Source organism: Seramator thermalis, assembly GCF_004138125.1.
GTDB classification, from domain to species: domain Bacteria; phylum Bacteroidota; class Bacteroidia; order Bacteroidales; family Dysgonomonadaceae; genus Seramator; species Seramator thermalis.
Genome location: NZ_RXHS01000011.1, coordinates 1 through 57,671, shown reverse-complemented (window position 1 = coordinate 57,671; position 57,671 = coordinate 1). Strand labels below are relative to the sequence as shown.

40 protein-coding genes, 2 tRNA genes and 1 pseudogene (1 of these 43 running past the window's edge) are annotated in these 57,671 nt (G+C 42.2%); 14 read left to right on the top strand and 29 right to left on the bottom strand.

Annotated features, from left to right (window positions below; genetic code table 11):
- The 12 genes from EJN84_RS09150 to EJN84_RS09095 form a co-directional block, all read right to left on the bottom strand.
- A protein-coding gene (locus EJN84_RS09150; RefSeq protein WP_129595138.1) for a sulfatase-like hydrolase/transferase crosses the window boundary here: on the bottom strand, nucleotides 1-1,147 show its 5' portion. The gene continues 377 nt to the left of window position 1, outside the view; 1,147 of the gene's 1,524 nt are visible here — the first part of the coding sequence; its start codon is at nucleotides 1,145-1,147; its stop codon lies beyond the left edge, outside the window.
- Nucleotides 1,148-1,301: 154 nt separating this feature from the next.
- Nucleotides 1,302-1,637, bottom strand: coding sequence for a hypothetical protein (locus EJN84_RS12385; protein WP_143484813.1), 336 nt, complete (start codon nucleotides 1,635-1,637; stop codon nucleotides 1,302-1,304).
- A 151-nt stretch (nucleotides 1,638-1,788) separates the two neighbouring features.
- Entirely contained in the window at nucleotides 1,789-2,952 is a 1,164-nt protein-coding gene (locus EJN84_RS09140; RefSeq protein ID WP_129595137.1) for a glycoside hydrolase family 5 protein, read from the bottom strand.
- Nucleotides 2,953-2,995: 43 nt separating this feature from the next.
- Nucleotides 2,996-4,855 carry a hypothetical protein gene (locus EJN84_RS09135; RefSeq protein ID WP_129595136.1) on the bottom strand — a complete coding sequence of 620 codons (1,860 nt, stop codon included), beginning with the start codon at nucleotides 4,853-4,855 and terminating at the stop codon, nucleotides 2,996-2,998.
- A 131-nt stretch (nucleotides 4,856-4,986) separates the two neighbouring features.
- Nucleotides 4,987-6,213 carry an AGE family epimerase/isomerase gene (locus EJN84_RS09130; protein WP_165004223.1) on the bottom strand — a complete coding sequence of 409 codons (1,227 nt, stop codon included), beginning with the start codon at nucleotides 6,211-6,213 and terminating at the stop codon, nucleotides 4,987-4,989.
- A gap of 43 nt (nucleotides 6,214-6,256) precedes the next feature.
- Nucleotides 6,257-8,776 (bottom strand): glycoside hydrolase family 9 protein, encoded by a 2,520-nt coding sequence (locus tag EJN84_RS09125; protein ID WP_129595134.1) that lies wholly within the window; start codon nucleotides 8,774-8,776, stop codon nucleotides 6,257-6,259.
- A gap of 29 nt (nucleotides 8,777-8,805) precedes the next feature.
- Nucleotides 8,806-10,503 carry a transposase gene (locus tag EJN84_RS09120; protein ID WP_238943989.1) on the bottom strand — a complete coding sequence of 566 codons (1,698 nt, stop codon included), beginning with the start codon at nucleotides 10,501-10,503 and terminating at the stop codon, nucleotides 8,806-8,808.
- 943 nt (nucleotides 10,504-11,446) lie between these two features.
- Nucleotides 11,447-12,274, bottom strand: coding sequence for a glycoside hydrolase family 16 protein (locus EJN84_RS09115; protein ID WP_129595133.1), 828 nt, complete (start codon nucleotides 12,272-12,274; stop codon nucleotides 11,447-11,449).
- 59 nt (nucleotides 12,275-12,333) lie between these two features.
- Nucleotides 12,334-13,869 (bottom strand): SusD/RagB family nutrient-binding outer membrane lipoprotein, encoded by a 1,536-nt coding sequence (locus EJN84_RS09110; RefSeq protein ID WP_129595132.1) that lies wholly within the window; start codon nucleotides 13,867-13,869, stop codon nucleotides 12,334-12,336.
- Nucleotides 13,870-13,903: 34 nt separating this feature from the next.
- Nucleotides 13,904-17,302, bottom strand: coding sequence for a SusC/RagA family TonB-linked outer membrane protein (locus EJN84_RS09105; protein WP_238943988.1), 3,399 nt, complete (start codon nucleotides 17,300-17,302; stop codon nucleotides 13,904-13,906).
- Between the two features lie 216 nt (nucleotides 17,303-17,518).
- Nucleotides 17,519-18,487 (bottom strand): FecR family protein, encoded by a 969-nt coding sequence (locus EJN84_RS09100; protein WP_129595131.1) that lies wholly within the window; start codon nucleotides 18,485-18,487, stop codon nucleotides 17,519-17,521.
- A 68-nt stretch (nucleotides 18,488-18,555) separates the two neighbouring features.
- A complete protein-coding gene (locus EJN84_RS09095; RefSeq protein ID WP_129595130.1) occupies nucleotides 18,556-19,119 on the bottom strand; it encodes an RNA polymerase sigma-70 factor in 564 nt (187 codons plus the stop codon).
- A 163-nt stretch (nucleotides 19,120-19,282) separates the two neighbouring features.
- On the opposite strand from EJN84_RS09095, the pseudogene EJN84_RS09090 reads away from it, so the two are divergent.
- Nucleotides 19,283-20,388 (top strand): annotated as a pseudogene (locus EJN84_RS09090) (IS4 family transposase).
- A gap of 377 nt (nucleotides 20,389-20,765) precedes the next feature.
- On the opposite strand, the gene EJN84_RS09085 reads toward EJN84_RS09090, so the two are convergent.
- The 4 genes from EJN84_RS09085 to EJN84_RS09070 all read right to left on the bottom strand — a co-directional run bounded on the left by EJN84_RS09085 (nucleotide 20,766) and on the right by EJN84_RS09070 (nucleotide 25,039).
- Nucleotides 20,766-22,343, bottom strand: coding sequence for a peptide chain release factor 3 (locus EJN84_RS09085; protein ID WP_129595129.1), 1,578 nt, complete (start codon nucleotides 22,341-22,343; stop codon nucleotides 20,766-20,768).
- 66 nt (nucleotides 22,344-22,409) lie between these two features.
- Nucleotides 22,410-23,375 carry a dTDP-4-dehydrorhamnose reductase gene (gene rfbD / locus EJN84_RS09080; protein WP_129595128.1) on the bottom strand — a complete coding sequence of 322 codons (966 nt, stop codon included), beginning with the start codon at nucleotides 23,373-23,375 and terminating at the stop codon, nucleotides 22,410-22,412.
- A gap of 626 nt (nucleotides 23,376-24,001) precedes the next feature.
- Nucleotides 24,002-24,184: a hypothetical protein gene (locus EJN84_RS09075; RefSeq protein WP_129595127.1), complete on the bottom strand. Its 183-nt coding sequence runs from the start codon at nucleotides 24,182-24,184 to the stop codon at nucleotides 24,002-24,004.
- 321 nt (nucleotides 24,185-24,505) lie between these two features.
- A complete protein-coding gene (locus EJN84_RS09070) occupies nucleotides 24,506-25,039 on the bottom strand; it encodes a DUF4924 family protein (RefSeq protein ID WP_101487989.1) in 534 nt (177 codons plus the stop codon).
- A 130-nt stretch (nucleotides 25,040-25,169) separates the two neighbouring features.
- Between EJN84_RS09070 and EJN84_RS09065 the strand changes: the two genes are divergently transcribed.
- Nucleotides 25,170-25,952, top strand: coding sequence for an MBL fold metallo-hydrolase (locus EJN84_RS09065; protein ID WP_129595126.1), 783 nt, complete (start codon nucleotides 25,170-25,172; stop codon nucleotides 25,950-25,952).
- A gap of 633 nt (nucleotides 25,953-26,585) precedes the next feature.
- Entirely contained in the window at nucleotides 26,586-27,677 is a 1,092-nt protein-coding gene (locus EJN84_RS09060) for an alpha/beta hydrolase family protein (protein ID WP_238943987.1), read from the top strand.
- Nucleotides 27,678-27,952: 275 nt separating this feature from the next.
- Here EJN84_RS09060 and EJN84_RS09055 read toward each other — a convergent pair whose 3' ends face one another.
- From EJN84_RS09055 to EJN84_RS09040, 4 genes are all read right to left on the bottom strand, one after another.
- A complete protein-coding gene (locus EJN84_RS09055; protein ID WP_165004221.1) occupies nucleotides 27,953-29,584 on the bottom strand; it encodes a M56 family metallopeptidase in 1,632 nt (543 codons plus the stop codon).
- A gap of 34 nt (nucleotides 29,585-29,618) precedes the next feature.
- Complete coding sequence (locus tag EJN84_RS09050) at nucleotides 29,619-29,984, bottom strand: BlaI/MecI/CopY family transcriptional regulator (RefSeq protein ID WP_129595124.1); 366 nt, start codon at nucleotides 29,982-29,984, stop codon at nucleotides 29,619-29,621.
- 501 nt (nucleotides 29,985-30,485) lie between these two features.
- The gene (locus tag EJN84_RS09045) at nucleotides 30,486-30,650 is read right to left on the bottom strand and encodes an Arc family DNA-binding protein (protein ID WP_129595123.1); all 165 of its coding nucleotides are present in this window, start codon (nucleotides 30,648-30,650) and stop codon (nucleotides 30,486-30,488) included.
- 57 nt (nucleotides 30,651-30,707) lie between these two features.
- Nucleotides 30,708-31,652, bottom strand: a complete 945-nt coding sequence (locus tag EJN84_RS09040; protein WP_129595122.1) for an SPFH domain-containing protein — start codon at nucleotides 31,650-31,652, stop codon at nucleotides 30,708-30,710.
- 199 nt (nucleotides 31,653-31,851) lie between these two features.
- Between EJN84_RS09040 and EJN84_RS09035 the strand changes: the two genes are divergently transcribed.
- The 5 genes from EJN84_RS09035 to EJN84_RS09015 all read left to right on the top strand — a co-directional run bounded on the left by EJN84_RS09035 (nucleotide 31,852) and on the right by EJN84_RS09015 (nucleotide 40,083).
- Entirely contained in the window at nucleotides 31,852-32,454 is a 603-nt protein-coding gene (locus tag EJN84_RS09035) for an FMN-dependent NADH-azoreductase (protein ID WP_129595121.1), read from the top strand.
- Nucleotides 32,455-32,655: 201 nt separating this feature from the next.
- Entirely contained in the window at nucleotides 32,656-34,746 is a 2,091-nt protein-coding gene (locus EJN84_RS09030) for a M3 family metallopeptidase (protein WP_238943990.1), read from the top strand.
- Nucleotides 34,747-34,955: 209 nt separating this feature from the next.
- Nucleotides 34,956-37,907 carry a protein translocase subunit SecDF gene (gene secDF / locus EJN84_RS09025; protein WP_129595119.1) on the top strand — a complete coding sequence of 984 codons (2,952 nt, stop codon included), beginning with the start codon at nucleotides 34,956-34,958 and terminating at the stop codon, nucleotides 37,905-37,907.
- 481 nt (nucleotides 37,908-38,388) lie between these two features.
- Entirely contained in the window at nucleotides 38,389-39,936 is a 1,548-nt protein-coding gene (locus EJN84_RS09020; RefSeq protein WP_129595118.1) for an outer membrane protein assembly factor BamB family protein, read from the top strand.
- Nucleotides 39,937-40,010: 74 nt separating this feature from the next.
- Nucleotides 40,011-40,083 (top strand) — tRNA-Thr (locus EJN84_RS09015).
- 173 nt (nucleotides 40,084-40,256) lie between these two features.
- Here EJN84_RS09015 and EJN84_RS09010 read toward each other — a convergent pair.
- Both EJN84_RS09010 and EJN84_RS09005 read right to left on the bottom strand, forming a co-directional pair.
- Nucleotides 40,257-42,482: a TonB-dependent receptor gene (locus tag EJN84_RS09010; protein WP_129595117.1), complete on the bottom strand. Its 2,226-nt coding sequence runs from the start codon at nucleotides 42,480-42,482 to the stop codon at nucleotides 40,257-40,259.
- A 432-nt stretch (nucleotides 42,483-42,914) separates the two neighbouring features.
- The gene (locus tag EJN84_RS09005) at nucleotides 42,915-43,250 is read right to left on the bottom strand and encodes a winged helix-turn-helix transcriptional regulator (RefSeq protein WP_129595116.1); all 336 of its coding nucleotides are present in this window, start codon (nucleotides 43,248-43,250) and stop codon (nucleotides 42,915-42,917) included.
- Between the two features lie 226 nt (nucleotides 43,251-43,476).
- Here EJN84_RS09005 and EJN84_RS09000 point away from each other — a divergent pair, with 226 nt between their 5' ends.
- Entirely contained in the window at nucleotides 43,477-43,917 is a 441-nt protein-coding gene (locus EJN84_RS09000; protein WP_129595115.1) for a cupin domain-containing protein, read from the top strand.
- A gap of 67 nt (nucleotides 43,918-43,984) precedes the next feature.
- Here EJN84_RS09000 and EJN84_RS08995 read toward each other — a convergent pair whose 3' ends face one another.
- The 3 genes from EJN84_RS08995 to EJN84_RS08985 all read right to left on the bottom strand — a co-directional run bounded on the left by EJN84_RS08995 (nucleotide 43,985) and on the right by EJN84_RS08985 (nucleotide 47,320).
- Nucleotides 43,985-45,118 carry a glycosyltransferase family protein gene (locus tag EJN84_RS08995; RefSeq protein WP_165004218.1) on the bottom strand — a complete coding sequence of 378 codons (1,134 nt, stop codon included), beginning with the start codon at nucleotides 45,116-45,118 and terminating at the stop codon, nucleotides 43,985-43,987.
- 94 nt (nucleotides 45,119-45,212) lie between these two features.
- Nucleotides 45,213-46,553, bottom strand: coding sequence for a dihydroorotase (locus EJN84_RS08990; protein WP_129595113.1), 1,341 nt, complete (start codon nucleotides 46,551-46,553; stop codon nucleotides 45,213-45,215).
- Nucleotides 46,550-47,320, bottom strand: coding sequence for a polyprenol monophosphomannose synthase (locus EJN84_RS08985; RefSeq protein WP_129595166.1), 771 nt, complete (start codon nucleotides 47,318-47,320; stop codon nucleotides 46,550-46,552). The genes EJN84_RS08990 and EJN84_RS08985 overlap by 4 nt, the downstream gene beginning before the upstream one ends.
- Nucleotides 47,321-47,435: 115 nt before the next feature.
- Between EJN84_RS08985 and EJN84_RS08980 the strand changes: the two genes are divergently transcribed.
- Nucleotides 47,436-47,507, top strand: a tRNA-Met gene (locus tag EJN84_RS08980).
- A gap of 215 nt (nucleotides 47,508-47,722) precedes the next feature.
- Here the strand turns inward: EJN84_RS08980 and EJN84_RS08975 are convergent.
- Entirely contained in the window at nucleotides 47,723-50,788 is a 3,066-nt protein-coding gene (locus EJN84_RS08975) for an eIF2A-related protein (RefSeq protein ID WP_129595112.1), read from the bottom strand.
- A gap of 287 nt (nucleotides 50,789-51,075) precedes the next feature.
- Here EJN84_RS08975 and EJN84_RS08970 point away from each other — a divergent pair, with 287 nt between their 5' ends.
- On the top strand, nucleotides 51,076-51,558 hold the full coding sequence (locus tag EJN84_RS08970; protein ID WP_129595111.1) for a septal ring lytic transglycosylase RlpA family protein: 483 nt from the start codon (nucleotides 51,076-51,078) through the stop codon (nucleotides 51,556-51,558).
- 21 nt (nucleotides 51,559-51,579) lie between these two features.
- On the opposite strand, the gene galE is transcribed toward EJN84_RS08970, so the two are convergent.
- Nucleotides 51,580-52,614, bottom strand: a complete 1,035-nt coding sequence (gene galE, locus EJN84_RS08965) for a UDP-glucose 4-epimerase GalE (RefSeq protein ID WP_129595110.1) — start codon at nucleotides 52,612-52,614, stop codon at nucleotides 51,580-51,582.
- A gap of 60 nt (nucleotides 52,615-52,674) precedes the next feature.
- Here galE and EJN84_RS08960 point away from each other — a divergent pair, with 60 nt between their 5' ends.
- The gene (locus tag EJN84_RS08960) at nucleotides 52,675-53,769 is read left to right on the top strand and encodes a hypothetical protein (protein WP_129595109.1); all 1,095 of its coding nucleotides are present in this window, start codon (nucleotides 52,675-52,677) and stop codon (nucleotides 53,767-53,769) included.
- A 298-nt stretch (nucleotides 53,770-54,067) separates the two neighbouring features.
- On the opposite strand, the gene EJN84_RS08955 is transcribed toward EJN84_RS08960, so the two are convergent.
- Nucleotides 54,068-54,808 (bottom strand): lysophospholipid acyltransferase family protein, encoded by a 741-nt coding sequence (locus EJN84_RS08955; RefSeq protein WP_129595108.1) that lies wholly within the window; start codon nucleotides 54,806-54,808, stop codon nucleotides 54,068-54,070.
- Nucleotides 54,809-54,995: 187 nt separating this feature from the next.
- On the opposite strand from EJN84_RS08955, the gene EJN84_RS08950 reads away from it, so the two are divergent.
- The gene (locus tag EJN84_RS08950; protein ID WP_129595107.1) at nucleotides 54,996-55,280 is read left to right on the top strand and encodes a hypothetical protein; all 285 of its coding nucleotides are present in this window, start codon (nucleotides 54,996-54,998) and stop codon (nucleotides 55,278-55,280) included.
- Nucleotides 55,281-55,363: 83 nt separating this feature from the next.
- On the opposite strand, the gene EJN84_RS08945 is transcribed toward EJN84_RS08950, so the two are convergent.
- Nucleotides 55,364-56,743 carry an NfeD family protein gene (locus EJN84_RS08945; RefSeq protein WP_129595106.1) on the bottom strand — a complete coding sequence of 460 codons (1,380 nt, stop codon included), beginning with the start codon at nucleotides 56,741-56,743 and terminating at the stop codon, nucleotides 55,364-55,366.
- 196 nt (nucleotides 56,744-56,939) lie between these two features.
- Here EJN84_RS08945 and EJN84_RS08940 point away from each other — a divergent pair, with 196 nt between their 5' ends.
- Nucleotides 56,940-57,275 carry a BT4734/BF3469 family protein gene (locus tag EJN84_RS08940; RefSeq protein WP_129595105.1) on the top strand — a complete coding sequence of 112 codons (336 nt, stop codon included), beginning with the start codon at nucleotides 56,940-56,942 and terminating at the stop codon, nucleotides 57,273-57,275.
- The last annotated feature ends 396 nt before the right edge of the window (nucleotides 57,276-57,671 follow it).

Sequence of the window (57,671 nt, the reverse complement as noted above, 5' to 3'; positions counted from 1 at the left end):
CAAGAGCTTCCGACTTTTTGGAGGCGATTTTCCCTTGCCAATTTACTATAAATGGTACTCGTGTTCCTGCTTCAAATGTGCTGTATTTTCCTCCGCGAAACGGCCCCCACGGCTTATGGTTCATCAGTTTTTCCACTGCCTGATCGGCATATCCGTCATCTACCACAGGCCCATTATCGCTTGTGATGATGATGAGCGTGTTTTCGCGAATCCCGGCACTTTCCAAGGCTTTTACGATTTCGCCAACCGACCAGTCGAACTGTACAATGGCGTCGCCACGAAACCCCATATCGGTCTTCCCCCAAAATCGCGAATTCGGATAACGTGGCACGTGAACATCGTTTGTGGCAAAATAAAGGAAGAAAGGGTTATCTTTGTTTGCCTCAATAAACTTCACGGCATGGGCTGTTATGCTGTCGGCAATATTTTCATCCTTCCACAATGCCGATTTTCCTCCTTTCATATATCCGATACGCGAAATACCATTCACGATGCTCATGTCGTGACCATGACTGGGCCTTAATTTTGTCAGCAACTCCGGATTATTCTTACCCGTAGGTTCTCCCGGAAAATTCTTCGTATAGCTCACCTGTATCGGGTCTCGGGGATCGAGACCGACAACCCGTTGATTCTCTACAAAAACGCAAGGTACACGATCTGCCGTTGCTGCCATAATATAGGAATAGTCGAAACCGATTTCTTTAGGGCCCGGCGTTATCTTGTCGTTCCAGTCTTGTTTTCCCGTTTCACTGCCCAATCCCAAATGCCATTTGCCTACAGCTCCGGTGGCATATCCGGCTTCTTTCAATATTTTGGGAACGGTGCATCGTTCGGGGTTGATAATCAAAGCCGCATCGCCGGCCGCAATCCCCGTTCCGTTGCGTCGCCACGGATATTCACCGGTCAATAGTCCGTAACGCGAGGGTGTACTGGTAGCCGCAGCCGAATGAGCATTCACGAAACGGATGCCATCCCGTGCCAAGCCATCAACATTTGGGGTTTGAACTCTCGTTGCACCATAACAGGACAAATCGCCAAATCCCAAATCATCTGCGTAAATAAACACGATATTCGGTTTGGCGATTTGCTGCGCAAAGCCGGTCGACGTCATAAGCCCCAAAGAAAGAGCGGAAAATATTTTGTTCATAATATCTCGTAAATTTTAGAATCTTGATGTGAATTTACAATCCGTTGCGGAATATTTTTCAAAAATGTTTATAGGCATTATAAGTTGCCTGATTTCCGTTTTCATAGCCCAGCCATGGAAAAAACGAACCGCCGTATTCTAACTGGTCATTGGCTCATATACCGGCATAATACGCCTCCCGGTGAATGTACCAATCCCATTTAAGTTTCAAAGATACTTTCGGAAGCCCTGATCTTGGAAAAATAAAAAGTGGATGACTTAGCTTCCCGTTGATCTCCACACTATAATTACCTGGTTCAGTGATAGTAAAACAAATTTTATCCTCTTTGATCACCGGTTTAATCCCGGCACTCAAAGGACGAACATCTACCCATTTAACCGTTACTTTGCTCTCAATTTCAACAGAAACAGCCTGTTCCATCTCAAAAGCGGCAAATGAACAAGGAACAGGATTATCTATTACATGCACCGGAATACCGTCAACTGTCAACGTATAACTATCGGAAGCCTTTATTTCTTCCGGACAAGAGTAAGTCCTTATGGAAGCGAATATCGATTGAGAAAAAGGGATCAAAATAAAAAAACATATTTCCTCATAATTGAATGGGGAATTAATATAACTCTGATAAAAATCATAATTATCAATACTTCTGAAGCAAGTTCAACAGCTTACGATCCAGCTGATGTCCGTGCCACGCTTCATATGTCACATCTTTTCTTCCTGAATCCAGCACTCCGAAGTCGCCCCGGAAATTCCACAGTGCCCAGCCGATCTGATGGCTGGTGAGGATCTGCAACATATCTTCAAACCATGCGAGGAAAACATCATGAGGTGTCTCATTGTAACATCCGCATTCACCGCAATGTACCCCCACACCTTGCTTCACCAGATCGGTCCAGGGACGATAAAAATCTTCGAGCACCTTACGGTCAAATTTTTCACCGTTGATCACACCCGGCCATACAGGCACCGGTGCATCATCGGGGTTTTTCCATACCCAACCGGCTCGATAGTGGGATACATAATGTGGATAATAGCCCCTGCAACTTTGCCCTATGGGAAGATCAGTCAACTCGGGAATTACTAAAGCACCGCCGTTATTCCCGTCAGCAACTACCATTCTGTCGGCATTCTGCCGGTGGATAACGTCCAGGCATCCAACAGCGACTTTACGGTATATACTTCCCGGAATGGCTGTGGCCGGAGAGAACTGATCGTTCATATCTTCCTTGAAACAAGGCTCGTTGACTAGATCGAAACTTAATAATTCTGGGGAAACATTTTTAAACCGTTTCGCCCACATATCCCAGTGCCGGTAAAATGCCTGCTGTGCCTCTTCGTCCTTCCATAAGTTAAAGGGTTCGTGAAATCCGGCATTGATACAGAAACCGGGGGCCCGATGTAGATTGAGGCTTACATGCAAATGGTATTTATTGGCCGTATAGACTACTTGTTCGATAGCATCAATCGCTTCTTCCCTGAACCCAACTGTTTCTTCGGGAGTGATATCCCTTCCGGAAGCCGGATCATACTTCAAATAGCTGGGATATGCCATAGGAATACGGACAAAGTCGAATCCCCAGTCGGCCATCCATTTAAAATCCTGTTCCGTCGCCGCAAACCGAGCAGGATTTGCGACATATCGTTGAGGAGAAAAGAAGTCGAGGACATTAAACCCACGCCAGCGAGGCAGATTGTTTGTAGACTTTTTGTCATCAACCGTCTCAAAAGCATTCAGGGAAGGGTTAACCACCAACAAAGCGGTGCCGACAGCCGTTGTTTTCAAAAATTGACGTCGCTTCATATTTTTTTCTATCAAATATTAGTTGCTTATTCTTTTAATTATCTTAAAACCGGAATCCTCTGAATGAATGAGGTTTTATTTTTATTTCAAACAATTTTACATCGCTATCAATTTTGGGGTTACCAAATGAAGATTTTTGTGATTCACCAGAGATTTTTTCACCCGATACCGCATCGGTAATTTCATTCTCATTCTTATTCAAAAGAATTTTTACAGAAACTTCTTGATCGAGAAACGAATGTACAAGAAATGAATGATTATCATAAACAAACAAACTGATTTTGGCGGGTCCTTCCAACCTTACATTTAAATGGCCAGCAACGACCTGACGTAAACGATTTAAAACAGATTCAGGCAAGTTGTACAGATCAACAAAATTATCGGGAATTGTCCAAACGTAAAATTTTCCTTTTGAATAATCGGCTGAATGTAAAACAGGCCAACCATTTGTATCGTCCAGTGCAGAAATGATTTCCCAAGAATCATTGGTCAAATAATTTATCTGGGGAATCAACATTTCATTCCCAGAAAAAGATATTTCCCATCCTGTCGAAAAAGTTTTTACGTTTGCCTTCCGATCTGTAACTCGCAACTCAACAATATCTTCAATTCCTTTTCCTTCCATGGCTTTGTAAAAACCTGAAGTAACTACCACATTCCCTCCCCGTTTCAGTTGGGCTTTTATTTTATTGATAATATCCGGGTCAAAAGAGGCAGTTTCAGTAAGTAACACAACTGGTTCATTATTAGGAAATTCAGGAACCATTTCAATCGGAATACCTATCATGCTAAAGTAATTTTGTAAAAAATCTTCTCCTACTGAATGAAATGGCTTATAACTCTTCACCCCAACAGGTTTCCCCAATTTCCCTAAAACTTTATCAACTGTTTCAAGGGAATATCCAGCAGCCCGAGCCATTTTGGTTGGAATAAATACACCACCATCTTTAAGCGGAATAGGTTTTTTCATTTCCTCAAAATTGAAAATGCCCTGCCAGGAGGGGCGTAAATCTTCTTTCAGGGGATAAAGCATTTGCCGGATATCAAACAATGTTATTTCAGGAGCTTTTGCAAAAAGCGTAAGCCACAATTGTTCAGCATAACGGTCGATATCGCGTAAGCCACCTGTATCTACCCAACCGCCTCCGTTTTGGTCTGGTTTTATATTTTCAAAATACCTGAAAATAGCATAGCTTTCATATTGTTGCAAATGTTGATTGGAAGAAGGGTCACGTGTTTCAGTACCCGTATAAATGCCATCAAATAAGGGCGGTTCATCTTTCAAATTAAAACCAAGACCTTGAAAATGCTCGTACCAATTGGGATACTTTATAATAACCTTTACCTTAGGATTTACAGCTTTTGCCGGATTAATTACCAAATTGGCAGCAGCATCTTTCATAAGCTCTAGACGATAATCTGTCCAACTTTTATTACCTTTTGCCGCGATACACAAATCACATTTGCAATTGGTAAAAAAGAAATCGTCCAGAATAAATTCGTCAAAGTGACGTGCAGTAAGCTCAGCTATTTCTTTTACTTTCTGCCTATGTTCAGGATTGGAATAGCAAAATGTTTCGAAATTATTACTTTCGTTAATGGTATAAGTAATTCCACCGCTGACTTCAAGACCTTTTCCTTTGAAAAATCGAATAGCTGTTTCTAAAGTTGCATCATCAACTGTTAAAAGGTCACGATGAGTTTCCAGATAGATTTTATCTACGTGGACTTGTTTCGAAATTGTATCCCAAGCATTTTTCAACCAATTCGGATCACTCATTTTTTTTACTTCATAAGCTCGACAGTAAATAGCACACTTGAAATTTTTATAGTTTTGCGCTGTAATAGATAAATTTATAGAAATACAGGCAAGTACGAGAAAAAAGAGTTTTAACTTTTTCATTTTATTTTATTTATTTTCAATGTATTAGACAATATAAATTTCCGATATAATTTGTCGTTTAAAAACAAAAATCAAAAACGAAAGAAAAGGAAGTTTCTTTTTTCAATATTCATAAAGAAAATACTGATTAATTAATGTGTCCTGTTAAACAACTCAAATCCCATACGACTGTTGTGGTAAGGACATTTCCATAGATCAGCTTTCGGCCTACTCCTATCGGGAGTGCCATCAGGCAAAAGACCACCGAACCATTCCCCATATTCTTTATCAATAAGATGTGATTCAATCCATTTCCAAGTCTTAATTGCAGCATCAAGATATTTTTCATCGTTCGATATTTGCCAGGCATTGTAAAACGCAATAACAGATTCGGCTTGAGGCCACCATTCTAAACCACCCTTTATCTCTCCATTATTTCGTTCATACAACATAGCACCCTCCTTGGTCCATCCTTCACTCATCTGAGTGTCCACGAGTTTTAGTCCAACAGGCAATACCTCTTCAATTATATCCTCTTCATCCAATACTTCTGCTGCTTCTAAAAGTAACCATGACAGCTCCATATCATGTCCATACGAATCAATATTTTCAAGATTTTGCCAATCTTTTGTGAAGAATAGATGTTGGTGCCAAGTGTCTTGATCTATAATTTTATTTAGAAAAATTTCAATTAATCCTCTAAGCCGTTCTTTCAGCACCGGGTCTTTCCAAACTCTGTAAAGTGTTGTATATGCTTCCAAAACATGTAGATGTGTATTCATTGTTTTTTCTGCAATACCCTTACCATCGTAACCATAACGCTCTGGTTTTTTCCAGTTTCGAGTAAACGATTCTATGTAACCTCCATTATCATTGTCAAACGAATACTTTTCTAACGTTCTATATAGTTCAATTGCGTACTGCAGACTTTCACAGTTGTTTGTGGCACGATAATGTTCTGCAAGTCCATATATTCCAAATGCGATTCCATAAGTTTGCTTTTCAACAATTCCGGGCGAACCATCTGCATTTACACTCCAATAAGTACCTCCATACTCCGTATCAATAAAATGATTAACAAAGTATTTTTGAGCTCGATCAGCTATCTCTTTATAATCCGAATCATTAAATATAAGATATGCCGCAGAAAAAGTCCAAAGTATTCGTGCATTTAGAACACTACCTTTTTGGCTTGTTTTTATTGGTTCTCCATTATTCTTTAATGTTCCGTAAAACCCACCTAAAGGGTCAGGTGCATACTTGATCCAGAAAGGAAGAATATTCTCTTGCAGATCTTCAACTACCTCATTTACTAATTGCTGAGATTTGCTTATAGTTAATGATTCTGCAGTTACAGTTATATCGAACTGCAGAATCATTATTGATAAACATGTTATGATATAATATTTCACCATGGTTTATTTATTTCGACATTAACTGCTGAGCAGCAAGAACAAGAAACATATAGTGTGAAGATCCGCCTCCCATTACATATTCAACCTGTTGCCACAGATATGGGAATTCAAGCAATTCAGGGAAGTCCGGACGAATCAGAGCAGTACCGGATATAACACCTCCGGGTATATAAGACCAGTCGGCCCTGTTTAGACCATAAGCAACTGTTGCAGAGTTAGCACCTACTCCTGATGCGAATGAAGCTGTATTTGATCCCGGATGACATCCTAAAATGAAATTTAGTGCATTGTAAATGTAGTCAGAATCGAAAATATCCGGATAAGCAGTGTACAGAAAATAATGTTTGAACCCAAACTCCTGAATATCCCACCCTGCGCCCCAGATATGAGGACGGTAAGGAATACCGTAAGGTGTTTCAGATGCCTGATTGACTAAGTCGGAACGTAAGCCATGCAGAGCTTGTCTAAAAGATTTTGAAAATTCAGCATCGTTAATTTTTTTTTCAGCTCGACCAAGAAACCAACCAAAACGATTTATATTATCTGTTATAAAGTCGGTTTCTTTTAAAAGCCAGTTTTTATATTTTACATCACCGGTAGTAAGAAACAGTTCAACAGCAGCTTGCACCTTAGCCGATTTAGAACGATTGTTTTGTTCGGTAATTTCAAACAGTTCTTGAGCACACTTTAATGCCTGTATGCCGAGAGTGTCGTTAAATCCTTTTAATACACGCGATGCCGCCGCCAACTCGGCTGCAGTGGTCAGTTCGCGAGCCGGATTGTTTTCAGTAAATACCCAGCGATCATCCTCGTTACCAATAACATTATCAGTCATTGCAGCTGCATCTCCTAACATTACATACTGGCGCAAATTATTGCAAATAATACCGCGATAAAGACGACCCAATGACCGATAAGCTCCAACTACAGAAAGAACACCATTCTCAATCTGCTGAAGCAAATCAGGTTTTCCATCCGGTTGATGAATTTCCGTAATTCTTTTATGCTGATCTATTGAAGTAACATCATAATCTACCTTAAATGCTTCATAAGCAAGTGATAAAATATATGCTTCACCAGCCTGCGATTCTACGCGAAGGTCAAAATCTCCAGCATCATGCCATCCACCAATATTCAAACCAGGAACCACATCAACGGAATTATACTTCGTTAACGTAGAAGGTCCTTGAGCATAGCCATCAATATGATTGAAATCAACCGGCGCCATACGCGCATCATCCATATGACAGCAATCATGCCAAACTCTATATTTTTCATTTACCCGCATATGACACATCTGAACAGGTAAAAAATATTCAAGAACCGGTTGCCAGACTCCACGATCATATACATCATTTGCAATTTTAAACACAGAAGACATTGAATCACCATATCTTACCTGATACAAACCCTCTTCAGTCACTTCAGTGAAATCGAACTGAAGATAATTATATCTCAAGAATTGTCCCCATTCCTTGCTATTATCTATCATAATCTCCTTGTCTCCTTCCGATGTGATTTTATACAATACAGGTTTATGAATATCAGTGTCTCTTTTATCCAATTCAATAATCGCTTTTTTTTGCTGATTTGGATGGTATCCAACTTGTGAGGTTTGTACAATGGGCTTATAAATCCAGTTAGAAACAACATTAGGAGTAATAATCCACTCTATCGCACCTTTTGTTTTACCTTCAGGAATCTCACTTCGTACAACAAACCAACCATTATTGTGATTCATGCGTCCGTCATACAATTTAAGTTCAGTCCCCTTTGACTCTATCATGAATTTATTATAAGGGTCGTCAGGTCTGACTACAAAACGCTTCCCCACAGCATAAGGCATCGAGACTATGTCGTCGGCAATAATTGGGCTATAACCCTTACCTGCGAGTTGTTTTTTTGAAGCCTGTCCTTCTGGGTTGAAGTCCCCGGAATGACTATGGTTTGAGGGTTCATACTTTGTTGGTCCATTAGGCTGTTGAGGAAATATTCCTGATTGCTCATCCATAATCCAAGGTTTTCCGAAAAGTGATCCCGGAAAAAGCTCAAGATTGAAACCAACTTTTCCGATAAACTTTTCAGGAATTGGACTATCAAGATCTACCGTTATTATAATAGAACCACCTTCACCTCTAATATGTACCGAGTAATTGAATACTAAATCAGGGTATATCATCGGGTTAAATCCAGCCATATGCATAGAAGAATCAGGGTACATTAGAAATGCTGAAATAGTGTTTTTGTCAATGTCTGCAATGCGATTAATCTGCTTCGGAACCGGTTGCCACTGTCCCGGTGTAGGTTCTAACCTTATATCTCCGTTTGTTGCAACTCTGTTTCCGTGCATAATAATAGACACTCCTCCCTGATGACCTTCAGGATATATGTCATCAAATGCCATAACGTCAACGCCTTTATTCTGAAAATAACCTGTAGGACCTAGTATAAACTCTTGTGCATGCAGTGAATAGATGCTTAGTAATACAGTTAAAGTAACTAAGAGAAAAGATAGTTTATTATTCATAAATTTTTTATTTAAAGTATGAGTCCACTTTAAATAGTGGTAATTTGAAGTTTAAAAAATAAGTTCTTTGATTTTTTATTTCCGGTTTTTATTGAACGAGGAAGTAAAAAAACAATAAAGAAGAAAAGTTTCTCCATAATGGAGCTCTTTATATAGCGAAAATGGGTCATCAAACCATTTTCATGCGCTCTTTGACCTGTTGTTATCAGATAATTCACAAGACGGACATGATTTATCCATAAACATCGGGCGAAAGTAAACAATTTATGTTTGAGTAAGCCTCTGTATCGTGTTTTGTTGTTCCTCGTATGAAAACAATACTGAAAGATGGTTGCCTCCACGTTGTTTCTTTTGTTCTGTTCCTCCTTAGGAATGGAGGTCAGTTTGCGCCTTAGTTCGGCTATTGCTATTTGTTCGTCGGTAAAATACCGGTACTTGCTCTTACCCTCGGTGGCAATCCTCCATTTATCTCCCGTCTTGTATGCAGGGATAATCTCTCCGGTTTCGATATGGGTGACAACCAGTTCTTCATCCTTCATTTCCAGATCGTATTTGGATTGCCTTCCCTGTAATCCGCTCGTTATAAGTTCAATCGAATTCTTCTCGGCAAACTCCCTGTTATCCTTCGATTGGTATGCTCCATCGGCATAGACTTTCTCTATTGTATTATCGGAGCTTACCTTCTCCCGGATATGGGTAACGGCTTCCTTTAGGTAGTCGTTGTCGGCCGCACTTGCCCCTTTCACCTGAACGTTTACGATCAGGTTGGGTTTGTCTTTCTGTTCATCCGTATCATCACAGGTCTCGGTGATGTTCACACTGTAACCCTTTACCTTTTGCCCTCCTTTTTCCCGATAATCGGCATCGGGGTCATTGTGGTTTTGAACGCTTTTGGCCGCGATATCTTCCTTGGGTCGAAGAATGACTTGTCCCTTGACGACTTCATATTGTTCATGGAAGACACGGTGAAGAAGGTCGTAGCCGGGAGTGGTTTCTGAAAGGCGTTTTAGAACCTGATAAATGAGCTGGCCAAGGGAAGAGATTTTCTCACCTATGGTTTCACTGTTTAGACGGTATATCATTTCCCCGGCATCTTCTTCCAAAAAAAGAAGGACCTGTTTTCTGAGCTTGGGGTTCAAAAGAAGCAGTCCGCTCTCGCCAAGAGCTTTGATAAACTGACGAAAAGTATTGTGAATAATCTCGAAACGCGAATACCCGGCGATGTTGCTGCCAATGAGCTTACTGTCCATACGCACCGATTTACCGGATATCTTGAAACGGGACAGTTGGTCTCCGGTGAGCTGTTCGAAGCTCTTTTCCATCAGGTTGACGCCCTGTCGGTTTTCGTATTCGCAAATGCGTCTTCTCAGTAAATAATAGGTATCGATAGAGGGCACGACATCACTCAGGGAGAAAAGGCCCAAAGCTTTGCGCACCAGCAGATCGAATTGACATTTTTCAAACAGCTCTTCATCACTGCAGCCGAAGCCTTCCTTGATAATGGACATGGCGATAATCACCCGTATGGAAGCGTTTGGAGCGCCCATGTTACCCTCTTTGAACAGAGGAGAAAAAACGGTTTCGTCTATCTTGGAGGTCACATTTGCATAAAACAGGTTATGCCATCCGTGGGGATCATCATACTTTTTTGCTTCACGCTTTCTCATTTGGGTGGAAGGCGTGGAAAACAAGTCAAATTGCGGATTTTCCGGTGTCTTCTTGAACATGATTTCTTGATCTTTAACGGGATACAATATACGATTTTTTTTGTCTGATAACAATAGATTTTAAGCGCGTTTTATCAACAAAAAACAGAATTAAAAACAACAAAATTAAAGTCATCGACTTTTTAAAGTGGACTCATCCATTAAAACGTAAACGATCTTATGATATGAAATGCCAATTAGCATGTAAACGATCTTATGATATTTATCACTTATTCAGTACAGCATTATAGTACTGATGCAATGTGTCGGTAGTTACTTTCTACCTCCTTTGCAGTGGAGAACATGATATTCTGTTGGTGGTGGCCGGTTCTTTGTTCTCAAAGCTTTTCCGGTGTTTCTAGCCTGTGGCAATCTGCCGGAAAAAAAACTCCGATACTGAACACTCGCACGGATTCGCAATGAAGCATGCTCGTCACAACTTCTTTGTGCAAATTCCTGCCGGTATTGCAACCTGCATTGTCTTTGCTTAAACCTCCACTCAGCAATAAAATGTCCCCATCTTTGGTTTAACTTCACCCCTTCGCATCTGCCGGCACTTTTTGAGTGTGAGCAGTCCCTGCAACCATTGTTGCGCCAATCTTGTGCAAGATCGTCCGTGTTTTCCCCTCCACCATATTACTACGGCTTCTCCGGAACGGACTTTATCACTACTACGAGCTCATCTGCCACCTCCACCCTCTTAACAGATTCTTGTCTCTCAACTTGTTTCTGCGGCTGACCGCCAAAATCGGTTCGCTTTCGCTATGTTCACAGTACTTACTAAGCCTTCCTTCAAACCCTGCCGTTGCCGGCAACGCCCTTGACTTCGTATTGCCTTCCCTCCAGTGAGGCGGCACAGCTCTCTTGCAAGCTGCAAGATTGATTTGCATGCAGGGCAAACAAAAAGCAGGCCCAGTATCCTTGCAGCCTGCTTTTGATTATGGATAACCGGTATGTTGTACTGCTAATTCATTTTTTGATACACCCTTACGTAGTCAATCTGAAAACGATGCGGGAACAATGAATCATCGATACCTTTCTGTCCGCCCCAATTGCCTCCGATGGCCAGGTTTAGCAAGAGATGGAATCTCTTGTCGAATGGCCATTCGGCAAATCCGGTGCCTTCATTTTCGAAAGTGAAATAGAGGTTGTCATCCACATAAACACGATACGCATCCGCTTCCCATTCGAGTGCATAGAGGTGAAAATCAGTGTAGGAGGTGGGGACGTATATCTTTGCATTTTTCTGTGTCCCCTGCACATGGTTGTAGCTTTGGGTATGTGCTGAGCCTATAATGGTGTCGGGGTCATAACCCACATTTTCCATGATGTCTATTTCACCGCTGGCAGGCCAGCCACCGTATTCCCAATCGGTGGAGAGCATCCATATAGCCGGCCACGTCCCTAATCCTGTGGGGAGCTTGGCCCTTATTTCAAAACGGCCGTAGAGCCAGTCTCCTTTCTCTTTGGTGATCAGCCTGGCTGATGTATATCGCTTACCTCCCATGCTGTCGATACGGGCGGTAATGGTTAGTAACCCATTATTGACATAGGCGTTGGCAGAGTCACCGGCCGTATAATACTGAGCTTCGTTGTTGCCCCAGCCCCAGCTGTTCCCCTCCGTGTCGTAGCTCCACCGGGTGGTATCGGGAAGTCCGGTGTAGTCGAATTCTTCGTCCCACACCAGTTGCCACGTTCCCGTTGGGGTCGTAATCGTCTCATACGAATCACCTTTCTTGCAGCTGGTGATGCCAATGACCAGCAGGATAAACAGGCATAATTTATTTCTCATAGGTTTGTCTTTACATCGCTTGTTGCCATGGCGGCAACAAGCGATACGAATTGATGCGTTTATTTTAATACCCACATTATTTTATTGATCTCATCGTAACCGTCGTACTGACGATTCAGTGCCTCTTCCAGATTCTCCCTGTTGTAGTTTGATTCTGCTCCCGGATACAACCAGCGCATCGGGATACCGTTCCTGTTGTTCTCATTGAGACTGGTTGTCGGATTAATCGGAAACACGGGATACGTGTTCCTTCTGTATTCGAAAAAACTTGTTTCTGCATCCTGCATGAACTGAAGGATGTAGCGCTGCATCCAGATCTGTTTCAGCTGCTCGGCGGCTGTGGTTTTGAAGGCGGCTTCACCGGTGAAATAACCGGCAATGTAATCCGTGGTGACCGGCATCTCATGGGCGTAGCTTGCCGTTGCCTGCGTCATGACATCGGTCAGTGCCGCTTTCACACCGGACTCATAATAAGCTTTGGCGTCACCGGTAATCCATCCTTTCAATACTGCCTCAGCCATTATCAACTGTTGTTCGGCAAAAGTGACCACTCTCAGCGGTTCGCAAGCCTCCTGCTGCAAATATCTTTTGTTGAGCAGCGAGTAGAGGTTGTTGCTGTGTCCCGAATTCATCACAGCATATTCAATGTCCACATCCACACCCACATAAGCAGCGGTGTCAGAAGGTGACAATCCTTCAGCTATTTTGGCCCCTGCCGGTTCCCCGTAATAGAAGAGCCGCCGGTCGTTGAGTGATTTTAATTGGTTGACGAGAAGAGAACTGAGAATCGTTCTGCTGGTGAACAGGTCGTTCGTGCCGGAAAGAGGATGTCTGTTTTTCGAAGAATACATCAGACCATAGTAGCCCGTGGAAGCATCCATGATATGGCCGGCAGAAACGATCTCTGCAAACCGTGTCTTTAGATTGATGCCTCCAATCGTCTCTTTTTTACTGACCGTCATCAACACTTTTAGTGCAAATGCGTTGACCGCCTTTCGCCACTTCACAGGGTCGCCCTTGTAGGGGGTGGGATCGCCGTCAAATGTCCTTCCATTGGCAAAATACTGATCGGCTGCCTGAAGTTCATCCAGCACACCTTTCAACACCTGTTCCTGTGTGTCGTACTTCACCTTATAAATACCATCGGCACCCAGTCCGGCTTCACTATAGGGGATATCTCCCATTTTCATGGTGAGCGTGTAAAAGGTGTATGCCTTGGCAAACGCTCCCACACCCCGATAAGAGTCTTCCATCACTCCGCCTTCGGCATATTCAATCATTTTCTGAATATTGGGCAGAATCGTCATTGCATCAAAATAACCGCTCCCGATTTTGTTGTATTGCTGGTCCAACTGGCCTTCATTGGCGTATCCAACATATTTGGGCAGGGCATTGTCTGCGATCAGAGACTTGCCGTCTCTGCCGGCAAATTTTGTATAACGCAGTATCACATTGGTTGCCAGAAGCGAAGCGCTGACCGTTGTCGTGTCATCGGGATTGGTATTGATCTCTTCAAAATTGTTGCAACCCAAAAGCAGGAAGAGCGATAGAAGCGATAATCCCGCACGGTATAAATATTTGTTTATTTTTTTCATATCTGTTGTTATTATAAACCTGTTTGACCGATGATTAAAATACAACTTTTACATTGAATCCCAAGTAACGGATGGAGGGATCACTAAAGTTCTCATAACCACCATCCGGATCGGAGTACTTGAACTGCCTGGCCCATAAAAATACATTCTGTCCCACCGCCGATATGGAAGCGCTCCTGGCTTTGAACCTGCTGCTCAGACTTTCCGGCAGGTTGTAGGTGAGTGAGACCTCTCGCACCTTGAAGAAGGTGGTCGAGTAGGCATCCAGTGGAGAAGGTGAACCACCCCAGGCTGTTCCCTTGTGCAGGTTGTTGATGTAGGTCTGATAGGTTACGGCCACATCATTGGGTGCGTAGGTCCTGTTATCGCTGGTGATGTTACCGTAGGTATCATACGTAGCCTCACCGGAGACTACTTTGACTCCTTCACCAGTATAGTTCCGTGAACCGGGATTGTTGGCATCGAGGAACCTTTCGGGCACGACCGAATTGGGATGTGAACCGGCTCTCCACATGTACATCTCTGTGGTTGTCTGCGCAATACCACCTACCCGTCCGTCGAGTGAAATGCCAAAGGTGAAGTCTCTGAAACGTAAAGAACTGTTTATTCCCCACAACCAGTCGGGGTCGGCATAGCCAAACAATGAAGTGTATGGTGAGTAGAGAGGTAATCCATTATTATGAATGATGTTTCCTTCCGGATCTTTCTGATAATCGTTCAGAATGTAATGATCCACTCTCTTTCCTACGGCTACCCAAGGTTTATCGGTTGAATAAACAGAGTCGAGCTGTGTATAGTAACGGGCATATTTTGACCAGTTCAGGGCAAGATCCCATTGCCAATCCCTGGATTTCACCGGTGTGCCGGCTGCTGTTATTTCGACACCTTTACGGGTAATTTCTTCATCAATGTTTACATAATTGTTATAGTACCCGGAAGCAGGACTGATAGGGGCCAATTTGAGGAAGTCGTACATTCTTTTCTCGTAGTAAGAAACATCCAGCGATGCCCTATTCTTGAGTACATTGATGGCTGTACCCACCTCAAAAGTGGATGCCGACTCGGGCAGCACATCACTTCCCTTGATGGTGGATGGATAGGATGCTGAGCTTAAATCACCCCATGCATTCGATGTGATGGTATAGACCGAGTTGATCGAATAAATACTGGCGGGTGTTTTGGACGACGTCCAGGAACCCCTTAACTTCCACAGTGAAAGCCAGTCGTATGCAGGCAGTAATTCCGATACAATAAAGCTGCCCGAAACAGAGGGATAGAGATAGGAACGGGTGGATTCTGGAAGGGTGGAGCTCCAGTCGTTACGGAAGGTGGCTTCTGCATACAGCAGGCTTTTCCAGGAAAAGCCTAGTCTGCCATACAAACTGTTTACCTGTTGCTTGAACATCACCGACCTGACGGCTGCCGGGTTCACCGATGCCTTCAGGGAATAGAAAGCCGGGATGGTCAGTCCGCCCTGAGTACGTGCTTCCATTCCATCGTCCTGTCGGTAGTAGATGGTACCTCCCACGAAACTTTCCATGCGAAGATCGCCGAATGTTTTGTTCACGGACAGTATGAAATCGTTGTTCAAGCTGTATCCCCGTCCCAATCCGATATTGTAGGAGCCTCTCTGCGATTCACCCCATACCTCTGTGCCACCATTCAGTACAGTCGCGCTTCCGGCACCCTGGAAGGAACCTTTGGAGACGGTGATATCCTGTCTGTCGCTGTAGATGTCGAAACCGCTACGTGCTGTAGCCTTCAGCCAGTCGGTAAAGTTATAGTCAATGGAAACCGACCCGTTAAAGATGTCCCTGTTCTGACTGTGTGTTCTCTCATAACGGTCGAAGTAGGGGTTGTTGTTGGTGGAGGTATAGCTGCTGTTCTGCACTTCGTTGGGAATGACCCAGTAGTCCCGGTATTGTCTCAGATCCCAGTCGGGAGCAGACCATATCAGCAGTGAATACATGGGATCATAGCCCGTATATCCCCTGAAGCCGATATTGGGGGTGGTCTGTTTATTATAGGTCATGGAGGCGGATAATAGTAATTTGTCGAATTTCATGTCGCCACCCAACCCAAACGTCAGTTTGTCATATTTGGAATTGGGATATTGTCCCTTGTTGTTCACCCATGTGACAGAAGTGCGAAAACTCCCGAACTCGCCCTGCTGTGCAATATTCACGTTGTTGTTGAGGATGTAACCTGTTTCCAGGAAATTTTGAAAATTATCCTTTCCGATGGGAAGATAGGGCATTGGCTGCATCGATTTGGAAACAGGATCCCATTGGATGATCTCCCTACCATCCAGAGGTACACCCCAGGATCCATCACCCGAGCGTACATATTCCAGGTTACCCTCTGCATTCTTTCGTACGACGCGGCCAAAACTCGACTGCATCTCCGGTATGGCCAGGTAACCGGCGGCAAACATCGTTCCTGAATTGACAGAAACAGAGAGACCTTTGGCCGATAATCCCTTTTTGGTGGTCACCATAATCGCACCACTGGACCCTCGGTACCCGTAGAGGGCAGAAGCGGTGGCACCCTTCAGCACACTGAGGCTCTCCACATCATCCGAAGGGATATCGCGCAATGTCATGTTGGCATAGGGTACACCATCGATCACCAGCAGCGGTTCCTCCCCGCGGATCTGAATAGAGGGTGCCTCGGTAAATTCAGTGCTGTTCCGTACCAGCAGACCAGCCACCTTCCCTGAGAGAGAGGTGCCTACATCCACACCTTTCACTGTCTGCAGTCCGTCACCCTCAACCGATTGAACGGAATAGCCCAGTGCTTTCTCTTCTCTCTTGATGCCCAGAGCCGTGACGACCACTTCGCTCAGCATCTCCGTGTTTTCCTCCATTACCACCTCGAAAGAATTTCTCCCGGCTGTATTGAGGATCACATCCGCATAGCCCAGATAGGTTATTTTTAGGGTTGCGTTCCGGTTTACACTCAGCGAGAAATTACCGTTGTAATCGGTGACGGTGCCGTTGGTGGTGCCGACTTCAATGATGTTGGCTCCGATAATCGGTTCGCCATTGACATCCACAACTTTTCCCGTTATCGTTTTGCCTGGCTGTTGGGCAGAACGAATCATTTCGGCAACAGTGGAGGCATTTCGGTTGGTTTTTTTCATCAGCACGATGTAGTTGTTCTCAAAATCGTAACCGATGTCGGTGCCCGCAAAAGCTTCATTGAGATACGCCGATACTTTGTCCGACTTGCGTTGAACATCCACCTTTCGGTTGGCATCTACTTCGCGATTGCTGTAAACCACCAAATAGTCGGTTTGTTTTTCAATTTCATTGATGAGTTGACCCACGGTCATCGAATTCGTTTTCAATTCGATAACCGCGTCCTGGGCTTTTGTATTCAGAGCCAGCAACTGAAACGAGAAAATAAAAAGAAAAATAAAAGAGATTTTCATGATTCTTATTATGCCGGCGACGGCCTCATTTTTTATTAAATAAGGTATTCTTAGAAATTTAAATTTCATATCTTTGTAAAGTTAAAAGTGAATACTAAAGTTGATTAGGTGTTTGCTTTACCGGGGCGACGAGTGTTGGCGCACTTGTCGCCTCTTTTTTGCTTTCATGGACGTTTTTTTCTCATAGACATGTTATTTTTTAATGGATTGATAAATTTATTTGCTTAATGTTAGGATATGATTTTCCGGGTCTTTTTTTATGTCGAAATGATGTATTTTTCGGATGATGTGTAAAATCTCGTCAATACCGTCGCTCTGACGGAATTTACCGGTATATCTCACGTTAAATATTTCAGGATCTTCCACTTTGATGGTAACGTCGTAATAGAGTTGCAATTTTTGGAGAATTTCGAGCAAGCTTTCGTTGTCGAAACTGTAAATACCGTCTTTCCACAGAAAATAATTGGGATTGACAATCTCTGACACCGAAATATTTTCTCCATCTATCGTGGCTTCGTCGCCGGGTCTCAACACGAGCGTTCCCTTGTTACCCCGATCGACCTCGACCGAACCTTCAAGAAGTGAAATCTTCGAGCGATCGTCATTTGGATAATCTCTTACATTGAATTGAGTCCCCAGCACTTTCAATCGGATGTTTTGTGTCGAAACCAGGAAAGGTTTTCGAGGGTTTTTGGCAACATCAAAGTACGCCTCCCCCGTTAGGGTTACCTGACGTTCTTTGCCTGCAAAACGAGAAGGATATCTCAAGGTAGATTTGGCATTGAGCCATACTGTCGTACCATCCTGCAGCGTGATTTGTGCCCTTTGCCCGGCAGGCACATATAGGGTGTTGAAGGCTGTATTCCGAGTAGAGTTTTCTGCAAAATAGAGCGTAGCGAAAACGGTAGAAACAATCAGTGCAAGTGCAACAGCTGCAATTTTCCCGATTTTTATAAGAAATAACTTTCGCTGTTTGGCTTGCAAACGGCGGGTAAATATCCGGAAACTTTCTTTTGCCGTTTCGTCATCTCCGGGGTGTGCCGAAAGCTGTGTCAACGCAAAAAGATTTTGCATTTCTACAAACTCGTTCTTCAATGATTCGTCTCCTCCGATCAGTTTCAACAATTGCAAACGTTCCGATTCATCGAGTTCGCCGAGAAAATATTTCAGTATTCGGTCGTCCATTTTTGTCCTTTATATAGTTATAACGAATGACCGTAGAAAAACCACCAAAGAATTTTAAAAAAAATGATTTAAATCAATAGAAAAAACAATATGGGGAGATAATCCTTAAGGATTTCCCTGAGCTTCCGGTAGGCAATAGACATCTGGTTTTCAACGGTATTGAGAGAAATATTCAATTCTTCGGCAATTAATTTCTGTTTTTTCCCTTCTATTTTATTCATGACGAATATCTGACGGCACCTTTCGGGAAGCGATTGAATGGCATTGTCGATAATTGTTTCGATATTGGCGTCGGATATAATTTGTTCGTCAAGAGCCTCTAACGACTGCAATTTCATTTGCATGGCCAACTCAAATTCTTCCTGCATGGCATGAGTTGCATTCAGCACCACTATTCGATGTCGATGGAAGTCGATGCACCGGTTTTTAATATTTGTGAACAGATAAGCCGTTAAATTGATTTGACTCGAAAGAAATTCTCTTTTTGTCCATAGATCCATAAAGGCATCCTGGACAATATTCTCTGCATCTTCCTCATTAACAACATATTCCTGTGCAAAACGCTTTAATCGGGGATAAAAGGAAACATATATATCCTCAAAGTTGGCACTATCTTTCGGATTGTTTTGCATCAAAATATTTTTTTTATTCGATACAAAAATAAGTAAAAAAACATTTAGTACATGACAAAAATTATATAGCGATATAATTATTTGATAATCAATAAAATAATTATCATTTTATTTGGTAAAGACCTTGAAATTTTGTATCTTTATAGCTGACTAACAATTGGTTATAACGAAAACAAAAGATTCCAAGGTCTCGTACAAAAGTAGTGATTTAACCTCAGTTTTGGTTGAACACTTCGGTAAAAGTTTAAACTTAGCCCGAATAAAGTTTATTAGCCTGTTTATTTGCGCCCTTTGTAAGGTTCAAGTCGTTTGTTTTGAAAAGCTCGCCTGTGGTTTCGAAAATAGCTGCGACAGCAACTCTTCATTGCGACGAATACAGCGTTTTATGGCGGATTACAAGCTTGACAAAGACTTGATTGCCAAATTGATTTTTGCACTTCTACCGCATGATCCACCGTACTGATTGCTATCGACAGAACGAACCGGAAGTTTGGAGAAACAAATATCAATATTTTGCTCTTGGCCATTGTATATAAAGGGGTTGCCTTTCCCATTATATTCAAACTAATGCCTAAACGAGGTAACTCTCATACAAAAGAGAGAATTGAAATCGTGAATCATTATATTCGATTGTTTGGGAAACAAACCATTCAATACTTAGTGGCAGACCGTGAATTCGTTGGTGAACATTGGATTGACTATCTGAATTTTAACCGCATTGAATATCACATTCGTATTCGGGATAACTTCCGGGTTACGAATCCAAAAACCGGAAAACGGTTTAAGGCAACATGGCTCTTTAGTGATTTAAAATTGAATGAAACAAGATTCTTACATTCGATTTATAACATTCATAATCAGTTGTGTTACTTGTCTGCTTCAAAAATAAAAAACAAAGAAGGTAAACCGGAATTTCAGATAATCGTTTCATTTTGTAAACCTGAAATTGCGCAAAAAATATATAAAGAACGCCGGCAAATTGAAACTGCATTTAGGGCAATGAAAACAAGTGGATTCAATTTAGAAGACACTCATTTAACCGATATTGAAAGAATTGAAAAACTCGTCGCTATAGTAACAATTGCTTTTTGCCGGGCTTATTTAGTCGGGATTTATTTACATGAAAATCGTAAGCCTGTCAGAATTCTAAACAACGGTAGAATGGCAAAAAGTTATTTCAAATATGGTCTTAACTTTATCGCAACAGTGCTTTTAAATGCTGGTTTTCAATCAAATATCGATGTCTTTAAATTTTTGTCATGTACTTAGAAAAAAACAGTTAAACAAAACAATCGATGTTTTTTGGTTTTTGGGTTCCATGTGAAATATTGCGGGTAACCAATATCGAGCTTGCCTCTTTCAGTCCTTCCTCATTAGCCATTCTCCGTTATTTTCCCGACCTCATCTCATCATCGGGGCACCCGATCTGCGCAGAGAGCGTGCCCTCGGGCAAAAGACAAGCTGTTTGAGCCGCCGCAAGGCGGCGAGTTATTTGTCTTTTAGCGAACAAGCAGCTGTCGGGTCGATGAGGAGATGCAGTCTTGATCTTTTTTGCATACTTTTTTGCATCAAGGCAAAAAAGTATGTGGGGTTTGGGGCAAAGCCACAAAGGAAAATAATCGATTATTGGAGGAATATTTTAAATCTCAATATTCCGAGCTGAAATGGAAACGAATGTTTTTGAAATCTTGCTGTGCCATCATCAGAATATAACTCGATTCGGCCAGAAAGACATCCCTACCCTGCCGGTCGTAAGCCATATATTGATATTTTCGACGTTTGAAATCTTCTAACTGGGCGAGGTCGTCACTCTCTATCCAGCAGGCTTTGTAGAGGTTGATCGGCTCCCAGCGACACTGGGCGTTGTATTCGTGCAACAAACGATATTGAATTACCTCGAACTGCAACTGACCTACCGTCCCGATGATTTTGCGGCCATTGAACTGATGGGTAAACAATTGGGCGACACCTTCGTCCATCAGCTGCTCGATACCCTTGTTCAGTTGTTTTGATTTCATGGGATCGGCATTTTCGATATACTTGAACATTTCGGGCGAAAAACTGGGTAAACCCTTGAAGTGTAACTCTTCACCCGAAGTGAGCGTATCACCAATTTTAAAAGTTCCGCCATTGTCGGGCAGGCCTACAATATCGCCCGCATACGCCTCGTCAAGCACTTCCTTTTTCTGTGCCATAAAGGCCGTGGGGGCCGAAAACTTCATCATGCGATTGAATCGAACGTGCCGGTAATTGACATTGCGCTCAAACTTTCCGGAACATACTTTCACAAAAGCAATGCACGAACGGTGGTTGGGATCCATATTGGCATGGATCTTGAAAACAAAACCGGTGAAATTTTCTTCGTAAGGATCGACGATGCGTTCTTCGGCCTGTACGGGACGTGGTGAGGGCGCTATCTCGACGAAGCAATCCAGCAATTCCTTCACACCGAAATTGTTGAGCGCGGAACCAAAAAATACCGGTGCTAAATGCCCTGCCAAATACGCTTCACGATCGAAAACGGGATAAACCTGTGTGATGAGTTCTACATCGTCTCGCAGTTTTTTCGAAAGGCTGTCGCCAATATGTTTTTCGAGTCCCGACGATTGCAGTTCCACATGCACCGACTCGGTGACCACCTGTTTGCTCGGTTTGTACAAGTCGAGACTATCGCGATACATATTATACACGCCACGAAAACGCTCACCCATGTCAATAGGCCAACTCAAAGGTCGCACCGCTATCTGCAGTTCCTGTTCCAATTCGTCGAGAATATCGAAGGGATCCTTTCCCTCGCGATCCATCTTGTTTACAAAAATCATCACCGGCGTATGCCGCATCCGACAAACTTCCATCAGTTTGCGGGTTTGGGCCTCCACTCCTTTGGCCGCGTCCACCACAATAATCACGCTATCGACAGCCGTGAGCGTCCGATAGGTATCTTCGGCAAAATCCTGGTGACCGGGAGTGTCGAGGATATTGATTTTGTAACCTTCGTATTCGAACCCCATGACTGAGGTGGCGACCGAAATTCCGCGTTGTTTTTCTATTTCCATCCAGTCTGATGTGGCGGTTTTTCGTATTTTATTCGATTTTACCGCTCCTGCCACATGAATGGCTCCACCAAACAACAACAATTTTTCGGTAAGTGTGGTTTTTCCCGCATCGGGATGGCTAATGATGGCAAACGTGCGCCGGCGTTGTATTTCTTCTTTTAATGTCATTATAATATTTGAGTCTGTCTGATTGTTTGCTTGCAGTTACGAAAAAGCCAAGATTAAAAAACTTTATCAGTTGCTCGCAGCCTGTAATTTATTGAGGCAGCGTTGCAAAGCGTCTTCCCATCTCGGAATTTCTACGTGGAAGGCATTTTGAATTTTCGAAATATCCATCACGCTATAAGCAGGTCGGGGCGCCACCGTCGGGTATTCGGCCATAGTAACGGGTTCGACCACACAAGTGGTATTTCCGGATAATTCTTTGATTTTTTTGGCAAAATCGTACCATGTCGTTGCTCCGGCATTCGAAAAATGATAAATTCCCGGTTTCCATTCGTCCTTTTCGTCTGCTTCGAGGATCACCATGATCATTTCGGCCAAGTCGGCGGCATAAGTTGGCGATCCATGCTGATCGGCCACAACCGTTATCCGGTCGCGTTCGCTCATCAAGCGAAGCATGGTTTTCACAAAATTGTTTCCAAATTCCGAATATAGCCACGAAGTGCGAATGATAATAGCCGATGGATCTGCTTTCAGAACGGCCTCTTCGCCTTTTAACTTGGTTTTGCCATACACGGATTGCGGATTTGTTGCGTCTTTTTCGGTGTAAGGTGTCGCAGAACTCCCGTCGAAAACATAATCGGTGGATATATGAATGAGCCGGATATCGAATTCGTGCGCTACTCGTGCCAGATTTTCAGGCCCCAGAGCATTGATTCGCAGTGCCATTTCCTGATCGGATTCGGCTTTTTCGACATTGGTATAAGCCGCACAGTTGACCATATAAGCGATGTTATGGTCGTCCACAAACCGGCGTACCTGCTCCTTGTCGGTAATGTCGAGTGTATCGGCATCGGTATAGATGAAATGAAACGGATTGTTCGAAATCATTTTTCTTTCGCGAAGCTCATTTCCCAACTGCCCGTTGGCGCCCGTTATCAAGACGTTTTTCTGCACCAATCCGTAAAAAAAATCCTGTCTTTTGGTAACGGTTTCCGTTCCACCCAAATGTTTGTTCGAACCTGTGTAAATTGCCATAGGTCTTTATTTTTTATTGAAATTTATATGATAGTTTGCAGTCAACACACAAGTTAGTGAATTTAATTGACGGAATGCTTTGTTGATTTAATGATGTGCCAATCTGCCAATTGTAACCCTTCCTTCTCATTTCCGATTTCTCATTTCTCACTTCTCATTTCTCACTTCTCATTTCTCACTTCTCATTTCTCACTTCTCATTCATTTCTTCCTCATGATCCATTAAAATCATAACACCCCCCTGCCTTCGGCAGTACCCCTCTTATCTTAAGAGGGGAGTTGGATCACACTTGCCATATAGCTGTCCCCTTAAGAATAAGGGGACAAGCACTGCCCCCGGGCAGTGCAGGGGTTATGATATTTCCTGACTTCTGACTCCTTCACTTTTTTCCCCAATAGCCCAAGTTTGCAACTTTTGCTTGAAACAGCAGGAGTTTAAAAACTGCCTGTTGTTTTTCGTCGAAGTTACGTTACCACTAAACTTGAACGAATTGGGAAAAGTACTGCCTTTCAGGTAGGTTTCTGATGCCGATTCATACCGCAGAATAAATTCTGCGGTTATGAAAATTCGGCTTTTCAAGCCGAAACTATACTCGATATTATTCATAGTAGCCAATAACCTTCAATTCACGAACTCACCTTTGCATGAAAGGCAGAACTACTGTAGTTGCACAGATGAATATCCGCAATAGCAACAAGAAAAAAGAACTTTAATTCGTAATTTGAAATTCTTATTTCTAACTTCTTTACTTCTCCACTTCTTCTTTCAATTCCCATTTCCAACTTCCCCACTTCTCCTATATTATCCATTATTATTTGTCAACTGTCAATTAATTCATAACTCCCACCTGCCTTCGGCAGTACCATTCTTATCTTAAGAGTGGAGTAGTTTCGGAATCTCACTCACCCTAAACCGTCCCCTTAAGATAAGGGGACAAGCACTGCACCCGGGCAGTGCAGGGGTTATGATAATCATTTTAGTTTGTAAAGTTAGAAAGTTCATAAAGTTTTACTTTCAACTCGCAATTTGAAATTCTCATTTCTAACTTCTTTACTTCTCTACTTCTTCTTTTAATTCCCATCTCCAACTTCTAAAATTCTTCACTTCTCCATACTTAATTACCTATAATTCTATTCTTCCTCCTGATACATCGTTTTATATCTTTCGGTCAGCAAACGCAAAAGTTTACCGATTTGATTGACCGCTGCCTGCGTTTCTTTCGAAATTTCCTTCTTTTGAATTTTCAGCAGCAAATAGCCATACATAGCTGTGAAACAGGTTTCAATTTCGGGAATATCCTTCACCTTCGATTTTGCTCTCAATTCCACGATATAGGGCAAAGTATGGTAATAAGTTGCCATATATTCTGCCTCTTTCGGATCTTTTTGAAGCCGTAAATGCAAATCCGTCAGTTCGATGATCATATTCTTGTTGATCTGCAAATGACCTTTTTCCTGAACGCCTTCCGATTTCATCATCATGATCAGCCCTTCATACCAATCGAGCATTTTCGATTTCTCTTCATCGGAAACAGGCAAAGGATCGACAAGCGTTTGCCGAACAATGTCCAAATCCAGTTTGCAGGCACGCAACACATCTTCGGTCTGCCACATAAACAGCAGATAATCGGCTATTTGTTCGTGTTTGTTCGGAATAATGTTCATCGTCAAGATTGTCATCCGCTCTCGGGCTTATGGTTTAAGTTGAATGTGGCGGTCGTTCTCCACAATTTAACTCGAAACAATTCGCCTTAAACGCTATCTTTGATTAAATTTGTCGCAAAATTACGAATTTATGGTCAAGTTTCATATCATCGAGTCGGGATATTTTATGGGTGATGGCGGCGTGATGTTCGGCCCAATCCCCAAAAAATACTGGTCGATCAAGTATAAAGTGGATGAGCAAAACATGTGTGTGATGTCGATGCGCTGCCTATTTATCGAGACAGGCGACCGGAAAATTCTCGTTGACACGGGATTGGGTGACAAGCATGTATCGAAACTGAGGTTTTACAAGCCTTTCGACCAACGAAACATACCGAACGAGATCCGAAAAATCGGATACGAACCGGAAGAGGTTACCGACGTCATTCTCACGCATCTGCACTTCGATCATTGCGGCGCAAGTACGATGCTCAACGAATACGGCGAAGCCATACCTACGTTCCCCAATGCCACTTATTGGGTGAGTCTGAAGCAGTGGAAAAATTATCGAAATCCTTCTCTTTTCGAAAAGGGATCGTTCTTTCCCGATAATATCGAACCCGTTTTCCGTTCCGGCCAACTGCAATTTGTGATGGAGGATCAAATGCTTTACGACACCATCCGGCTCGAACTTTACGACGGGCACACTCCCGGGCAGATCGTTGTGCTTTTCGATACCGAAGAAGGGAATTTTGCTTTTCCGGGCGATGTAGTGCCGACCTCACTGAATATTGCACTCAGCTGGCTTTCAGCCTATGACGATAATCTTTCGTTGGCAATGGACGAAAAAAAACGTTTTCTGGACAAGGCCAAAAAGGAGCATCGAACCCTTGTTTTCTATCACGATGCCTATACACCGATGGCAAAATTGTAACGTGAATTTTTCAATCATCTTTTGTTGTTAAATTAAGAATGGAAAGCCGCTTGGTGCAGCTTCGAGCCTTTGCGTCTTCGTGGCAAAAAACCAATTTCTCGCAGGAAATCGGCGTTAATCTGCGAACTTAATCAGCGTGAATCAGCGTGAACTTTTTGTAAACCTATTTCACGGCACGACAAAAGAGCCACAATTGGCAGATCATCACATTGTCACATTATCAAAAACGGGAAGCTGCCCGGCACAACTTGGTGCCTTCGTGTCTTCGTGGCAAAAAACCAATTTCTCGCACGAAATCGGCGTGAATCTGCGAACTTAATCGGCGTGAATCTGCGTGAACTTTTTTGTAAACCTATTTCACGGTACGACAAAAGAGACACAATTGGCTCATCATCACATTGTCACATTATCAAAAACGGGAAGCTGCCCGGCACAACTTGGTGCCTTTGCGTCTTCGTGGCAAAAAACCAATTTCTCGCAGAAAATCGGTGTTAATCTGCGAACTTAATCAGCGAGAAATAATTTCTTGACCGATAATATTTCAGCTACAATTCTTTTATTATCAATGTAATCATTGTAACTTTGCTCTGACCATATTTCGAGATTCGGTTAAACTAAAAACAATAATGCCGTATGAGAATCAATGCTAACCTCCTTGCCTGTATGACAATAGCTTTTGCGATGAATGCCCCCATGCTTTTTTCGCAAGAAAAAACCGAAATGGAAAAGAAAATCGAATCGATCGACCGCAAGATTACAAATTACGATCATCGATTCGACATGCTCGAAAAACAAATCGACGATCTGATGTGGTGGCAGCGCCTCGGCGACCTGGCCTACGTCGATAAGGTGCGACTGACAAGCACACCCCGATGGAAACCCCAATATCCGGACGATCCGTTTGCCGGCAACAAAATGCAATTCTATTGCTATGTTTTCATTCCTAAAGAAATTGACGAAAGCGGCAAATATCCGCTCATCGTACTTCCACACAGTGGTGTGCATGCCAACTTTTCGACCTACTACGCCCATATCGTACGCGAATTTGTGGCACAAGGCTACGTGGTAGTTTCGGCCGAATATCGAGGCAGCACGGGATATGGTAAAGATTTTTACGAAAGCATCGATTACGGTGGCCGCGAAAACGACGATGTGCTCGAGAGTCGCAACTACATGATCCAAAACTACAGCTTCGTCGATTCCACGCGCGTTGGCGTGGTGGGATGGAGTCATGGCGGCATGATTGCGCTGATGCAGATTTTGCAGCACGGCGATAATTACCAATGCGCCTTTGCCGGCGTACCGGTGAGCGATCTCGCCAACCGGCTATCGACGCACGACAAGTCCTACTCCGATCTGTTTGAAGCCGATTATCACATCGGACAATCGCTGAAAGAGAATCCCGAAGAATATGCGCGTCGATCGCCGACTCACTATGCGAAAAATCTGAACAAACCGCTCCTGATTCATACCAATACCAACGATAACGATGTGTATGTGGGAGAAGTGAAATTGATGATTGATACGCTCCTGAAAGAAAACAAGCAATTCGAATACAAAATCTTTCAGAATGCTTCCGGAGGTCACGGATTCGATCGCATCGACAGTAAGGAGGCAACCGATATCCGCTTTACCATCCATAAATTTCTGGGACGTTATCTCGATCCGCCCAAACCTTTCCGGTCGGCTGCAGATATGCGCAAAGCAGCGTACGGATTCAATTGAGTGAAAATAAAAGTAAAATGATGATTTTCGATGGACACGCAAACGGATTAAAATTCGTTTTTATTCATCTACGAGAGAAAATTTCAAACAGATCATCGCAGATTTTCCGCGCAAGAGTTCATAAAAATCAGCGTTAATCGGCGAACTTAATCAGCGTTAATCAGCGAGAGAAAATACTGCTTTTCATCATCTCGAAAAAGGTGCATACGAATAAACGATAAACAAAGCTTCAATTTTTGAATTTCTTGCAGAAAGTTGGAATGAAATAAAAGCAGCTACTTTTTCAGGATGACGATAACCCCGTTCTTGCCGTCTTCACCGTAAGTTTCGACTGCCGATTTGTCTTTCAACACGGAGATCGATTCAATTTCTTCGGACTTGAGCGTGGACAGGTTAAAATCTTTCGGCATGCGCTTTCCGTCAATAACGATAAGTGGCGGGTTTTCCTTATTCATTCCCTCCCGCAATGGGACAACGGCTTTTTCACCCTTCGGCGTGATGATGACAACTCCGTTCTTGCCCTTTTCGCCGTAGAGACGGGTTGCCTGCTCACCTTTCAACACATTTACCGATTCAATCTCATCGGGATTGATCTTATCCATTTCTTCTTTCGTTATGGCAACGCCATTCATCAGAATCAACGGGTTGCCATCTGTAACACTAATCCGGCGCTCGGTAGAAGAGGGATGTCCGTTATTTTTGGTAGTGATGATCACAACACCATCTTTAGCCTCCGTTCCGTAAACGGAAGTGGCAGCATCGCCTTTCAGCACCGACACATTATCGATTTCTTGAGGATCAATGACTTGCACTTTATCGTAATTCATTCGAGTTCCGTCCACAATAAAAATTGCCCTTTTCGCATCGTCCGATAATTCCTCGATAACCTTTTGCTTTTTATTCCAAACGGTTACCTTCGTTGTATCCTGAACGACCGTTTCCTTTTCGCCACTTTTATGTGCAAGGAAGTTTGCCGTTCCCGATGGAATCTGTTGTTTGGAAGTGTTGGTTGAATCGGCCTTCGCATACAAGGCGGGAATGGAAAGTGCGATCAGCGAAATTGCGATTCCCGGAAGCATTAAAGCATATTGCCATTTGCGGGAGATGTTTGTGTGAATTGTTTTCATCATACGAATTCGTTTGTGCAAATCGCGCTGCAAAAAATTGTTAGCCAAAGCAAACGTGTTCTCACCTGCGCTTTTGCGGATTAATAAAAGTTGATATTGTTTGATATCGACGCCTGATTCGAGTGTATGTTCGTCTGCCTGATACTCATGAACGGTTTGAATTTCGCGACGCAACTGCCAAGCGAAAGGATTGAACCAGAAAATGCAGGCGAACAGATCGAAAATCGTTCGGTCAACCGAATGATAGCGTTCGACATGTGTCGATTCGTGCCAAAGAATGACGGGGAAATAATTGCTCTTCACATCATCTTTCGATACAACGATATATCGAAACCAGCTGAAGGGTTGGATTTTGCAATCAGTGATGCAAAGTAAGGCCGCGTGCGAAACCGCCTCTTTTTCGGAAGTTCGAATCATTGCCGCCAATCGCATGAATCCGAGTAGCTGACGAATCAGAAAAAACGACAGTCCAGCGAAATAAAAAATCGCAATGATTTCAATCCACGGAATATTCTGCCACAAAGATTGACCGACCGACGAAACAGGCAATTCTGAAAGGTTTGAGCCATTTATTGCAGAAATATCCATCATAGAATGCGCAGTCTCGGGAATCAGTCGAAATCGAAAAAGTGGAAAAACGACCGAAACGGCCAGAATCGAATCCAACGCTATACGATTTGCCCGGTGAAACGTGGTTTTGCTGAATATCGCCATATAAATTCCATAGAGCAAAATCGCCACAAGAGATGATCGCAGAAGATAGAAAAGAAAGGTTTCCATGTTTTGTTGTTTAAAGCGATGGATGAAATCGAAATTATTTCGGAGACTGTTTGTCAACCTCGTCGAGCAGTTTGCGAACTTCATCTACCGAAAGGTCTTTTTCCTTGATGAGTGTCGAAACAACATTCAGATAGGAATTGTCAAAATATTTGCGAACCACATTTTTCAGATTTCCGTTCCGGTATTGCGCTTCATCGATGATAGGGAAATATCGGTAAGTAGCACCTAACGATTCATGCGACAAAAATCCTTTGTCCTCAAGCATCCGCACATAAGTCGAAAGCGTATTGAAATGCGGTTTCGGCTCGGGATACATCTCCACAAGCTGCCTGACAAACAATGCTCCTTCCTGCCAAAAATAGCGCATCACTTCTTCCTCTTTTGCCGTTAATTCTTTCATTTTCTCTGAATAATTTTATTCCGATGCAAATATAACTAAATAATTTAGTTATACAACTAATTATTATAGTTAATAAACTAATTTATTTAGTTAATTAACGTTTATCATACATAAAATCTTAATAAACAGTGCATTTAGATGCAGAAAATGTCACGACCAATCGAAACAAATTTTACTTCTTCTCATAAACTAATTGACTGACCAAACGAAAAAATTAGTCAAGTCTGACGAAATTTTTTTTGAAGCAGTTAAATGCTTTATGAAACGAATAAATTTCTTGATACAGAAACTATCCTGAAAATAGATCATCCAAATTTTTCCATAAATCCGACATAGCTCCGACGCAACTCCCAGTCTCCTCCCAGTCTCCTCCCATGTTCCTCCCACTCAACTATCACTCTGAATTGAAAAAGAAACAGAGAAGAAAATAAGACCTTGAAAGCAAAACAAGCTTCCGGTAAAGGAGTTAATCGATTTACAGGTACGTCCAACACGAAAAAATCACTTCTTCAAACGTCCACTTTTCTTGAGAGCCTGATCCAGTATCCATTGAATCTGTCCGTTAACACTTCGAAATTCATCGGCTGCCCATTTTTCGATGGCATCCATCGTCTCCGAATCCAAGCGAAGTGCAAAGTTTTTGGTTGTCTTTTCTTTTTTTGCCATTTCATTCACTCCATCTTCCTAACTTAACTAATACGTTTGTACTGCAAAATTATGATGTCATTGATATAACGATCCGGTATTCAACACCGGTTGGGCCGATTCGTCAGCACAAAGCACTACCAACAGATTGCTCACCATCGCCGCTTTTTTGTCCGAATCCAAATCTACTATATTTTCGTCTTCTATCCGGTCAAGCGCCATTTTCACCATGGTTACTGCACCTTCCACAATTTTTTCGCGCGCCGATATAATGGCTTCTGCTTGCTGACGCCGCAACATCACGGCGGCAATTTCGGGAGCATACGCCAAATAATTGATGCGAGCTTCCACAATGGTTATGCCCGACATGGCGAGTCTTTCGTTCAGTTCATGCAACAAATCTTCGTTCACTTCATTTCCGCCCGATCGCAAGGTAATTTCATCGTCCGACACCACATTGTTGTCGTAAGCGTAATGACCGGCCACTTGTCGTAATGCGGCATCGCTCTGCACACGCACAAAGTTTTCGAAAGCATCCATTTTCTTTGCAACAGCACTTTTCATGGTAGTTCCCCTGCTTGCGTCGTTTGCCGCCATTGTTTGCGAATCGATTTCGAACATGGCCTTATACGTGTCCTGCAGTTTCCAAACCAGCACCAACCCAATCAATACCGGATTGCCCACCTTATCGTTCACTTTGATGGGTTCGATATTAAGGTTACGCGCCCGCATCGACACTTTTTTCTTCGTCATGAACGGATTGACCCAGAAGAATCCTGTATCTTTGAGTACTCCCCTGTATTTTCCGAAAAAGACCATGACCACAGCTTCATTGGGTTCGAGCATCGTAAAGCCGAACAGTAGAATAAACCAGCAAACCGACAGTACCACACCGGTTATGATGTAGGGCAAATCGTTTGTAGTTAAAAGCCAAATCGAAACTCCCAACCACACAAGCGAAACAAACAGCATAACAAATCCATTTGCTTTAAAACCGTTGAAATTCACTTCTTTTGTTTCCATTTTTGCAATATATTTGATATTATTTCGATATCGCAAATTTATATCGTATTTTTGTTTTTGCTAATATTTCTCTAATTTTTTTCAACTTCTTTAATTCAATCCAATTAGGCAAGTTCACAAGAAATAAGAGAAAAATCGTATATTTGTAAACCGATTTAAAAAATCGTTCCAAATTATTTAATTTACAAATGATCCTTTTATGAGTAAAGTACTTTACATTAAGGCAAACTCCAAACCGGAAGAACTCTCAAGAACATTCAAAATTTCGAATGCTTTCGTTGAAGCCTACAAACAGTTTCATCCCGAAGATGAGGTTGTTACTCTCGATTTATATCGCGAAAATATCGGATTCTTGACCGAAAAAGATGTATTGGTTCATTCGGAGGCAACCGACGATAGCCGGCAGAGCATTGCAGTGAAATATGCGCGTCAATTTCGCGATTTCGACAAATATATTTTTGCCGAACCATTATGGAATTTGGGCGTTCCGGCTATTCTGAAAGCCTATTTCGATTATATCAGCCAGGTGAGCATCACATTCAAATATTCGCCCACAGGGCCAATTGGGTTATGCCGGGGGAAAAAAGCCATCAACATTACCACACAAGGTGGTGCTCATTCCGAAGATGCAGCTACGGCACAAGAACACGGAAACAGCTATATCAAAACCATGCTGAATTTTTTTGGGATTGAGGACTATAAATGTATCTCCGCGAGCAAACTGGATATTATCGGGATGGATGTAGAGGCAATCGTCAATAAAGCTATCGAAGAAGCCAAAGAATTGGCAAAAAGTTTCTAACGTAAACCCGCTTTGTTAATGATATATTGATGCCGAGCGTTCGAAAGGACGCTCTTTTTTTGAATAAAAAGCATGAATTGAGCAAAAAACATTATCTTTGCATTGTGTTATTCACTCAAATTTAATCTGTTATTAACTAACTGCAAAGCACATTTTTCTCAATTCAAAATGAAAAAATTTTTCTTAATTCCGCTAGCTGTCATGACATTATTTGCATGCAACAACGCCCAAAAATCGGATAAAACTACGGGCGAAAAAGGGAGTATTTTTTACTCCGAGTACGACACCTCATACGGCACTCCGCCATTCGATAGAATTACGGAAGATGACTATCGTCCGGCCTTTGCCTACGGCATGGAACAACATCTTCGCGAAATCGATTCCATCGCCAACAATCCTCAACCACCTACTTTCGAAAACACCATCGTGGCACTGGACAATAGTGGGGCGATTCTCGATCGCGTATCGGCGGTATTCTTCGGATTGGAAGGTGCCGAGAAAACCGATACCATCGAACAAATCGCGAATGAGATCACGCCCAAACTCGCGGCCCACAACGACGATATTTTCTTAAATCAACAACTCTTCAATCGCATCAAAACACTGTACGACGATACGGCCGCCCTGCATCTCACTACCGAACAATTTCAACTCCTCGACAAATACTACAAACGATTTGTCAGAGGCGGAATCTTACTCGATGAAAAATCAAAAGAGCGCCTTCGCGAAATCAACAAGGAATTGTCATCCCTCACCCAGGAATATGGGAACAATGTGTTGAAGGAAACGAACAATTACAAGCTGGTGATCGACAACAAAGCCGATCTTTCGGGACTTCCCGAAGGAGTGATAGCCGCAGCCGCCGAAACGGCTAAAAATCAAGGACTCGACGGCAAATGGGTTTTCACGCTTCAAAAACCCAGCTGGATACCTTTCCTTCAATATGCCGACAATCGCACTTTGCGCGAAAAGTTGTATAAAGCCATGTTCATGCGCGGCGACAACGACAACGAATTCGACAACAAAGAAATTATCAATAAGATTGTTAATCTTCGTATTGAAAAAGCCAAACTCATGGGGTTCGACACCTATGCCGACTTTTCGTTGCAAGAAACAATGGCAAAAACGCCCAAAGCTGTTTACGATTTGCTGAACAGCATTTGGAAATACGCTTTGCCTCAAGCCAAAAAGGAAGCAGCCGAATTACAAGCATTGATTGACAACGAAGGCGGTAACTTCAAACTCGAATCGTGGGATTGGTGGTATTACACCGAAAAATTGCGCAAGCAAAAATATAATCTCGAAGAATCGGAACTGAAACCCTATTTCAAAATGGAAAATGTTCGCGAGGGCGTTTTCACGGTTGCCAACAAACTATATGGTTTGAACTTCAAGAAACTCGATAATATTCCTGTTTACAATCCTGAGGTGGAAACCTATGAAGTAACGGATGCCGACGGTTCGCTCATCGCCATTTTTTATACCGATTATTTTCCACGTCCGGGCAAAAGCGGCGGAGCCTGGATGAGCAACTTTCGCGACCAGCAAGTACTCAATGGAAAAGATATTCGTCCGCTGGTTTACAACGTAGGCAACTTCACCCGTCCTACAAACGAGACCCCTTCTCTACTCACGCTGGATGAGGTCGAGACAATGTTTCATGAGTTTGGTCATGCCCTGCACGGAATGCTTTCGAAAGTAAATTACAAGGGAATTTCCGGCACAAGCGTATATCGCGATTTCGTAGAATTGCCTTCGCAAATCAACGAGCATTGGGCTTTCCATCCCGAAGTACTGAAATTGTATGCCAAACATTACCAAACAGGCCAAACCATTCCCGATTCATTGATCCAAAAAATTCAAGATGCGGCCAACTTCAATCAGGGTTTCATAACTACAGAATTGGTGGCCGCTGCGCTACTCGACATGGATTGGCACACACAAACTACTCCTCAGAAATTTGACGTGCGCGAATTCGAGAAAAAATCGATGCAAAAGATCGGCCTCATTCCCGAAATTATTCCCCGTTATCGCAGTACCTACTTCACACACATTTTCAGCGGCGGGTATTCGGCCGGCTATTACAGCTATTTATGGTCGGAAGTGCTTGATTCGGATGCCTTTCAGCCTTTTGTCGAAAAGGGAATTTTCGATCAGGCTACAGCCAAATCCTTCCGCGAAAATATTCTTTCGAAGGGCGGATCAGATGAACCGATGAAACTGTACATCCGTTATCGCGGAGCTGAACCCAATCCCATATATCTGCTTAAAAACAGAGGTTTTGTAAAATAATTTCGAAACATCGTTTTGCATGCCGTCAGGTTATCCAAAAAATAATCTGACGGTTTTGTCTTAAAAAAGACGAAAAAGACTTATATTTGCAGGCTTGAAATAGATAGCTGCGAAATTCATGGTATGTCTTCGCCCGAAGTATAAGTCATAATGTTGATTGAAAGTAAATTACAATAATAACATAACTAAAAAAGTAAAGCAAAATTCACATGTCGAACAAAGGATTTATCAAAGTTTTCAGTGTTCTGCTTGCGCTTATTTCTCTGTATTATCTTTCTTTTACAGTGGTAGGATGGCAATACGACAAAAAGGCAAACGAATACGCGAACGGAAACTTAGCCCTTAAGAATCAGTATCTTGATTCATTATCCAGCGAAAAAGTCTATCTGGGATACACGCTCAAACAAATTCGGCAAAAAGAGATCGGATTAGGTCTCGACCTGAAAGGAGGTATGACTGTAACGCTCGAAGTTGATGCAGCTCAGGTGTTGAGAGCTTTGGCCAATACCGACGACCCCGATTTTAACAAAGCGTTGCAGGAAACCATTGTGCAAAACCGCAAAGGCAGCTCAACAGACTTTATTTCGCTATTCCAACAGAATTACGAAAAAATCGCGCCTAACGGTAAACTGGCAAACATCTTTAGCATAACAATGGGTGAACGCGTTAGTCCCACGGCCTCTAACGATGAAGTTATTGCCGTGCTGCGACAAGAATTGGCAAGCGCTGCCGACAATTCCTTCAATGTGCTTCGCACCCGTATCGACCGTTTTGGCGTGGTTTCCCCCAATATTCAAAAACTCGATCGTGCAGAACGCATCCTTGTAGAGTTGCCCGGTATTACCGAACCCGATCGCGTTCGAAACCTTTTGCAGGGAAGCGCCAACCTCGAATTCTGGAAAACGTATAATGTTAATGAGTTGGCTTCTTATTTCAGCCAAGTCAACCAACTTTCGGCCGAATTGGCTTCTTCGCTTCAAGGAGAAGTTTCGACGGATACCACCACAATTGCTGTTACCGATTCGGTTGTTTCCGGCGACTCTTTGCGTGCAACACTTCCCTCTACTATAGAAAATGATTCCGCCGACGAAAAGTCGTCCATACAAATTACCAAACCTCTGGTTCAATATTTTGTTCAGCCATACTTCGCAATGAGCGGAGCAACAGGCCCGATTGTGGGAGCAGTTCATAAAAATGATACGGCCACAGTGAATTATCTTTTGAATCGTTATAAAGACATTTTCCCTGCCGATGTTCGCTTTAAATGGGGATTCAAACCTATCGATACACGTGAATCGGTATTCGAACTTTTTGCGCTGAAAGGAGATGGGACAAAACGAGGACCGGCTCTTGAAGGAGACGTGATAACCAATGCTCGTGCAGACCAAGGGCAACAAGGCTCTGGCTGGGAAGTCAGCATGACGATGAATTCTTCGGGTGCTACGCGCTGGGCTACTATTACGGGAGCAGAAAAAGGTAACAGCATCGCCATTGTGTTGGATGGATATGTGTATTCGGCTCCTCGAGTGAACGATCGTATCGAGGGAGGCCGATCTTCTATTACCGGCAACTTCACACTCGAAGAAGCGAAAGACTTGGAAAATGTGTTGAAGTCAGGCAAAATGAAAGCCGGTGTCCGAATTGTTCAAGAAGATGTAGTGGGACCATCTCTGGGTAAAGAGGCCATTCAGGCCGGATTCATTTCGTTTGTGATTGCTCTTCTCGTTCTGTTTATTTTCACCTGCATGCTGTACGGAATTACTCCGGGTATGGTGATAAACGGAGCGCTACTTGTGAACTTATTTTTTACGCTCGGTGCATTGGCGGCATTCCAAGCCGTACTCACTCTTCCGGGCATTGCCGGTATGATTCTGTCTTTGGCAATGGCGGTGGATGCCAACGTGCTCATTAATGAACGTATCAAGGAAGAACTCGCCGCCGGTAAAACACTTCGAAGAGCATTGGAAGACGGATACAAGAACGCTTTCTCCGCAATCTTCGACTCGAACCTGACAACAATCATTACCGGAATCATTCTCGCAGTATTCGGCACAGGCGCGATTCGAGGATTCGCCATTACATTGATTATCGGTATCGTATCGTCTTTCCTCACCGCCGTTTTTCTTACCCGATTGGTGTATGAAAACCGGTTAGAAAAAGGGAAATGGACAAAACTTACGTTTGGAACAGGCTTCACAAAGATGATGTCAAGAGAATTTACTTTCAACTTTATTCATAACAGTCGAAAGGTTCTTGCAGGAATAGGAATTTTCATCATCATAAGCATTATATCGCTCTTTGTCTTAAAGTTGAATGCGGGCATCGATTTCACGGGTGGTCGTAATTATATCATACGTTTCGACCAGCCTGTTAAAACGGGAGATATCCAAAACGAGTTGGATCCTTATTTTGGCGAATCGGTACGGGTAATTACCATCGGATCGAGCAATCAGGTACGCGTGTCCACGAACTTCCGAATCGACGACGATAGCGAAAACGTGGAACAAGAGTTAATCAGCTTGTTAGGCGAAGCATTGAAAGAATACATTGCTCCCGACAAAACAATCGACGATTATGTGTTGAGCTCACAAAAAGTGGGTCCAAGCATAGCCGAAGATATGTTGAGGGATGCTTCTCTTGCATTGCTCATTGCTCTTCTATGTATGGGTTTGTACATTTTTATCCGATTCAACAATTGGGCATTCTCGATGGGAACCATCGCTGCCTTGGCCATAGATGCTTTTTCTGTAATCGGCTTCTATTCGCTACTATGGAAGATCATGCCCTTCTCGATGGAAATTGATCAAACTTTCGTCGCAGCTATACTTACAGTAGTCGGCTACTCTATCAACGATAAGGTGGTGGTGTTCGATCGTGTACGCGAATACACACAATTATATCCGAAGCGGAGTTTGCTCTCACTCTTCAACGATTCGATGAATGCAACGCTCACTCGAACGATCAACACGGGTTTAAGCACGATATTGGTGATCATCTGCATATTATTCTTCGGTGGAGAAGCTGTTCGCAGTTTTGTTTTTGCCATGCTTATCGGTATCGTGGTAGGAACAATTACCAGTTTGTTCGTAGCTGCTCCCGTGGCATATCGAATTTTAGGGAAACAACAGATGGGAAAGAATCAAACTGAAGCGAAAAAATAACTTTTAGATTTAAAAATCATACTCTTTTATGTAAAACGGGTTGCCAAAAGGCAACCCGTTTTTTGTGCTGTCAGTTCCTTTCTTTTTCTCAAATAAAATCTTTCTCGGAACATAGTATGCAAGAAACAACCCAAAAAATGGTACAATTCGTTACACAAATCCGAAATCATCAGAAAAAGTTCCTGAAAAATGCCACGACACTCCTGTTTATTTTATGCATGTTTTATTCCTCGATATTTTTATGTAATTTTGCAAAGGATGGTCTGTGAAAACGCGTTGTCGGTGAAATACGACCGAAGCAGACAATCAAATTTATTGATCTTTAAGTAGTTGACCTGTTCGATAAAGTATGCTAAAGATTCAGTTCCAAGAAAGACTTAGCATAAGAAACGATCAACCTTTCTTTCAGGGATCATCGGTAATCAGCCGAAATTACGAAAAACTATGAATCCATCAGCAAACTAAACCAAATAAGAGACCAATGAAAAAATTATTCTTCTTCGCCTCCGTGATCTTTACCTCATTTCAGATACAGATTGCCTTATCGCAACCGTTTACAAAAACGGATTCCGTCATTGGGAAAAAATTTAATTACGACCAAGCAATTACGGCAACCATCTATTCACCTCCGATCAACATCTATCGTTGGAATGTGAATGAAAATTCTGACCATTTTCTGCTTCAATTGAGAGAAACCGACCGCAAAGGCACTTCTTTCAAAAACAAAGGCACGTGCATCATGATGGATCTGAACGACAAGCACGTTAAATGGGAAAAGGAAATGGACTATGGTTCCGACGAAATAAAAAAACTGGGAAAACATCTCTTCCTAACCAAGAAAAATAAAACCTACGCTCTTGATCCCGAAACGGGGAACGAATTATGGAACATGAAAAACGACGTCTATTTTGCGGACACCATTTCCAGAATAGCCTTGTGCTACCCGTTTTCGCCTACATCCAATAAACTGATTGCCGTGAACTTGAACACCGGTAAAGAGCTTTGGAACAAGAAACTGGACAGAACCTTGGGTTGGAACAATGTTTATCTCTACAATGATTCTCTGATTCTGATATCGGTTAACGGATTGAACGGCATTAATTTGGCTACTGGAAACAGTTGGAAATACGAAGCCAAGACAACTCGGCAAGATATTGGAAAACTCGTCGCCAAAAACGCAGCCGGTATTTTACTGGGAGCTTTCACCGGCATAGCCCTTTACCAGACCGCTCCCGACGTAGCTACGGACATGGTTTCCAATATTCTTATCGACCCATCGGGTGATATTGTGCTGGCTTCGCGCGATAAAATCTCACGCATGGGCAGCACAGGAACTATAGTATGGAGTACGCCCTTGCCCGAAAAGATTACGTCCAAATCATCGCTATTCCTGATCGATAGCGTTATTTATATGATCAACCGTGGATATGCACAGTATAATGGCAATTTTTCCATGATCGGCGATCCCTATTTTGCCGCATTCGACCGGGCATGCGGACAGCAACTCTATTTGAATGCCATTCCCGAAAAAAAGGAATTCATTCGTAACTATCAGGTAATCGATAATAAATTATTTCTCGTTTTCAAGAACAAGATTGCCTCTTACTCGCTTGATGACGGCTCGTTGCTGAATGAAACCCCATTCCCTTTAAACAAGGGCGAAAAACTGGTCGCTTTCGTGGAATCGGGTGCGTATGTGAAACAAAACGATTCTACGTATTTGGAAGTGCTCGAAACCAATCCCGACCTCAACTTCATCCTAACGGACCACGATCGAATGTTTGCCATAAACGATAATTTGGAGCTTTTAAACACGTACGACAAAGAACAGACGTACCATCAAACGCTCGATTTTAGGAATTATCGCTTCATTACAAATGATGATGAAACTTATGTTGTCCTCGACCCGACGAATAAACTCGCGGCTGAACTTAAACTCACGCCGCATCTGTTTATTGCCGATGGTACCCTATATGCAATGGATCACAATTCGTTCCTCGAAATCGATCTCTCACATCTCTTTGAATAAGCGACATGCGCCTAATCAAAATACGAAAACAACTTGCCACTCTCGTATTTTTTTGTAATTTTGCACCGCCAAGTGCCACAATAGCTCAGTTGGTAGAGTAACGCATTCGTAACGCGTCGGTCGCGAGTTCGAGTCTCGCTTGTGGCTCAACCGAAAAAAGGATTTGATCTTTTTCAAATCCTTTTACCGATTCGGTTGTTATAAATAGTACCTAATCGCACCAATTGCATGAAATACATCAAACACATTTAATTGCTGCAGAGGGTTTCTCGGCTTAAGCCGAGAGCCTTTTTCGAGCGGGGGGAAACCGCAATACTCCTTTAGAACCGAAGTTTCATTGATAATACAACGTTTCGTCCCGGATTATAATATTCCACTTCCTTTAGTGTTGACAGATGATCGACATATCGAACATCGAATAGGTTATTGACACCCAATTGCCATGCAACCGGCACGCGAGCTACTTTCAAAACTGCTCCAATAGTTGCATCCACAATCGTATAACCTGAAGTGGAAGTCTCATTGGGTGCAGGATTGCGCTGAGCAAAAGCCGTATTTGTGGAAATTGAAACAAAAGCATCCTGCAAAAATGCCATTTCGTTTTTCTCGGCACGTATCTCGGCATTCAATTGGTGTGCCGGAATAAACGGGAGATAATCCCCGTTTCGTTGCTTTCCGATCACAGAGGAAAAATCGGTTTGAAAATGTAGCCACGAAAGATTTACCGGATGGATGTGGAAAGCAAATTCACCTCCGTATAAATAAGCATCGCCCTGACGATATTGGTAAATGGGAACACCACCGGCAGATTCGTCACCCGTTGGAGATATGAAAATGTAATCGCGAATAGAATTATAAAAACCGGCCAAATCGAGGGTATAATTTTCTTTATGCAAATGTAAACTTGCATCGACTTCATAAGCATTTTCGGGTCGAAGCGAAGCATCGCCGATTTCGAACCTTTCTTCATGTTGTCCGTTGGAAGTAAGTTCCGCTAAATTGGGATTCCGAAAGGCAGCTGCAATGTTCGACCTGAAAAGAAGCGATTCATTGAGGTCGAGAGTAGCGCCAATCGAACCACTGAAACTGTCATACGATTTGTCCAATGCCGGACGGAACAAATCGACAACGGCAGGATCACCGACAGCCTGCGTGGATAGAGATCTGTAATCGTAGCGGATTCCTCCCTGTACCTTAAGTTTGCTAAAGAAAGTGCGTTGCAACAATCCGAATAGCGAATAATTTTGCATAACGGCATCCGGAAGTAATTTGGTTGCCCGATCATTCAAATTGTCATTCCATTGATTCATTCCCTGAAAACCAAAAATATATTCTGTATATAGGTCCGAAGGAAAATGTAATTTTGTTTCGTATGTAAGTGTTCTCAACCGCATTTCCACTTCATATTCGTTTGCCTCACCAATATGCGACAACTTATTATCTTGATATGCTGCATTGATTTGCAATTTGTAGCGATTGAAATATAAACGATTTCTGGATGAAAGCATCTGATTATCGAGTCGTTGATAAAAAATATCGGGTTTTCGACCCCGTTCGTCAATTTCTTCTGCCGATTCTTCTTCCACCAAACCGATATTGTGCCGATTGTGATCGTAAAAAAGCTCGAATGTACCCATTCGACCCGCATGGCCAATATTAGCCTTTAATGACGATTCGTTGAAACGAGTATTGGGAACAAAATCGCCACCTCCTTGCAAGTAATCGGCGTGAGAGACATAGCCTACTCTAAGGCCACCGAAAATATCCTTCGAAGCCCCTTTCAATCCCAAATTTTGAACCACTCCCAACGAGTTGGAAAAAAGTTGCAGGCCATAATCTCCCTGCAATGTCCCGACCGGAGCAGGTTTCTCGCGAATGAAATTGATAACGCCTCCGATCGCATCAGATCCGTAAAGAAGCGAAGCAGGGCCTTTGATTATCTCCACATCTTCTATTCCAAATTCATTCACTCCAAGCGGATGATGGTCGGAATACTGATAATTTTCGATGCGTACGCCGTTGTTGAGCGTCAGGATATCATTCATAGAAAGCCCCCGAATAACGGGCTTGGCAACACCACTGCCCTTCGAAATCATGTTGACACCGGGTACTTGCGATAAAGTTTCCATTATATTCGGAGAAATTTTTCGGCGCTTTTCGTCAAGATTCAGGACATCTATTTTTACGGCAGTTTGGTGCTGTGTGGCGTTGTAACCTCCTGAAACGACAACTTCTTCGGCCTCGAGGGCAGTTTCATGCAGTGCAACATCAATTCTTTTGACATTTTCATCCATCAAGACAATTTGAACTTGCGAAGCATAACCAACAAATGAAAACTGCACGGTAATTTTTCCGGCAGGAAGATTGGAGAGTTCGAAATTGCCATCGGAATCCGAGAATGTACCTTTGCTCAGTTCATAACAATATATGGTGGCTCCGGGTAAAGGCTCTCCTGCTTGCGTGGTAACCTTGCCCGAAAGGATATGTTGTGCAAACATGCTTGCAAAATGGCCAAGCACGATGCTTAAGAGGATATATTTTTTCATTTTTCCTTTTTAAATCGTGAAATAATTAGGGTTCCTATTCTTTGATAAAATCTATCGATATGAGATTTCAGGAAAAAGGAGGGGCACGATGTGAAAAAGGAAGATTAGTGAAAGAAAAGGTGCAAGGAGTGTTATACTGATTTTTGTATCGATCGAAATGAGTAAGAACTTCCAAATCGATTTTCTGAATCTGATCGGTGAAGATCGAGAAATGAAAATCGCAAATAGGACAGTTTTCGTGAAATGTTTGACAGGATTTTTCGGAATGACAGCAACCCGTTCTTTGATGATGATGTTCCAGTTTCACCACCGAAGGAAACAGGAAAATGAAGATCAAAGAAAGCGAAATATATCTTGTGTAGCTGCGATTCATTTCTATTTGAGAATAAGCTTTGACACACTATTCTGAGGCAGAAGAGGTGTCAGTTTCTGTTATCGAACGATTTCTCTAAAATGTAACACCGACCAATCTATCAACTGACCGAATATAGGTATTAAACTTTCACCCATTTCAGTAAGTGAATATTCAACACGAGGAGGAATTTCTGCGAATGCCACTCGGGTGATAAGTCCATCTTCCTCCAATCTTTTCAGCGTGGTCGAAAGCATCTTTTGAGAAATATCGGGAATCGACTTGCAAATCTCCGAATAGCGAAGCATTCCCTTTTCGTGCAGCGTGGTCAAAATCAATAGCGACCATTTGTCGCTGAATCGAGCCAGGACATTTCGAATCGGGCACTGTGGGTATTGCAAATCGGCAGATTTCATTATTTTCTTTTTTTCATTCACAAAAGTAAAAATAATTCCTGAGGATGTTACGGGTATTAAAGATTATTACTTTCAAAAAGAGATTTATTATAAATATTCTTAAAAAAATATTTTCTATTCAGCTGATAATCAATATTTCGAACGATAGTAGTTCGTAACACACATCTTTGCTTTGTAGAAAGTGTTTTGCTAAATTTGAAAGGTCAAACAATTTAAATAGAAAAAAATGAAAAATCTAATCGTAAAAAATGTAGATGAAACTCAGGGACAAACAAATGCGGAACACGGCAATAAATTTACCGTAAAGACCATCATCCCCGAAGAAGAAGTGAGCAAATGTAGGGTAAATTTCGTGGAAGTGGATCCGGGCAATTATGCCTATGGATATCATTATCACGAAGTGAACGAAGAAGTTTTTTATGTCATCAGCGGACAGGGAGCCGTTCGTACCGAAGATGGAGAAATTATGCTGAAAGCCGGTGACGTTATAGCTTTCCCGACAGGAATAAAAGGTGCACACATCATGCGTAATCCCTCCGATACCGAAAAATTGGTTTATATCTACTTTGGTACTGCGGCTAATCCCGAAATCGTTCATTTATTGGACATCAAAAAAATCATGGTTAGCGGGACCGAATCGACGGGAATTTTCGATGAATTTGCTTAACTGTTCACTTCTGTCAACAAAAAAAGGGGCTGCCCGCCTCTTTTTTTCTGTACGAAATCGGTTGAAACTACTTAACTTTCATAAGAATATCGAGCCCGATTTTTTTACGGTTAAGCGATGTGTCTTCACAAATTTCGCGAATAAATCGTTCTTCGGCTTGCAAAACCCAATCTTGAAAATTTTCATCGGGCCGATAAAAAGGAAGGAAGTTGATCAACTTATTCAATTTAAATTTCCGGCTGCTGATTCCTGCTCCCGAAAGGCTTGCATCGAATGCATTGAATTCCTGCTCAACATGTGCAGGTATCATCAGTATCGGTTTCCGATAATACAATGCTTCGCATAGCGACTCGAATCCCGACGTTGTGGAATAAGCCATACTGCCGGCCAAACTTTTCAAAAACAATTCATCGTTCAAACGATAAAGAACCAAATTTTCGTCGATAACCGTCACCTCGTCGGCATCTTTCTTATCCCAGAAAAAGCGTAACGGAATGTGCGGATTTTTGGTATGCCAATCCAAAATTTCCTCGAAATATCCCGAGTTAAGCATATATCCGTGGATGTAATCACCCGCCTCGGGCTCTATCTCAAAAACCTCTCTGCGAAGCAGCGGCGGCATCACAACCAAATTTCGTTCCTCACAACCGGGCATATCGCGAAACGATAGAGCCAATAACTTCGACGAACCCTGACAAGTCCATTTCGTAAGCATTCGGAGCAAATAATATTTCACATCCTGCTCAGGTGTGGTTTTGTAATGAGGATTGAGGAGCAGATACTGATGCCCGACATTTATCATCTTTACGCCTAATTTTTCGTTGATCTTATACACCTGATAAGCCGTACCGGTGATAAGTTCGTAAAAGTTGATAACGATATCGGGATGATATTCCTCGATTTTCTTTTTAACAAAAACAATGCTCTTGCGAAAAATGAGCGGACGGGCAAAATTGCTGAGCACGCTCATCACGATATTGGGGCGTTTGTTTTTATAGAAAGAAGTAAAATTCGGGCTATGGAAAACAAAAATCGGGGCTCCTATCTTGTCGCTGAAGAAAGCCGGTATTTGACGATTGTCACTCTTTCCAACCAACACGGCACACACCTCGTGACCGTGCTTTCGCATTATCCAAGCCATGGAAAGTGCTTGTGTGAAATGGCCTCTCCCTTCTCCCTGAACAGCAAATAAAAACTTCACGTGCAACAGTTTTATGAAAGTAGTTACAAAATTAGAAAAAAAGAGCAATCAGAGAGAAATATGCCGGACGATTATTTGACAATATATTCTTTCTTCATCTTTCAAATTCGAGAGGTTGTCCGTGAAACGATTCTGCAACGATGCCTTTGTCAAATACGAGATGTCCGTTGACAAATGTTTTTTCGATGGTGTGAGAAAACCTTTCACCCTCAAGAGGTGACCAATTACATTTGTAAAGAATATTGTCGGCATTCACAGTATATGGCCGGTGGGGATTAATCAGTACTAAATCGGCCTTAAAACCCTCTCGAATGAACCCTCGATTTTTTATTCTGAACAGTTTTGCAGGAGCATGACACATTTTTTCTACCACAAACTCTTTCGAAAAAACACCTCGACAGGCCAACTCGAGCATCATTTGCAACGAATGCTGAACAAGCGGACCACCCGATGCGGCTTTCAAGCATCCACCTTCTTTTTCGGAAAGCAAATGCGGAGCGTGATCCGTAGCCACTACATCCAATTTCCCCTCTTTGAGCGCTTCGCGCAAGGCCTCGCGATCGGCAGTAGTTTTAATGGCCGGATTCCATTTGATTTTCGTTCCTAGACTTTTGTAATCGGCATCCGAAAACCACAGGTGATGAACACAAACCTCAGCCGTAATTTTCTTATCCTCAATTGGGGCTTTATCGAAAAGACTCATTTCATGCCCCGTCGACAAATGTAGTACATGCAGTCGTGAACCATATTTATGAGCCAATTCAACGGCTTGAGCCGACGATTGGTAACAAGCTTCTTCGCTTCGAATGATTGGATGATATTCGATTGGGATATTTTCTCCAAATTTATTGCGATACGCTTCCACATTACGTCGTACAATTTCTTCCTTTTCGCAATGAGTGACAATCAGCATATCCACTTCGGCAAAAATTCTGCGTAGAGAATCTTCTTTGTCCACAAGCATATCTCCTGTGGAAGCACCCATAAACACTTTGATGCCGCAAACGGTTTTCGCATCAGCTTTCAGCAATTCCTTGAGGTTGTCGTTGGTGGCTCCCAAATAAAACGAATAGTTGGCTATCGATTTTTCCGAAGCTGTTTCGAATTTGGCTTGTAACGCATCTATACTGATTGTTTGCGGGATGGTGTTTGGCATATCCATAAATGAAGTTACCCCACCGGCAACGGCCGCACGACTTTCGGTATAAATATCGCCTTTGTGCGTCAATCCCGGATCACGAAAGTGCACTTGGTCATCAATCACTCCCGGAATGAGGTACAAGTCATCGGCCTCAATGACTTTATCGCTCCGATTAAACACATATTCGGGAACCTTGTCGATAAATATTTTCGTAATGTTTTCGTCCTCTATCACTACCGATCCACGGTAAGAATGCCCTTCGTTGACGATAGTTGCATTATGAATGAGAATCATGGTCTTGTAGATGTTTTTAATTTTGATTTCGGTTTTATTTTTCCCGTCAATTTTCTCCAGCGTAAATTAATGACACCAAAAAATGCTTCACCAAATATGCGGGAACTCATTTTCGAAGTGCCCAACTGACGATTTACAAAAATCACGGAAACCTCTTTTATTTTGAATCCAAGCACTAAAGCTGTATATTTCATTTCGATCTGGAACGCATAACCTTTAAATTTTATCCGATCCAAATCCATAGTTTCAAGCACTTTTCTCCGATAACAAACAAAACCTGCCGTTGTGTCATGAATATCCATTCCTGTGATAAACTGAACATATTTCGAAGCGAAATATGACATCAGCACGCGACCCATAGGCCAGTTGACAACATTTACTCCAGTACTATACCGAGACCCAATCGAAACATCAAATCCCTCTCCCGCACAAGCTTCATACAATCGGGGCAAATCCTGTGGGTTATGCGAAAAATCGGCATCCATTTCGAAAATATATTCATAGGAATGTGCCAATGCCCATTTAAAACCGTGAATATAGGCCGTGCCCAGTCCTAATTTTCCTTTTCGTTCTTCGATAAAAAGGCGATCGGCATACTCGTTTCGGATAAGGTTGTGGACGATTGTCGCCGTCCCGTCAGGCGAACCATCATCTATCACCAGAATATGAAAATCCTTTTCTAAGTTAAAAACAGCACGAATAATATTCTCGATGTTTTCCTTCTCGTTGTAGGTTGGTATAATTACGACACTGTCGGACATGCGAATGAAAATTTGCCTCAAATGTACTATTTCAAATGGATATAAAAAAAGTTTTCCAAAATATTTTGCTTTATTGAAATTAATCACTATCTTTGCAGTCCAATCATAAATAATACAACATCGCGGAGTGGAGCAGTGGTAGCTCGTTGGGCTCATAACCCAAAGGTCATTGGTTCGAATCCTTTCTCCGCAACATTTTTGAGGAAAGTCAAGCGAAACTTTCCTCTTTTTATTTGGCTCGTTGGGCTCATATCCGCCAGCCGGCGGACATTGGGAGCGAATTTGAGAATCTGATCAAAATAATCGAGACCCTTTAAACGTCTAAAGAGAGCTCGAGTAAACAGCATATTTTGTCAAAAAAAAATAAGGAGGGATCGTACCCTCCTTATTTGAGTCGAAATATACGTATCACCATCCCGGAACAAAATTAATTCCAAACATACCATTGCTGAACCCTCCGTTTTGAAACGGAAAAGCATAATAAGGCTCAATAACGAGGTAACCGAATAAATTTATTCTTACTGATGCACCGGCACTAAATACCGGTATCCGTTCGTTAAAATTAGATGTTTGCCATTTCAATTTCACCTTATCTCCCTTGTTCCAGGCCAAACCACCGTCGAAAAACAAATTGAGATCGGTTAGAAAAATATTCGATTTTATCGGAGCCAACACTTTCGGTCCCGAAAAAGGAAATCTCAATTCAGCATTAACAACAGCAATCCGCGAACCGGAAAGATTTGATACATTAAACGAATTATATCCAATCGAATTGCCCGTATTTCCATAAATTGAAATGTCTTCATAACCCCTTACCAACCACGGATAACCCAAATACATGGGCGAGGCAAGTCCGATTTGCGAACTCTTTCCGTACAATCCATTGTGATACAATCTGAAAGCAAATCCGATCGGTTTCGAGAAGTAATATCTTCTGTAATCGAACAAAATATTATACAGGTTGATGTTCCCAAAATATCTTTCGATCTGATATCTTGCTCTGTGTCCCATCAGCGGAGCCGTCATTCCAAAATAGGAATCATCCTCGACATAAGCGATGTTGGCTGTCTGAAAACTGATTCCGGGAGGCGATGGTAACTTCTCTCTTTTTCCACCAAGGGGATAACCCAATGCATCAAAATAGTTGTGATACCGATCCCAGCGATACGAATACCACGAAGCCGAAATTCCCGCTTCGAATCTGCGAGTTTGCGACAGAGGGTAATAAAAGAATGCCGAGATATTGTCTTCGAACATCCTTACATAATCCAATACGAGATTATCCACTGCGTATTTTTCCTTATCAATTTGTAAGGTATCTATCGTCCAAAACATACTCCCGCTTCGATAGGGAATATGTGAAACAGAAGCTCCCCACTTGATTTTATTGCTCTGATTGAGGTACGCAAGCTGTCCGCCAAAATCGTAAATTTCGCCATTGAGCGCCAACGATGTATAAAGTTGATGATCACCAACCATATCGCTAAAAAGCATGAAAACACTACCGGCCATGTCGGTCGTATTGAAACTTGGTCCTGTCGTAACACCCACTCCGACCGAATTTGAAATATAATCGAGTTTTAATTTAGGTCGATAAGGCAATTCTTTGATGGAATCAACCGAAAGTGCGATTTGAGGAACACGACTCGATAAAACGGAATCCACTATATTCACCGTGGTACGGTTCAACAATGGAAGCGTACCTGCATCAAAATTTACGTAATACTTATCTACTTCAATAGGGTAAAAATCACGGTCGTAAGCGATATATATTTCATACTTTTTATCGAAATAATGCGTATAGGCAATCATCCCGTTTTGCCTATCTACACTTATGGCCGGCGAAAACAGTGTGATTCCGCTTATCCCTGTCAGATATTCAGTCAGGCGATACACTTTTTCGTTTTGCAGATCATATTTATACAGATTGCGAAAACCATCGGCATCAGACAAAAAATAGATAAAACGCCCGTCGTTTGAAAATCGGGGATTTAGGTTATCGGCTTTGGGTAAAACATCTATCATTCTGCTTTCTCCGGTTTCGATGTCGAACAACGTCAAAATAAAGCAGAATTTTTTCGATTGGTCAGAACATATAGCCTCTGTGGAATACACGATATATTTTCCGTCCGGCGACCATGAGGGGTGGATATTTGAGAACAAATCGTGGGTGAGTTTTCGCGTTTTTTTTGTTTGAAAGTCGTAAAGATATAAATCTCCAATCCCCTCATTCAGTCCGGTAAACACCATATATCTTCCGTCAGGAGACCATTCGGGATTCGAAAACGATGCCACATCTTCAATTTCTACCAACTCGGTTTTCATTTTATCTATATCCACAATGGCAAGTTTGTTTCGTCCTTTGCTATAAACGACAAAGGCAAATTTTTTGCTGTCCGGCGACCACGTTCCTCCCGATTCGATAAAACTGAAATCGTCTATTTCGCTATTGCGTGTTAAGCTCGAGAATTTTTTTATAATTTTTCCTGTTCGGGCATCGGCGATAAACAAATCTAAGGTGAAGACACTCTTGTCAGAAAAAAAAGCCAGGTATTTTCCATCAGGACTCAAAGAAGGAGATACATTTGTCGAACTACCATTTTTTTCGGAGATAATTTTGTTTCCTACAGGCGTATAGACAGAGTCTTTCATGAACTGTTTATAATGGTTTTCGGTAGCCGTTTTCCACATTCCCGATAAGGTTTGGGTATTGAAATGAAATACACTATCGATGGCAACATCCAAACCCCATAGAGCTGTTTTTTCAAAAAGCGGCATGATAATGGTGTCGCCCCACGTTTTCCCGATAAATGCCCATAAGGCTTGTCCGTATCGATAAGGAAAGTATTCTGAGACATTCGCTAAATCCTTAATGGATGGAAATCTCTTGTTCAGCAGAGCGTCTCTCATCCACATCGATGTGTTGGGATCTACGCTCCCTATAGATAAATATTCGGCCATCCCTTCTACCATCCATAGAGGCAGATTGTTGATAGAATAATTCGTGGAATCGGATCTCAACAATTTATTGTATTGAAAAGCATGTACCAGCTCATGCCCCAGCGTATGATCGGTTTGATACAAAGTGGGAGCGAAAGGAAGGATTACGCGCTGTTTCAGGCTCTCTGTCACTCCCCCCGTTCCTTCGGCAATTAAGCTACTCACCGCATTGGTTTGTTGAAAATCCGCATGATTCGTGTAAAGTAGAATAGGATTTTTTGTCTGAAAAGTATCTTTAAAAATCAGCTGATGCATGTGATACCACTCTTCTGCCCAACCGATAAAATTTATAAGCATCGTATCATTTTTCAGATAATGATAAACTTCAAAATGAGGTGTTTGCGCTACATCAAACCTAAACTTTTGATAGGTAGGTTTGGTTCTCCCGAAGTACTGGGCATTCGTCGTGAAAACATTCATTAGCACGATGCTAAAAGCTGCCCAGAAAGCATTGTTTACTTTTAATTTTTTCATAGCCTCCTCCTTATTTGTATTTTCTATGATATCATAAATTCAACAACTCAATGAAAAGATTGTTTATTTGTTAATCAGCAAATTTCGAACCAAATATGAGAAAAAAAATTATTTTTTTGTCTCCGACATTACAAAGACATTACAAAACGGAGAGAGATTTATTGAAGAAGCTTCAAAAGATAATACGGATCTTATAAAACTTATATTATCAAAAAAAATCGATAAGTTCTTGTGAACTAAATTAATTCTTCGTTATTTTGCAGAACTATGTTCAAAATTAAAAGCGAATGAAATTAAGAATCTGCTTTTATATTCTGCTGTTGATCAACATATTAATCGTTCCCGTCCATGCTCAGCAAAAAGGGAATGCATCATATTATGCATCTCGTTTTCAAGGCAAAAAAACATCGAGTGGAATTCTCTATCATAAAGACAGCCTTACATGCGCTCACAAAACACTTCCTTTCGGAACTTTACTATTCGTAAAAAACACAGTGAATAACAAGACCGTTTTGGTAAAAGTTACCGATCGCGGTCCGCGCAGCAAAAAAAGGATAATCGATCTGTCCTACGAAGCTGCAAGACAGCTCGATATGATCGGACATGGCATTGCCCATGTTGAAATTAGTGAATGGAAATTTCTTCCGGTTTTTTCTCTGCTAAAACTCGACACCGATCGTATCTTTTTGCCGACAAAAACCCTCGAAGAAATCTACAACACGCTTTATAGCGCATGTCGCCCGATAAACAAATCAACTTTATACCGATAGCTTCACCTTTATGTACGACTATTACATTATCCCTCTTTCTCGCAGACGCAGCTGCCATTTCCATGCCGAAGCCATCGTATCCTCAATACTTTCTTCGGCTTTCCATCCCAATATTTTGTTGGCGCGTTCCGGATTAGCCCAGATTTGTTCGATATCACCTTCACGACGGCCGACGATTTTGTAATTCAAAGGCTTGCCCGTTACTTTTTCGAATACGTGAATCAATTCCAAAACAGATAAACCACGTCCTGTCCCCAAATTAAAAATTTCGACACTTTCGTTCGATTTGTTTTCGAGCATTCGCTCAATGGCAATCACATGTGCTTTTGCCAAATCTACAACGTTTATGAAATCGCGAATGCAAGTGCCATCGGGTGTATTATAATCGTTGCCGAAAACGCTGAGCTCCTTTCTGATACCTATGCCCGTCTGAGTAATAAACGGCACCAGATTTTGCGGAACGCCTAACGGCAACTCACCAATTTCGGCAGAAGGATGTGCTCCAATGGGGTTAAAATATCGCAGGATGACACTTTTGATGGGTGCCCCGGAATGTATAAAATCCTGAATGATTTCTTCGTTTATTTGTTTGGTATTACCATAAGGAGAAGTGGCGGGTTTGATGGGGGCACTCTCATCGATAGGATTGCTGTCGGGTTCGCCATACACCGTGCACGATGAGGAAAACACGATACCTTTTACGTCAAACTTGGGCATCAACTCGAGCAGATTTATGAGCGAAACAATATTGTTGCGGTAATATTTCAAGGGTTTTTTCACAGATTCGCCTACGGCTTTACTCGCAGCGAAATGAATTATCCCATCAATTCCGCGATGTCTATCAAACAAAGCCTGCATGGCCGGCATATCCGTGCAATCAAGTTTCTCGAAAACAGGGCGTTGTCCCGTGATTCGCACAATCCCTTCTATCACATCGGCATTAGAGTTGGAGAGATTGTCAACTATTATTACTTCATAACCTGCTTGCTGCAGCTCAACCACAGTATGCGAACCGATGTAACCGGTTCCGCCCGTTACTAAAATTTTTCGTGCCATGTATCTATCGATTTTGTTTGTTTTTCAATATGGCAAAGATACTAAATAAAAACCGATCCGATGTTGCAACATTCATATAAAAGCCGAAGAGGATCGTTCATTTCGAAAAAAAATGTATATTTGTATTATCAACTGCGAAATATTATTATATCGAGCCTCAAAATTGAAGGGATAAAAGTGGAATATACCCTACGGACATATTACCAAAAAGAAGATCTTCCACCATTGGAAGAAAAAAAATTTTTTCATTATGCATCTTCTTTCGATTTGTATTTGAATATTCCATCCTTCGAACCTTTCATGATTGTGGCTTTTGTCAACGAAAAGCCTGTGGCATGCATGATGGCCGTTATCAGGCGTCTGCACGGCCGGCTTAGAGGCTCCTTGTTCAAACAATGCTATGTCTCGCAATTGCCGGCTTTTCTGGATGAAAACTATCCCAAAGACGAAATTTTTGAAAAGCTGGTCTCAAGCCTCCTCAAGGAAGTTAAGCATAAAGTATATTATATTCAATTTCGAAATTTGTGCGATCCGATTTTCGGATACAAAACTTTCAAGAGTTTTCATTTTTATGCCGCTAAATGGCTCAATATTCGCAATTCGCTGCAACGCAAACGGAAAGTCTGGGATCAACTCTCATCCACTCGGAAAAACCAGGTGAATAAAGCCAAACGTCGCGGAGTGTCGATATTGGAAGCAACCTCTCTCTCACAATTGCCCGAGATCTATCAATCCATCAAACGAGATTGGAAAATCAGAGAACGAATTCCCCCTCTCGCCTACTTCGAAAATTTTTTCCGATATTATGTTCAAAATAATAAAGGAAAAATCTTGCTGTGTATGTACAAGAATAAAATTATCGGAGGTACTATTCTCGGCTTTGAAAAGAAGATTGCATATTGCTTGCACTACTGGGGGCATACCAAAAGATATAAACACCTGTATCCATCAATTTTCAGTATATGGTCGTCGCTCGAACTTGCCGAAGAAGAAGGTTTCGAATATTTTGATTTCATGGATTCCGGATTTTATCAGGAAAGAGCCGGAAGACCGCGATTCCTGCTTCAATTCGGAGGCAAACAAAAAGCTACAAGACGTTGGCAAAGATTCAACTGGCCCTTGATCAATTTTTTTGCGAACAGAATACACGAATAACCAATATTCATATTACGCCCCTCAATCAACACCAATTCATTAGTAATAAAGCGCATAGCTCAAATTCACGAAAACCACAACAAAGATATTTTATTAAAAAAATATAAATCAAAGCATTTTGTCGTTTATTTTTTTGGAAGTTACAAAACATGTGCATATATTTGCATCGTGTTTTTCATGGTATTAGATTTAAGGTTAACAATGAAGATTGGTTGTCGTGAGACAACCATTCCTTTTTTATACAGGTACCAAATCCCAACAATTTAACAACTTCACCAATCACCTGTTACTCAGGCAATTATTTATACTTAGGCCACAATCCGGCAGCAATAATTTCTTCGGTTTGCTCCATCAACGATGGAATGTCTTCTTCGGTGAGATTTTGTGTAGAGATGGGTTGATGAATGATGAGTTCGAGTTTTCCGGGACGGATAAGCGATGATTTTACACTCAACACATCGTAGGATCCGTTAATGGTAAGAGGAACGATGGGAAGCTTAAGGTCGATGGCAATCTGAAATGCTCCCTTGTGAAAACGACCGAGTTTTCCAGTTTTGGTGCGCGATCCTTCGGGAAACATCATGACCGAAACGCCGTCAACAATTTGCTTTTTTACTTCGAGAATAGTTCTGGCTCGAGCTTTCGGACTCGAATTGTCCACAAATACATGGCCGGCTATTTCGGAAGCCTTCCCCACGAAAGGAATGCGACGAAGGCTTTGTTTTTGCACCCATTTTATGTTCTGATTCAAGAATCCGTAAACCAGAAAAATATCAAATGCTCCTTGGTGATTAGCCACAAAAACGTATGATTGTTTCGGATTTAAATTTTCGTGTCCAAACGATTTTATTCGACAAAGTGCAAACCAACACACCAGTTTCGACCACCACTTAGGGGGATAATAACCCCAAAACTTGTTGCCGAAGATGGGGGAAAATATCATCACGGTGAGCGCCGTAATAAGCGTCAGTACAATCAAAACCGGTACAAAGACCAGCCATTGATAGATAAAAACGAGGGTTCGAACAACAACTTTCATCCCAATATTCTTAATACATACAAATTTATCTAAATTTGCAATTAAAAACCATCTTAATCGACATTTTTTTGGGCCGGACATTCTTTTTTTCGCAATAATCTTATTTTTATCCGAAAATATTTCATCGTTTATCGAATTTTGTGTTTATTTGCGTTGCGAAACAACAATATCATAATTATATACACACATGAAAGAATTAGCAAAATACTCTGGAGCTTTGGTAATGTTCGTTGGCGTTCTTGTTTTGGCCATCCCCTATTTTCAGGGAACGGGTACTAACACAAGTCTTATCATCGGACTCCTTCTTGTCATCGAAGGTTTTCTGGGATACATTTATGTGAACAACATGAAAAAAGGCAACACCATCAGCAACATCGTTTGGGCTATCTTGTTGTTGATAATCCCTTTTGCGATTTTCTTCTATGCTAAAAAAATAGCATACACCGAAGAAGAATACGCGTTATACAACTAAACAAGGAGTATCGATCATTTTCTAAAAGACCCTGAGATAAGGTTTCTCGGGGTCTTTTCTCTTTGATAAAAGGTGGCCTCGTTCTATGGCAACTTGGCAACATAGAGTTGCGAATTTTCGTATTTTACGATATTCACCATCTCTCCCTTTTCTATAAATGCTCCCAGGGAAACAGCATCGTAGTATTTATCGTCAACCTCAATACGACCCGACGGACGAAGTACGGTAGCAGCGATTCCTGTTTTTCCCACCAAAGCAAGAGGTTCCGTTGACACCGAAATATAGCCTTCTTCATCGGCTTGCAAAGCAACATTCTTCAAAAATCCGCGCTTCCCGATTCGGCTCGAAAAATAGATAATCACAAGAGATCCCAAACCCAATCCGGCAAAAACCGTAAGCAATGCCCGATAGAATTTTGGAACAGGAACTCCTTCAAAATCGAAATGGATATTGCCAATCAAAGCTAAAAGCAAACTCGAGATTATCAAAACGATCCCGGAAATACCGGCAATACCGAAACCGGGAATTACGAACAATTCGAAAACTATCAAAATGAGGCCTGCTACGAAAATCAAAATTTCCCAACTCTGCGCATAGCCGCCAAGATACAAAGGCGTAAAATACAAAATGGCAGCTGTCAGCGCAATTGCTGTCGGAAATCCGACTCCGGGAGAATTCAGCTCGAAAAAAATGCCGCCCACAATGAGCATGATGAGAATGGACTGGACAAAGGCATTCGTCAAAAAGCCTTTCACACGGTCGAAAGTTGTAGGATTGTAAGTCTCTATGTCATAAGATTCGTAATGCAAATATCGCGTGGCGATCTCGTCCACATTTTCGGCAATACCTTCGCAATACCCCACTTTGATAGCTTCAGAGGCAGTAAGAGTCAACACTTGAGTCGAATCCACCATACCGGGTATAACCACGCGTTCGTCCACCATCGCTTCCGCCAGCTTCGGATCACGTTTCCACACAAAAACCGTATCACCCGATTCTACGATAGAGTCTCCATGATGGCTTTCGGCAGTTGCACGAATCATCGCCCGCATATACGATTGATATTTGTCGGGAGCAGCGGCCCCATCCATCGAAACAACCGTAGCAGCACCTATCGTGGCACTCCGGCGCATATAAATACTGTCGCACGCAATAGATATCAGTGCTCCGGCCGATGCGGCATTATTATCGATGAAGGCAATCACCGGAAGGGGAAAATTGAGAATTGCGGTACGCATCGAATCGGCTTCCTTTACTCCTCCTCCGTACGTATTGATGTGCAATAGCACACAGTCGGCACCCTTCTGCCGTGCTTCGTGTAATCCATTTTGAAGATAAATCCATGAATTACTCCCAATATCTTCCATAATATTGATTTTGTAAATCAACTTTTTGTTTTGTGCCGTTGCCGGCCCTAATGCCAGGCAAACGAGGGAAATGTATACGAAGAAGGCTCTTTTCATTGTACAGCGGTTTTATCCAAACAAAAATATGTAAATTCTACGAGAAAATGATATCCAACATAAAGAAACATGATTACGAGTGTATTGAAACACAAAAGTCTATTTCGTGCTGAACTCCAAAAATCAGCCGGATGTTCGTCTAAATAAAAAATGGAAAATCCGAATATTTTCAAATTCACTTTTCATCGCCCTTTTCATGATACTTACAACAAATCGGCATTCCGGATTGCTGTGTCTCGATTTCGACCATGTAAACAACGTCCAAACACTGTTCGATCGGCTTTTAAGAGATGAATATTTCGAAACGCAACTGCTTTTCCGCAGCCCTTCCGGCGACGGCCTCAAATGGGTAATTTCCGTCGATGCCGATCCCTCAGAACACACCGGCTTCTTCACTGCCGTTGCCAATTACGTTTATAAAACTTACGGCGTCACTGTGGATAAATCGGGATGCGACATATTCCGCGCCTGCTTCCTCCCCCACGATCCCGACGCCTACCTCAATCCTGCGTATAATCTTTCTACCGGTTAACGGCATCGCCGCAACAATCTTCGCCGAAGTGGCTTTTCACTTTTCACTTTCATTTCGAAGCGGGCGCAGTCTTGACCTCTTTTGCCCACTTTTTTATGGCACGATAAAAAAGTCGGTAGAGTTTGGGCCAAAGCCACAAGAGTCAATGGATAATTGATAATGTATAATGCACAATGCATAATTTCGCGATTCGATAATTCTCCGTAATTGGTAACCTGCAATTCCTTGTGAAAATTCGGCTTTTCAAGCCAAAAATACCTTCGAATACACAATAGTTCGTTAATTATTTAATATACGAGTCATGCAGCAATTGCTGCAAACTCGACGAGTTCTTTAACAAGTTTATCATTTAATCTTCTGTTCGGCTTTATGCCGGACACGCAAATAAATCGTTCA

Excerpts from the sequence above, each read along its gene's own strand:
- EJN84_RS09140 (WP_129595137.1), bottom strand. The coding sequence starts at position 2,952 with ATGAAGCGACGTCAATTTTTGAAAACAACGGCTGTCGGCACCGCTTTG.
- EJN84_RS09135 (WP_129595136.1), bottom strand. The coding sequence starts at position 4,855 with ATGAAAAAGTTAAAACTCTTTTTTCTCGTACTTGCCTGTATTTCTATA.
- EJN84_RS09130 (WP_165004223.1), bottom strand. The coding sequence starts at position 6,213 with ATGATTCTGCAGTTCGATATAACTGTAACTGCAGAATCATTAACTATA.
- EJN84_RS09125 (WP_129595134.1), bottom strand. The coding sequence starts at position 8,776 with ATGAATAATAAACTATCTTTTCTCTTAGTTACTTTAACTGTATTACTA.
- EJN84_RS09120 (WP_238943989.1), bottom strand. The coding sequence starts at position 10,503 with ATGTTCAAGAAGACACCGGAAAATCCGCAATTTGACTTGTTTTCCACG.
- EJN84_RS09115 (WP_129595133.1), bottom strand. The coding sequence starts at position 12,274 with ATGAGAAATAAATTATGCCTGTTTATCCTGCTGGTCATTGGCATCACC.
- EJN84_RS09110 (WP_129595132.1), bottom strand. The coding sequence starts at position 13,869 with ATGAAAAAAATAAACAAATATTTATACCGTGCGGGATTATCGCTTCTA.
- EJN84_RS09105 (WP_238943988.1), bottom strand. The coding sequence starts at position 17,302 with ATGAAAATCTCTTTTATTTTTCTTTTTATTTTCTCGTTTCAGTTGCTG.
- EJN84_RS09100 (WP_129595131.1), bottom strand. The coding sequence starts at position 18,487 with ATGGACGACCGAATACTGAAATATTTTCTCGGCGAACTCGATGAATCG.
- EJN84_RS09095 (WP_129595130.1), bottom strand. The coding sequence starts at position 19,119 with ATGCAAAACAATCCGAAAGATAGTGCCAACTTTGAGGATATATATGTT.
- EJN84_RS09085 (WP_129595129.1), bottom strand. The coding sequence starts at position 22,343 with ATGACATTAAAAGAAGAAATACAACGCCGGCGCACGTTTGCCATCATT.
- rfbD (WP_129595128.1), bottom strand. The coding sequence starts at position 23,375 with ATGGCAATTTACACAGGTTCGAACAAACATTTGGGTGGAACGGAAACC.
- EJN84_RS09075 (WP_129595127.1), bottom strand. The coding sequence starts at position 24,184 with ATGGATAATATAGGAGAAGTGGGGAAGTTGGAAATGGGAATTGAAAGA.
- EJN84_RS09070 (WP_101487989.1), bottom strand. The coding sequence starts at position 25,039 with ATGAACATTATTCCGAACAAACACGAACAAATAGCCGATTATCTGCTG.
- EJN84_RS09065 (WP_129595126.1), top strand. The coding sequence starts at position 25,170 with ATGGTCAAGTTTCATATCATCGAGTCGGGATATTTTATGGGTGATGGC.
- EJN84_RS09060 (WP_238943987.1), top strand. The coding sequence starts at position 26,586 with ATGAGAATCAATGCTAACCTCCTTGCCTGTATGACAATAGCTTTTGCG.
- EJN84_RS09055 (WP_165004221.1), bottom strand. The coding sequence starts at position 29,584 with ATGGAAACCTTTCTTTTCTATCTTCTGCGATCATCTCTTGTGGCGATT.
- EJN84_RS09050 (WP_129595124.1), bottom strand. The coding sequence starts at position 29,984 with ATGAAAGAATTAACGGCAAAAGAGGAAGAAGTGATGCGCTATTTTTGG.
- EJN84_RS09045 (WP_129595123.1), bottom strand. The coding sequence starts at position 30,650 with ATGGCAAAAAAAGAAAAGACAACCAAAAACTTTGCACTTCGCTTGGAT.
- EJN84_RS09040 (WP_129595122.1), bottom strand. The coding sequence starts at position 31,652 with ATGGAAACAAAAGAAGTGAATTTCAACGGTTTTAAAGCAAATGGATTT.
- EJN84_RS09035 (WP_129595121.1), top strand. The coding sequence starts at position 31,852 with ATGAGTAAAGTACTTTACATTAAGGCAAACTCCAAACCGGAAGAACTC.
- EJN84_RS09030 (WP_238943990.1), top strand. The coding sequence starts at position 32,656 with ATGACATTATTTGCATGCAACAACGCCCAAAAATCGGATAAAACTACG.
- secDF (WP_129595119.1), top strand. The coding sequence starts at position 34,956 with ATGTCGAACAAAGGATTTATCAAAGTTTTCAGTGTTCTGCTTGCGCTT.
- EJN84_RS09020 (WP_129595118.1), top strand. The coding sequence starts at position 38,389 with ATGAAAAAATTATTCTTCTTCGCCTCCGTGATCTTTACCTCATTTCAG.
- EJN84_RS09010 (WP_129595117.1), bottom strand. The coding sequence starts at position 42,482 with ATGAAAAAATATATCCTCTTAAGCATCGTGCTTGGCCATTTTGCAAGC.
- EJN84_RS09005 (WP_129595116.1), bottom strand. The coding sequence starts at position 43,250 with ATGAAATCTGCCGATTTGCAATACCCACAGTGCCCGATTCGAAATGTC.
- EJN84_RS09000 (WP_129595115.1), top strand. The coding sequence starts at position 43,477 with ATGAAAAATCTAATCGTAAAAAATGTAGATGAAACTCAGGGACAAACA.
- EJN84_RS08990 (WP_129595113.1), bottom strand. The coding sequence starts at position 46,553 with ATGATTCTCATTCATAATGCAACTATCGTCAACGAAGGGCATTCTTAC.
- EJN84_RS08975 (WP_129595112.1), bottom strand. The coding sequence starts at position 50,788 with ATGAAAAAATTAAAAGTAAACAATGCTTTCTGGGCAGCTTTTAGCATC.
- EJN84_RS08970 (WP_129595111.1), top strand. The coding sequence starts at position 51,076 with ATGAAATTAAGAATCTGCTTTTATATTCTGCTGTTGATCAACATATTA.
- galE (WP_129595110.1), bottom strand. The coding sequence starts at position 52,614 with ATGGCACGAAAAATTTTAGTAACGGGCGGAACCGGTTACATCGGTTCG.
- EJN84_RS08960 (WP_129595109.1), top strand. The coding sequence starts at position 52,675 with ATGTTGCAACATTCATATAAAAGCCGAAGAGGATCGTTCATTTCGAAA.
- EJN84_RS08955 (WP_129595108.1), bottom strand. The coding sequence starts at position 54,808 with ATGAAAGTTGTTGTTCGAACCCTCGTTTTTATCTATCAATGGCTGGTC.
- EJN84_RS08950 (WP_129595107.1), top strand. The coding sequence starts at position 54,996 with ATGAAAGAATTAGCAAAATACTCTGGAGCTTTGGTAATGTTCGTTGGC.
- EJN84_RS08945 (WP_129595106.1), bottom strand. The coding sequence starts at position 56,743 with ATGAAAAGAGCCTTCTTCGTATACATTTCCCTCGTTTGCCTGGCATTA.
- EJN84_RS08940 (WP_129595105.1), top strand. The coding sequence starts at position 56,940 with ATGATACTTACAACAAATCGGCATTCCGGATTGCTGTGTCTCGATTTC.